The organism is Methylomonas subterranea, from assembly GCF_024505185.1.
GTDB classification, from domain to species: domain Bacteria; phylum Pseudomonadota; class Gammaproteobacteria; order Methylococcales; family Methylomonadaceae; genus Methylomonas; species Methylomonas subterranea.
This window is the reverse complement of the sequence record NZ_JANIBJ010000004.1, coordinates 1-57,671: the sequence shown is the minus strand read 5'-3', so window position 1 is coordinate 57,671 and position 57,671 is coordinate 1. Positions and strand designations below refer to the sequence as shown.

The 57,671-nt window shown below is 50.1% G+C and carries 52 protein-coding genes (1 of these 52 running past the window's edge); 13 read left to right on the top strand and 39 right to left on the bottom strand.

Annotated features, from left to right (window positions below; all coding sequences use genetic code 11):
- The 3 genes in view from NP590_RS03155 to NP590_RS03145 are tightly spaced (at most 1 nt apart) and all read left to right on the top strand, a layout consistent with a single transcriptional unit that may run on beyond the window.
- Window positions 1–1,098, top strand: the 3' portion of a protein-coding gene (locus NP590_RS03155) for a VWA domain-containing protein (RefSeq protein WP_256600764.1). It extends 636 nt beyond the left edge of the window; 1,098 of the gene's 1,734 nt are visible here — the last part of the coding sequence; the start codon falls outside the window, past its left edge; it ends in the stop codon at window positions 1,096–1,098.
- A complete protein-coding gene (locus NP590_RS03150) occupies window positions 1,095–1,712 on the top strand; it encodes a hypothetical protein (protein ID WP_256600762.1) in 618 nt (205 codons plus the stop codon). The genes NP590_RS03155 and NP590_RS03150 overlap by 4 nt, the downstream gene beginning before the upstream one ends.
- A 1-nt stretch (window position 1,713) precedes the next feature.
- Window positions 1,714–2,199, top strand: coding sequence for a hypothetical protein (locus NP590_RS03145; protein WP_256600761.1), 486 nt, complete (start codon window positions 1,714–1,716; stop codon window positions 2,197–2,199).
- Window positions 2,200–2,444: 245 nt separating this feature from the next.
- Here NP590_RS03145 and NP590_RS03140 read toward each other — a convergent pair whose 3' ends face one another.
- The 29 genes from NP590_RS03140 to NP590_RS03000 all read right to left on the bottom strand — a co-directional run bounded on the left by NP590_RS03140 (window position 2,445) and on the right by NP590_RS03000 (window position 32,569).
- Entirely contained in the window at window positions 2,445–4,304 is a 1,860-nt protein-coding gene (locus NP590_RS03140; protein ID WP_256600760.1) for a polysaccharide biosynthesis protein, read from the bottom strand.
- Window positions 4,301–5,332, bottom strand: a complete 1,032-nt coding sequence (locus NP590_RS03135) for an MraY family glycosyltransferase (protein ID WP_256600759.1) — start codon at window positions 5,330–5,332, stop codon at window positions 4,301–4,303. The genes NP590_RS03140 and NP590_RS03135 overlap by 4 nt, the downstream gene beginning before the upstream one ends.
- Window positions 5,332–6,297, bottom strand: coding sequence for an NAD-dependent epimerase/dehydratase family protein (locus NP590_RS03130; protein ID WP_256600758.1), 966 nt, complete (start codon window positions 6,295–6,297; stop codon window positions 5,332–5,334). Before NP590_RS03130 ends, NP590_RS03135 begins: the two co-directional genes overlap by 1 nt.
- Before the next feature lie 256 nt (window positions 6,298–6,553).
- Window positions 6,554–7,714 carry a glycosyltransferase gene (locus NP590_RS03125; RefSeq protein ID WP_256600757.1) on the bottom strand — a complete coding sequence of 387 codons (1,161 nt, stop codon included), beginning with the start codon at window positions 7,712–7,714 and terminating at the stop codon, window positions 6,554–6,556.
- A complete protein-coding gene (locus tag NP590_RS03120; protein ID WP_256600756.1) occupies window positions 7,704–8,636 on the bottom strand; it encodes an NAD-dependent epimerase/dehydratase family protein in 933 nt (310 codons plus the stop codon). Before NP590_RS03120 ends, NP590_RS03125 begins: the two co-directional genes overlap by 11 nt.
- An 8-nt stretch (window positions 8,637–8,644) precedes the next feature.
- Complete coding sequence (locus tag NP590_RS03115) at window positions 8,645–9,559, bottom strand: glycosyltransferase family 2 protein (RefSeq protein ID WP_256600755.1); 915 nt, start codon at window positions 9,557–9,559, stop codon at window positions 8,645–8,647.
- Window positions 9,560–9,582: 23 nt separating this feature from the next.
- Window positions 9,583–10,542, bottom strand: coding sequence for a glycosyltransferase family 2 protein (locus NP590_RS03110; protein ID WP_256600754.1), 960 nt, complete (start codon window positions 10,540–10,542; stop codon window positions 9,583–9,585).
- 30 nt (window positions 10,543–10,572) lie between these two features.
- Complete coding sequence (locus tag NP590_RS03105) at window positions 10,573–11,361, bottom strand: glycosyltransferase family 2 protein (protein WP_256600753.1); 789 nt, start codon at window positions 11,359–11,361, stop codon at window positions 10,573–10,575.
- 94 nt (window positions 11,362–11,455) lie between these two features.
- Entirely contained in the window at window positions 11,456–12,178 is a 723-nt protein-coding gene (locus NP590_RS03100; protein WP_256600752.1) for an FkbM family methyltransferase, read from the bottom strand.
- On the bottom strand, window positions 12,178–13,098 hold the full coding sequence (locus tag NP590_RS03095; RefSeq protein WP_256600751.1) for a class I SAM-dependent methyltransferase: 921 nt from the start codon (window positions 13,096–13,098) through the stop codon (window positions 12,178–12,180). Before NP590_RS03095 ends, NP590_RS03100 begins: the two co-directional genes overlap by 1 nt.
- A 378-nt stretch (window positions 13,099–13,476) precedes the next feature.
- Complete coding sequence (locus NP590_RS03090) at window positions 13,477–14,490, bottom strand: hypothetical protein (RefSeq protein ID WP_256600750.1); 1,014 nt, start codon at window positions 14,488–14,490, stop codon at window positions 13,477–13,479.
- A 13-nt stretch (window positions 14,491–14,503) separates the two neighbouring features.
- A complete protein-coding gene (locus NP590_RS03085; protein ID WP_256600749.1) occupies window positions 14,504–15,658 on the bottom strand; it encodes an NAD-dependent epimerase/dehydratase family protein in 1,155 nt (384 codons plus the stop codon).
- On the bottom strand, window positions 15,655–16,737 hold the full coding sequence (locus NP590_RS03080) for an SDR family NAD(P)-dependent oxidoreductase (RefSeq protein ID WP_256600748.1): 1,083 nt from the start codon (window positions 16,735–16,737) through the stop codon (window positions 15,655–15,657). Before NP590_RS03080 ends, NP590_RS03085 begins: the two co-directional genes overlap by 4 nt.
- A 172-nt stretch (window positions 16,738–16,909) precedes the next feature.
- Window positions 16,910–17,953 (bottom strand): glycosyltransferase family 2 protein, encoded by a 1,044-nt coding sequence (locus tag NP590_RS03075; RefSeq protein ID WP_256600747.1) that lies wholly within the window; start codon window positions 17,951–17,953, stop codon window positions 16,910–16,912.
- A complete protein-coding gene (locus tag NP590_RS03070; protein ID WP_256600746.1) occupies window positions 17,953–18,732 on the bottom strand; it encodes a cephalosporin hydroxylase family protein in 780 nt (259 codons plus the stop codon). The genes NP590_RS03075 and NP590_RS03070 overlap by 1 nt, the downstream gene beginning before the upstream one ends.
- Entirely contained in the window at window positions 18,729–19,442 is a 714-nt protein-coding gene (locus tag NP590_RS03065) for a WbqC family protein (RefSeq protein ID WP_256600745.1), read from the bottom strand. Before NP590_RS03065 ends, NP590_RS03070 begins: the two co-directional genes overlap by 4 nt.
- Window positions 19,443–19,475: 33 nt before the next feature.
- Window positions 19,476–20,618 (bottom strand): class I SAM-dependent methyltransferase, encoded by a 1,143-nt coding sequence (locus NP590_RS03060; protein ID WP_256600744.1) that lies wholly within the window; start codon window positions 20,616–20,618, stop codon window positions 19,476–19,478.
- Entirely contained in the window at window positions 20,581–21,909 is a 1,329-nt protein-coding gene (locus NP590_RS03055) for an NAD(P)-binding protein (protein WP_256600743.1), read from the bottom strand. Before NP590_RS03055 ends, NP590_RS03060 begins: the two co-directional genes overlap by 38 nt.
- A gap of 1 nt (window position 21,910) precedes the next feature.
- Window positions 21,911–22,681: a hypothetical protein gene (locus NP590_RS03050; RefSeq protein WP_256600742.1), complete on the bottom strand. Its 771-nt coding sequence runs from the start codon at window positions 22,679–22,681 to the stop codon at window positions 21,911–21,913.
- An 87-nt stretch (window positions 22,682–22,768) separates the two neighbouring features.
- Complete coding sequence (locus tag NP590_RS03045; RefSeq protein ID WP_256600741.1) at window positions 22,769–23,875, bottom strand: DegT/DnrJ/EryC1/StrS family aminotransferase; 1,107 nt, start codon at window positions 23,873–23,875, stop codon at window positions 22,769–22,771.
- The gene (locus NP590_RS03040) at window positions 23,872–25,095 is read right to left on the bottom strand and encodes a class I SAM-dependent methyltransferase (protein WP_256600740.1); all 1,224 of its coding nucleotides are present in this window, start codon (window positions 25,093–25,095) and stop codon (window positions 23,872–23,874) included. Before NP590_RS03040 ends, NP590_RS03045 begins: the two co-directional genes overlap by 4 nt.
- Window positions 25,092–25,643 carry a dTDP-4-dehydrorhamnose 3,5-epimerase gene (gene rfbC / locus NP590_RS03035; RefSeq protein WP_256600739.1) on the bottom strand — a complete coding sequence of 184 codons (552 nt, stop codon included), beginning with the start codon at window positions 25,641–25,643 and terminating at the stop codon, window positions 25,092–25,094. The genes NP590_RS03040 and rfbC overlap by 4 nt, the downstream gene beginning before the upstream one ends.
- The gene (gene rfbG, locus NP590_RS03030; RefSeq protein WP_256600738.1) at window positions 25,640–26,719 is read right to left on the bottom strand and encodes a CDP-glucose 4,6-dehydratase; all 1,080 of its coding nucleotides are present in this window, start codon (window positions 26,717–26,719) and stop codon (window positions 25,640–25,642) included. Before rfbG ends, rfbC begins: the two co-directional genes overlap by 4 nt.
- Complete coding sequence (gene rfbF, locus NP590_RS03025) at window positions 26,716–27,483, bottom strand: glucose-1-phosphate cytidylyltransferase (RefSeq protein ID WP_256600732.1); 768 nt, start codon at window positions 27,481–27,483, stop codon at window positions 26,716–26,718. Before rfbF ends, rfbG begins: the two co-directional genes overlap by 4 nt.
- Window positions 27,480–28,757 (bottom strand): ABC transporter ATP-binding protein, encoded by a 1,278-nt coding sequence (locus tag NP590_RS03020; RefSeq protein WP_256600731.1) that lies wholly within the window; start codon window positions 28,755–28,757, stop codon window positions 27,480–27,482. The genes rfbF and NP590_RS03020 overlap by 4 nt, the downstream gene beginning before the upstream one ends.
- Window positions 28,757–29,590, bottom strand: coding sequence for an ABC transporter permease (locus tag NP590_RS03015; RefSeq protein ID WP_256600730.1), 834 nt, complete (start codon window positions 29,588–29,590; stop codon window positions 28,757–28,759). Before NP590_RS03015 ends, NP590_RS03020 begins: the two co-directional genes overlap by 1 nt.
- Window positions 29,591–29,690: 100 nt before the next feature.
- Window positions 29,691–30,125: a type VII toxin-antitoxin system HepT family RNase toxin gene (gene hepT, locus NP590_RS03010; protein ID WP_256600729.1), complete on the bottom strand. Its 435-nt coding sequence runs from the start codon at window positions 30,123–30,125 to the stop codon at window positions 29,691–29,693.
- Window positions 30,118–30,537 (bottom strand): type VII toxin-antitoxin system MntA family adenylyltransferase antitoxin, encoded by a 420-nt coding sequence (mntA, locus tag NP590_RS03005; protein WP_256600728.1) that lies wholly within the window; start codon window positions 30,535–30,537, stop codon window positions 30,118–30,120. The genes hepT and mntA overlap by 8 nt, the downstream gene beginning before the upstream one ends.
- An 886-nt stretch (window positions 30,538–31,423) precedes the next feature.
- Window positions 31,424–32,569 carry an alpha/beta hydrolase gene (locus tag NP590_RS03000; RefSeq protein WP_256600727.1) on the bottom strand — a complete coding sequence of 382 codons (1,146 nt, stop codon included), beginning with the start codon at window positions 32,567–32,569 and terminating at the stop codon, window positions 31,424–31,426.
- A gap of 144 nt (window positions 32,570–32,713) precedes the next feature.
- On the opposite strand from NP590_RS03000, the gene NP590_RS02995 reads away from it, so the two are divergent.
- From NP590_RS02995 to NP590_RS02975, 5 genes are all read left to right on the top strand, one after another.
- On the top strand, window positions 32,714–33,883 hold the full coding sequence (locus NP590_RS02995; RefSeq protein WP_256600726.1) for an EAL domain-containing protein: 1,170 nt from the start codon (window positions 32,714–32,716) through the stop codon (window positions 33,881–33,883).
- 159 nt (window positions 33,884–34,042) lie between these two features.
- Window positions 34,043–34,708, top strand: a complete 666-nt coding sequence (locus tag NP590_RS02990) for a GTP-binding protein (RefSeq protein WP_256600725.1) — start codon at window positions 34,043–34,045, stop codon at window positions 34,706–34,708.
- On the top strand, window positions 34,705–35,937 hold the full coding sequence (locus NP590_RS02985; RefSeq protein WP_256600724.1) for a sensor histidine kinase: 1,233 nt from the start codon (window positions 34,705–34,707) through the stop codon (window positions 35,935–35,937). The genes NP590_RS02990 and NP590_RS02985 overlap by 4 nt, the downstream gene beginning before the upstream one ends.
- A 3-nt stretch (window positions 35,938–35,940) precedes the next feature.
- Window positions 35,941–38,166: an ATPase, T2SS/T4P/T4SS family gene (locus NP590_RS02980; RefSeq protein WP_256600723.1), complete on the top strand. Its 2,226-nt coding sequence runs from the start codon at window positions 35,941–35,943 to the stop codon at window positions 38,164–38,166.
- Window positions 38,167–38,218: 52 nt separating this feature from the next.
- On the top strand, window positions 38,219–38,677 hold the full coding sequence (locus tag NP590_RS02975; protein WP_256600722.1) for an EVE domain-containing protein: 459 nt from the start codon (window positions 38,219–38,221) through the stop codon (window positions 38,675–38,677).
- On the opposite strand, the gene NP590_RS02970 is transcribed toward NP590_RS02975, so the two are convergent.
- The 6 genes from NP590_RS02970 to NP590_RS20545 all read right to left on the bottom strand — a co-directional run bounded on the left by NP590_RS02970 (window position 38,658) and on the right by NP590_RS20545 (window position 49,218).
- Window positions 38,658–42,155: an EAL domain-containing protein gene (locus NP590_RS02970; protein ID WP_256600721.1), complete on the bottom strand. Its 3,498-nt coding sequence runs from the start codon at window positions 42,153–42,155 to the stop codon at window positions 38,658–38,660. The two genes, NP590_RS02975 and NP590_RS02970, sit on opposite strands and share 20 nt — an antisense overlap.
- Before the next feature lie 60 nt (window positions 42,156–42,215).
- Entirely contained in the window at window positions 42,216–42,641 is a 426-nt protein-coding gene (locus NP590_RS02965; RefSeq protein ID WP_256600720.1) for a response regulator, read from the bottom strand.
- Window positions 42,642–42,704: 63 nt separating this feature from the next.
- On the bottom strand, window positions 42,705–45,701 hold the full coding sequence (locus NP590_RS02960) for a PAS domain S-box protein (RefSeq protein ID WP_256600719.1): 2,997 nt from the start codon (window positions 45,699–45,701) through the stop codon (window positions 42,705–42,707).
- Window positions 45,698–47,380: a PAS domain-containing protein gene (locus NP590_RS02955; protein ID WP_256600718.1), complete on the bottom strand. Its 1,683-nt coding sequence runs from the start codon at window positions 47,378–47,380 to the stop codon at window positions 45,698–45,700. The genes NP590_RS02960 and NP590_RS02955 overlap by 4 nt, the downstream gene beginning before the upstream one ends.
- Window positions 47,381–47,725: 345 nt before the next feature.
- Window positions 47,726–47,887 carry a hypothetical protein gene (locus NP590_RS02950; protein WP_256600717.1) on the bottom strand — a complete coding sequence of 54 codons (162 nt, stop codon included), beginning with the start codon at window positions 47,885–47,887 and terminating at the stop codon, window positions 47,726–47,728.
- Window positions 47,888–48,171: 284 nt separating this feature from the next.
- Window positions 48,172–49,218 carry a M35 family metallo-endopeptidase gene (locus tag NP590_RS20545; RefSeq protein WP_256600716.1) on the bottom strand — a complete coding sequence of 349 codons (1,047 nt, stop codon included), beginning with the start codon at window positions 49,216–49,218 and terminating at the stop codon, window positions 48,172–48,174.
- 337 nt (window positions 49,219–49,555) lie between these two features.
- Here NP590_RS20545 and NP590_RS02940 point away from each other — a divergent pair, with 337 nt between their 5' ends.
- The 3 genes from NP590_RS02940 to NP590_RS02930 all read left to right on the top strand — a co-directional run bounded on the left by NP590_RS02940 (window position 49,556) and on the right by NP590_RS02930 (window position 50,742).
- Window positions 49,556–50,002, top strand: a complete 447-nt coding sequence (locus tag NP590_RS02940; RefSeq protein ID WP_256600714.1) for a protein NO VEIN domain-containing protein — start codon at window positions 49,556–49,558, stop codon at window positions 50,000–50,002.
- 109 nt (window positions 50,003–50,111) lie between these two features.
- Window positions 50,112–50,357, top strand: a complete 246-nt coding sequence (locus NP590_RS02935; RefSeq protein ID WP_256600713.1) for a type II toxin-antitoxin system Phd/YefM family antitoxin — start codon at window positions 50,112–50,114, stop codon at window positions 50,355–50,357.
- Complete coding sequence (locus NP590_RS02930) at window positions 50,341–50,742, top strand: type II toxin-antitoxin system VapC family toxin (RefSeq protein ID WP_256600711.1); 402 nt, start codon at window positions 50,341–50,343, stop codon at window positions 50,740–50,742. The genes NP590_RS02935 and NP590_RS02930 overlap by 17 nt, the downstream gene beginning before the upstream one ends.
- Window positions 50,743–51,208: 466 nt before the next feature.
- Here NP590_RS02930 and ilvA read toward each other — a convergent pair whose 3' ends face one another.
- Entirely contained in the window at window positions 51,209–52,732 is a 1,524-nt protein-coding gene (ilvA, locus tag NP590_RS02925) for a threonine ammonia-lyase, biosynthetic (RefSeq protein WP_256600710.1), read from the bottom strand.
- Between the two features lie 177 nt (window positions 52,733–52,909).
- On the opposite strand from ilvA, the gene rpiA reads away from it, so the two are divergent.
- Window positions 52,910–53,587 carry a ribose-5-phosphate isomerase RpiA gene (gene rpiA / locus NP590_RS02920; protein ID WP_256600709.1) on the top strand — a complete coding sequence of 226 codons (678 nt, stop codon included), beginning with the start codon at window positions 52,910–52,912 and terminating at the stop codon, window positions 53,585–53,587.
- 585 nt (window positions 53,588–54,172) lie between these two features.
- On the opposite strand, the gene NP590_RS02915 is transcribed toward rpiA, so the two are convergent.
- The 3 genes from NP590_RS02915 to NP590_RS02905 all read right to left on the bottom strand — a co-directional run bounded on the left by NP590_RS02915 (window position 54,173) and on the right by NP590_RS02905 (window position 56,628).
- Window positions 54,173–54,814, bottom strand: a complete 642-nt coding sequence (locus tag NP590_RS02915) for a response regulator transcription factor (protein ID WP_256600708.1) — start codon at window positions 54,812–54,814, stop codon at window positions 54,173–54,175.
- A 93-nt stretch (window positions 54,815–54,907) separates the two neighbouring features.
- On the bottom strand, window positions 54,908–55,522 hold the full coding sequence (locus tag NP590_RS02910) for an NUDIX domain-containing protein (RefSeq protein ID WP_256600706.1): 615 nt from the start codon (window positions 55,520–55,522) through the stop codon (window positions 54,908–54,910).
- A complete protein-coding gene (locus NP590_RS02905; protein WP_256600705.1) occupies window positions 55,519–56,628 on the bottom strand; it encodes a PQQ-dependent sugar dehydrogenase in 1,110 nt (369 codons plus the stop codon). Before NP590_RS02905 ends, NP590_RS02910 begins: the two co-directional genes overlap by 4 nt.
- 107 nt (window positions 56,629–56,735) lie before the next feature.
- Here NP590_RS02905 and htpX point away from each other — a divergent pair, with 107 nt between their 5' ends.
- Window positions 56,736–57,611: a protease HtpX gene (htpX, locus tag NP590_RS02900; protein WP_256600704.1), complete on the top strand. Its 876-nt coding sequence runs from the start codon at window positions 56,736–56,738 to the stop codon at window positions 57,609–57,611.
- Window positions 57,612–57,671 lie beyond the last annotated feature (60 nt).

Genomic DNA, 57,671 nt, shown 5'->3' with positions numbered 1-57,671 from the left:
ACCTTCAAAGTGGATAGCGGTATCAAGGAGTTTTCGGTGCTGTTATTCAAGCAAAAGAACGCATCGCCGACCCAACTAATCCAACCCGACCAACATAAGATCAGCAAAACAGGCGTGTCTGATGCCATATCCTGGCTGGAGACCGGCGGTTATGATTTGATCACCGTAAAACAGCCCATGGCCGGCCAATGGCGCATTGAAGCAGCCTTTGATCCGGACAATCAGGTAATGATACTGACCGATCTGAAATTACAGCTCAATGAAATTGCCAGCACAATCGGCGACAAACAGCCGCTGACCTTGAAGCTGCATTTCACCGAACAGGACAAGTTGATCAGCCGAGCCGATTTTCTCGATTTGGTTAACCTTACCCTCAACCTTGACCAACAGCCGCCAGTCGGAATTGAACCCAGCGGCACGGAAGCGGGCTTTTTTTCCAAAACACTGGAAAACTTGGCGATAGGTAGACACGCTCTTACCATCGTCGCCGACGGAAACACCTTTAAAAGGGAAATCAAGCAGGATTTTGAAGTCGTTTCCGCGCCGATAACGATTGAAACTCTTGTCGACAATGCCAGCCGCGATGTAACACTGAAATTTCATCCGGACATCGCGGTTCTCGACGCATCAAGCCTATCCATCACGGCCAAAATAACTCAATCCGGCCATGAACCGGAATCTCAAATAATTATGGAGCAAGACGGCGAATGGCTTTTAAAATTGCCCAGATTAGCGCAAGGCGGGGCGATATTAGTCAACTTTGATGCCACCGCCAAAAACATCGATGGAAGCTCCGTCTCGCCCGTGCTGGGCCCGATCAGGCTGGACGACGACATTTTTGCGCCCGCCGACACTGTCAGCCCACCCCAACAAGTTCCAAACGCCGCTATGGAAACCGCTTCCGGGCAAACCGTAGAATCAGAATCAAACAATCCAATAACACCACCGGGTTCACAAAATGATACCAACTGGGGCCTTACTATCGGCGTCGTCTTGGCCATCAATATTCTGCTTTGCGGTATCGGCTTTGTCATTTACAAACTACTCAAACGATCCATCGACAACAAACAACAAGAATTATTGGAGAAATTGGGATGATGACCTTGGACGCCGCACTGGTGATAATTCTCGCCGAAGCCTTGGGTGTATTGCTTTTATTTTGCGCCGGCTGGCTGTTTTTCTCCAGAAAAAAGCGCAACAAGGAAATGCGGGCAATCGAAAGCTTCATAGGCCAGTATACCGACCAGAATTCTTTTAAAAACCAACCCTTACATCAACTGCTTTCCGAAACATGCGGCCTGGACCAAGAGATGGTGGAGCAAACACTAAAAGATGTAAGCGACTGCGAGCGCGCGCTGATGCAGCACATCATCAAACTCTTTTTGCGGCGCGAAATATCCCTATTGCACCAAATTGATAAGCGCATCAACGACTTATCTACTCCTTATTGCGAGTTGCTTACTAATATGCAGGCCACGTCGACCAACTCGACTCACTCAAGTAGTCCCGCGCAAGGACTGGAGCGCATCAACCAACAGTTGATACAACAGCTGGATACGGCGATGCAAACCATAGACGAAATCACCGCCGAATATACGCGGGTTTTCAGCGGCAATCAGACCGCGCTGGAACTGGAAAACAGCCGAAAAAAAATGCTGAAGATTTTTCAGGATACCGAGCGCAATATTCTGCACCCTGATGCAAATGACTGAGATGAACTGGCTATTTTTGACTGGGGTAACGGTTACCGGCCTGGTTTTATTCACCATCATCGGCTTTCTATGTTACAGCTGGTACATCAAGCGGCAACAGCATAAACAGCTGGAACACTTGCTGGACGAAATCAGGGAAAGGCAAAACAGCCGCAAAAACAAGCTATCGAGAAAGCTCGGCCGCCATTTCAAGCTGTCGGAAAGCGATGCACAAGGCATCAGCAGCCAATTAATCGGCGCGGAAAAGCTATTTTTAAAACACTACATCGATCAACTGTTACAACAAAAACCCAACGATATCGTTTACGATCAATTGTGCGAATTATTGGACTACTACCTTAACAAACTGACATCCCAACCACGCGCTACCGATTCATCGACATCCCCAGACGGAGCAAACACCATCGACGCAAAAGAAAACGCCAAGGACTCCACGACCGGCGAAAACACCATTCCCGAACCGGATTGGGGGGATGTGTTTGATTAGTTCCCGCTGCGGCGGAATCAACTCGCCGACTATACTTTTTAACTTCAACTTTCTGCACATCTGCCCCCTCGCCCTACGGAGGGTGTTCTAAAAGCCATAACATAACCCTCTCCCTCCGGGAGAGGGCTGGGTGAGGGTATAAAAATCAACGTCTTACCTTATATTCCCCCTCTCCCCAACCCTCTCCCGCAAGGAGAGGGAGCTTTTACGACAGCCTCCTGCGGGAGAAGGATGGGGTGAGGAAATTAAAAACCGAAATTTGAAGTGCTATGAGTATATTCCCCTGATTTAAATTCGGGTACCAGTTGCTTCAATAGCAAGACGATACCCTGCTGATCTTGCTGTTGGCAGGCATTTTCTAGCGCCTGGATAGCACCGCACCACGCATCGTCCTGATAGATTCTGGCCTTGGCCAAGCGCAATTTGGTGTAACCGGTTTCCAGCAGTTGCTCTTCAGTATGAAACAACTCTTCGTATAACTTTTCCCCCGGCCGCAAACCGACAAATTCAATCGTAATATCCTTGCCTGGGATTTTGCCGCTCAAGCGTATCATTTGCTCGGCTAGATAAACGATCTTGACCGGCTCGCCCATATCCAACACAAACACTTCCCCGCCCTTGCCGGCGGTTTCCGCCTGCATAATCAACTGGCAGGCTTCCGGAATGGTCATGAAATAGCGCGTAATATCAGGATGCGTGACGGTAAGCGGCCCGCCCGCTTGAATCTGTTCCCGAAACAAGGGCACCACGCTGCCGGCGGAATCCAATACATTGCCGAATCGAACCGTGGTGAAACGGGTCGCGCTGGTATTGTCCAAATTTTGGCATAAAATCTCCGCCGCCCTTTTGGTGGCACCCATCACATTGGTTGGGTTTACCGCCTTGTCGGTGGAGATCAACACAAACCGCGCCACACCCGCCGCGATAGCCGCCTCGGCGACGATCTTGGTGCCGATCAGATTATTATGCACCGCCTCTCTGGCCTGACCTTCCAACAAGGGTACGTGTTTATAGGCGGCGGCATGGAAAATCACTTGCGGCTTCTGCCCCACTATGATCTGTTGCACAGTCAAGGCGTCAGTCACATCGCCCAATACCGCCAAGTGCGGAACCCGCGGATATTGACGCGACAATTCGGCATCTATTTTGTATAAATTGAATTCGCATTGATCGAACACAATCAATTTACTCGGCTGAACCTTGGCCAATTGTTTACAGAGCTCCGAGCCTATCGAGCCACCACCGCCGGTTACTAAAATGGTTTTGCCATGCAAACTGGCTTGAATGCCGTCCCAATCCAGTCGTACCGGCGCCCTGCCTAAAATATCCGTTATAGAGACATTCCTGAGGCTGGCCTTGGTCACCGCCCCGCTCAGCAATTCCTTCACCGACGGCAGCGTCTGAAATGAAACGCCGGACTCCTCGCAGATTTCCACGATACGGCGCATTTGCGCATCTGTGGCGGAAGGCACCGCAATCAACACCACCTCGATTTCCCACTGCTCGATTAATGCAGGAATTCTCTCCAGCGTGCCGGCCACTCGAATGCCGCGTATCTCCCGATTCAATTTACCCGGATTATCATCGGCAAATATGACAGGGATATAACCGCTGTCGGGATTGGATAACAAATCCCTCACCAGCATGTCTCCCGCCGAACCGGCTCCGACGATCAATGCCCTTAAGCCGATCCGGTCGACCAGAGCCCGTTCTTTCCAAAATCGATACACAAAGCGCGGAACACATAGTAAAGCCAACAAAATCAACACATACAGCGGTATGACGGAACGGGGCAAGCCCTCCAGCCTGTTGTAGAGAAACAGGGAACCGGCGATAAAAAAGATACCGGCGTTCACCGATTTCGCGATGCGCACCAGATCGGGCATGGAAGAAAAACGCCAAACCCCTCGATAGAGGCCGAAGGTCCAGAATGCCGAAACCTGGATGGCTATCACCACCGGCAGAAACAACAAAGCCGAATAAAAATACTCATCCGGAATTTCATCCAGATTGAACCTGAGCCAATAAGCGCCAAACCAGGCCAATGGCACCATCAGTAAATCGTGCAGGAATATTGAAGTGCGTGAACGAAACTTGAACTTCATGATGCCGGCCTATCCGCCAGCCCGGCCTTGAATCGATATGCCAAATATACCAAGGGCAAATAAGCGGTCAGCAAACCCGCCAAGGCATGACTGGGGTGAGTAAACACCCAAAACGACAGAGGCAGCAACCAAGCCACATTAATCAGCCAGCACGCCAACAAGACCCGCAAATGTCCAAACCGCTTGGCGGCGCGTTGGTAGGCATGCGAACAATGGGCCTCATACCATTTCTGGCCGGACAGAATACGCACAGCTAGCGTATAGGTGGCATCAACCAGGAAAATACCGAACAAAATCAACCCGCAATACAGTAATACGGCCGCTTGCCGGGCAGCCAGCATTATCAACAAACCCATCCATAAACCTAAAAATCCGCTGCCGACATCGCCCATGAAAATTTTGGCCCTGGGCCAGTTCCAAGCCAAAAATCCCCCGGTGGCCGCCGCCAGCGATATGCAAATGTAAAACAACGAACCATCCAGATAGTATGCGTAAACGGCCAAAGCCAAACACATAAATAAAGACTCCGAGGCCGCTATGCCATCGATACCGTCCATAAAATTGAACAGATTCAAAAACCACACCAGCCCAACTATTCCCAGCGGATAGCCTAACCAAGCCAAATCGACGAGTCCCCGCTGCATTAAGCCATCCAGCGGACTCGGCAATAGCAACAACGGAAATCCGCTCAGCAAGAGCAGGATCGATATTGCCGCCAACGCATGGATCAAAAATCGCCAGCGGGCCGGCACGTGGCTGTGATCGTCACAGAAACCGATGCCGGCCACGCATAAACTGATTCCCATCAAAATCAGGGCACGGTCATCGATCAATTGCCGAAACCCAAGTAACAGCATTGCAAAGCCGAACGCCAACACGATAGCCAAGCCACCCCCTCTCGGCGTCGGCGCCGCATGCGAACTACGCTGATTGGGGATATCCAGCACCTTGCGAGCCAGGGCATAGGAACGGATTACGCCCGTCAATATGATTGACGCGAGCAAAACCAAGACAAAATAAAACAGCACTATTTAGTTTTTAAAAAATGGACAATGTCCGGTATGGAGGATTGCAGCGAATGCCGGGGCCGAAAGCCCAATTCGCGTTGGATTTTAGCAGAGGAATACCATGCCGAACCGGATAATTTATCCAATGCGGCACTATCGAAGGGGAAGCGGCGACCGAGTGTATGGCCGATAGCATCGCCGGTTTTGGCCAGAACATTCAGCAAAGTCATCGGAATTTGCCAGCCCGGAGCCGTTTTTCCCAACGCCTGCCTGATCCAGTCATAAATTTGCCGGGTAGAGTATGCATGGTCATCGGTAACAATATAAATCCGCCCCGCCGCTTCCGGAGTTTCCGCTGCCAACAGGGCCGCCTGAATTACATCGTCCACGTGTACCATGGAACGCCGATTATTTGTTTCCGGCAACGGTGGAAACAGTCCACGCTGTATGGCCTTGATCATGCGCGGCAAATTGCCTTTTTCAGTATTCCCGTACACCATGCTGGGCCGAATCACGACCGGGTGCGGCACATAACCGCCGTGTAATACCAACTGTTCCGCCGCATATTTGGATCGTCCGTAAGGCGTATCGGCAACGGTATCAACGGTTTCATCCATGGGTTGCTGATCACTGTCACCCACCGCTTTGACACTGCTGAAATAAATGAACTTCTGTACACCAGCAGCCTTCGCGGCTTCCAATAATTTGCGGGTACCTTCGGTGTTAACTAGAAAATATTCGTTTTCATCCTGTCGGTTTTCCGCGAGTGCGTGGGCTTTGCCGGCGAGATGGAAAATAACCTCGGTATCACTCAATATGTCAGGTAATCCAATGGGATTGGCCAAATCCAGTAAAAAATGCTTGGAGTCTTTAATTGGCATCGATCGACTGGCGCGATAAACATCATAATCGCCTTGCCGTAAATATTTTACCAAGCTAGTGCCGATGAAACCTGATGCTCCAGTTACTAATGCTTTTTTTGCCATAATCGATCATTCCAAATGAAAGCTCCAAACCCTGCTAAGGATTCCGCCCCGCGATAACTTCCGCATTCTGCTCCCTCTCTGGAAAAGGGTTCGGATCAGGGATATAGATAGGGAAGTTATTACTCTGAAAGCGCACTAGGAGCGACGCACAGTCGCGATTCGCAAGGCCATCGTCGCGACTGTGCGTCGCTCCTACGAGACTGCCTTTCATTTGCCTGGGCGATGCGCCAGTGTCACAACCGTTAGCAACGAAATCCTAAAATGACCTTTTACACAGGTCGAAATATAATTTTTTTAATTCGTCGTAGAGGATGTCGGCGGAAAAGAATTTTTCGGCCCGATTTCTGGCTGCCGTTCCCATTGCATCCAGTTGCTCGGAATTAACTAAAAATGACATCATCGCCTCGGCAAGGGCCTCAACATCCCCAGCGGGAAATAACAGACCGGTTTTGTGATTATCAATGGAGTCTACCAATCCCACGATATCGGAACCTATGGTTGGCTTGGCCATAGCCGCCGCATCTATGACGATGGTACCAAAACCTTCCCTATAGCTTGGCAAACACAGGACATCCGCAATGGCCAAATAGGCTTCGTGATTATCGACCTGGCCTACTGAAATGACCTGCTGAAATAAAGCCGGGTCGTTCAACGATAATGCTGCAAGTTCGCCATCGGACTCATCGGGTCCGACGAACAATAACAAACAGTCCGGATAACTTTTGACCAAGCGGGAAAATGCCTGAAGCACATCGAAAGCACCCTTTTCCCGGGTTTTGCGGGCAACAAAAGCAAAAACGAATTGCTCGTCTTTAATATGCAATGTTTCGGAAAGCCGTGCTTTTTTATCTACCATCTTGTCCGCATTAAATCGAGACAAGTCGACACCGGATAAGGACCCGATCCCTAAAACGGGCAAGGGCTTACCGTAATGACTAATACCAAAATCAAACAGAAATTTCGATTGCGACGGGCTATCAGTCAAACATACGGTATTCAATTTGTTAATTAGCCAGTCGAAAACATAAAAAATCCATTTAAATATCGATTTATTTCCAACCCAAACCTGTCCCGTGAAAGTATGAAGCCTAACCGGCACAAAACCGATAATTCCCGCCAAGGCAGCCAGCAGCCCGGCCTTGGGCATAATGGAATGCACAATGTCCGGCTTGTAACGCCTTAAAAATACGATTAATTTAATCAGACTACTGAAATCAGCAATAATGCTTATTTTCCTATTTAAATCGATATCGAACCACTCAACTCCGGGATAATCTTTGGCGTAAATTGAAACATTTTGACCGACAACGCAAACATCGAAATCTTTTGTTATTCTTTTTAACGTATTTCCCAAATGCCACGGCACTACATAGGAAGCTGTTACGACCCTGACAACCCTTGGCTTTCTATTTTGCATGGCGGGCTAATTCTTGTATTCCCTCTTCCATGGAAACTTGGTGTTGATAGCCCAATTCGGACTGAATTTTCTGGGTTTCATAATGATGGATATAAGTCAAAGCATCCACGCGGGAAGGTCGTAGCGGAAATTTAGGAAAATAGCGTCCAAAACTGGCGATCAATCTAATCAATGGTTCAGGGAAGTGAAACCTTGGGCGCGGCACTGAAACTGCCGATGCAATGACGGATATAAAATCCTCAAGTCTCATAAAATCGGAAATTATATATATATTACACCCTTTGCCAGGCAAAGGCTTTGTCGCGCATAACGCCAAAGCATGAACAACGTTATTGACATGAATATAATTTACGGTAGCATTTCCCTTACCGATAAAAAAAAACAAGCCTTTTTTAACCATTTTGATTAACTGAAATAAGGATTGATTCGGCATATCGATCCCATAGACGTTGGATGGCCGCAGTATTACAGCTTCAAAATGTCCGTTTGAGGCATATTCAAAAACCAACTCATCCGCCTCCGCCTTTGAACACTCATAAGCATTTCCCGGATTAATCGGTGTGTTTTCATTGACATCATGTAAAGGCTTGCTCCCGTAAACACCTGTACTACTGAGTTGAACCCATCGGCTGATTTTTCCAGCGGCTGCATCGAGCAGGTTTTTTGTACCAATTACGTTAGTTTCATGTATTTTTGTTGCGTCATGTAACTCGGCCGCACAGTGATACAACACATCGACTCCATCGACCAATTTATCAAGAATTTCCTTGTCGCTTAAAGCACCACATATTGGTCTTGCACGCATATCAAGGGGTAGAGCTGTGCTACGAGTCAAATACCGCACTTCATCACCGACATCAAGATGAAATTTTATCAGGTGCCTTCCAATAAATCCGGTACCGCCGGTCACAGCAACAATCACGATATTCTCTAAAAGCGATTTAACAAAATCACCAGGCGTAAAATCAAATTATCCAAGAACTTTTGACGCCAGATGTTTCTTGAAAATGCCAAGACCAGCCGATGCCAAAAAGAGGATTTTGCCTTCAGTAACAATTCCACTAGCGTCCTATCATTCGGCGATAATCGATCAGCAAATAAACTGTAAAACACAGTTGCTTGTTCACTGATCCATAACTTACCATTAAACAGCCTATCAAGCTTTCTTTTCAAGATTCCTAAATAACTGCTTGAAGCACCGATTGCGTTGCCGGAATGTTGTCGATATTTAATAAGTGCCCGATCGTCAAATATGATTTTTCCGAAGCAACTCAACACTAAAAAACACCACCAATCGTGCACATACACTTCATTCGGCAATCGCTGTTTGCATAACAAGTCGACTGCCTTTCTGTTCAAAACCATGGTACAGCCAACCGCAATATTTTCAAAAAGCGCGTTACCAAACCCCATTTTTTTGGGAATACTGCTAAATCCCAAATGATTCAGGTGTTCGTCGACAAACTCCTGGCGAGAGCAATACAAGGACGGAGTATCTGAAAATGATGACAAGGCGCTTATGGCCGCCTCAATTTTGGTAGGAAGCCATACGTCGTCTTGGTCACAAAAAGCGACATACTCTGTATCGGTTGATGCGGCATGACGAAGCAACTCGAAAAAGCTACCTGTGACACCTAAATTATTATGATTCCCCAAGACATCCAATTTGGTCTTGGCTTTTTCTGCTTTAAGAATTTCCAATGTGGAATCGGTCGAACCGTCATCACGCACTAGAATATTCAAATCGGGATAGGTTTGGTTAATCAAGCTATCCAACTGATAATTTAAATATCGACTTCCATTGTAAGTAGACAACAAAACCGAGATATTTCTTAAAGACGTCATCGAGGGAAATTAAGAGCCAAAACTCATAATAATGGAAATAGAGTTCTAAAAACAACCCCCAAAGCTGAACGGACCCCACCAACGCAAAATCCATATTGTAACCTTGGTAATAATTTACTAAATCTTTCAATCATGTTTTCTTGACTTTCATTCGCATAACTCAAAAAAAGCTCTCTGCTTCTTTCAATAATTCTCTTTTCGGACGATGTCCATGCATCACTTTCCAAATACGAGGACAATCTCTCTGCTTGATAGCAAAAACAGCGCTTTCTTTTCTCTAAAATATTCTTGTCAAATAAAAAATAATTAATATAACTCCAATTCAAAACAGATAGCTTAATAGCTTTCTTGGCACCTATAACATTATTATCATGCTGGCGATAAAAAACCAACGGCTCACCTATCAAGCAAATCCCCCCTCCTCTTGAACTGGCCGCAACCACGGCTAACCACCAATCATGCACTTTACAATCATTGGGAAAAGGCAGGGCTACGTTTAAAAGTCGACGAGTGAACATCGCGGCACATCCGGTAACAAAGTTACTATACATTAAGCGGCGAAAAGGCTTACCTACAACAGGCTTTAAATGCTGATATTTCCAGAACGATTTTTCAAATTCTTTCCCATTATCATCAATTAATGATAAATCCGATACCACCATATCGCAATTTGGATTATTTCGTAGCGTATTTAAAAGCACTTCGAACTTGTCTCTCCTAAATATATCATCCTGATCGGAGAGAACTATAAAATCACCATTTGTTAATCTAAGTCCGCGTTCGAAATTTTTAACGACGCCTAAATTCTCTACCGATGGAAATACATGAACTCTCTCGTCAATCCGCGAATATTCATTCAGAATAGCCAGCGTTTCATCATTAGAGCCATCGTCAACAACAATTAGCTCGAAATTGTGATGGGTTTGATTAAGAATACTATCAAGCTGTTCGCGTAAATATGCCCCCCCATTATAGGTAGCCATTACAACACTTATTAAAGAGTTAGTCATATATTACAAAAAACAACGTAATAAATTATTTTTTCCAAGCAATCGTTTTAAAAATAAACTTGCACGAATTTTTAGTTTTTCCGTGGTTTTATCGAAAACATAAATAGCGACATACATCAAGCCAAAAGCGGAGCGTATCAAACTCAACCTTGCTTTCTCAAAATCAGCATCACCCTGCGACGAACCACCCTTATCATTATAAATTGAAACCATCACATTGGTATAAAAGAAGGGAACACCGAGTCCAAACAATTTAATATTTAGGGCATAATCGGCCAACCATTTATATTTCAAATCATAAAGGTATGACTTATAAATAGACTTTGGATAAAACAAAGCCTGATGGCAGATATTCATTTTCAATAGTCTACGCTTCGAAAACTCACCACCATAGAAAGCACCTGTTGACCCAAAAATCACATCGCCATAATATACAACATCTGGCGAATTCATTTTCATAACAACTTTGTCAATGGTATTAAGCAGCACATCATCACATCCCAGAAAAATCAGCCAGTCGCCTGTCGCTAATGAACATACCTTATTCATTGCGTCGTATATACCCAAATCCGGCTCGCTAATTTTTACAGTTAAATATTGTGAAAACTCCTCCAAAATATTTAAGGTTCCGTCTGACGAACCGCCATCAACAACAATGATCTCGATATTTTTATAATCTTGATTTACTACGCTTCTTAATGCACTCCCAATATGCGCGACACCATTATAAACAACAATGCCTATTGAAACCCTTGGAGTTTTTGCAATATTATTCAGAGAGTTGTAATTCACTAACTTTTTTTATTTTAAGTTTTTATAAAAAATCCACATATCATCTTTATCTTGTGAGCGTAATATATTGAATGGTCACACCATTACTAAACCACTATATCCGAAAAAAAATACCGTCTATCTGGAGCGTACGTCCAGATGATTGATCTGAAAAAACGGGCTTAAAAGCCCACAAGATAAACCCCAAGCTTTCCAAACGCTCAATAACATCCCGCCATAGATGTTGACCGTCATAAAGGGAAACTAAAGATAACTCGATCAATATGCCTTTTATATGTGGTAATGTGTTTCTCGCACCGTTTAACACTTCCCATTCAAAACCTTGGGTATCAATTTTCAGGAAAGGCGCGCGAGCATCTTTCAAATATTCGGCAGCGATGGAGTCCAAAGTTTTGATGCAGACAATCTCCCTACCTTGGTATGCCGATTCAGGAGCGGCATTTCGATGAGCATCCAGCATGGGCAAAATAGAGCTACTTTCGGAATTTCCAGCAATATTAATTTCGACCTCACCCTCATGATCTCCCAAGGCACAAATGGGATAAACATCCCATTTGGGGTCGTCGGAACTCGATAGCAGCAGTTCTTCGTGAGCCTTAGATAGTGGTTCGAATGACACAATTTTTCCTTCATATCCATATTGACGCATTTCGGAGGCAAACTGACCTTTATTAGCACCAATATCGAAAATTAGATCGATCTCGAATTTGTGTAGTGACGTAACAATTGGGGAAATGGTTGGTAGTGGAGGAACGTAACGATGAACGTCTAGCCCGAGTTTCCGCAACATCTGTCTAATAACTTCCTTTAACTTCATCACAAACTCTTATTTTTAAAAATAACGATATGGTGGTCTTTGAATACGCCGATCAGGCTTCCATTGCCCATTACTGGACTATTCGCAACATTGCCTGATGTAATTCCACGTACTATTTTCAAGCTTTTGTATATTGCATAGTAATAAACAAAACGAAAGATCGATACTAGTCTACTTATTAACTTCAATTTCAGATAACTAAATCGTATTCGAACTGGCGCTTGCAATCGTTGGCGCCTTGAAAACTCAAGGAAAAAACTAAAGCTTGGGAAGGTCACGTGCTCGGGAAAATAGTTGTACCAAAATTTTGACTTAAATATTTTTTTCCAGATGTAACAGTCGGGGTTACCCGTAGAAATTATCAAAAAACCATTGCTCTTTACCCTCGCTAAAGCCTGGCTCATGAATTTTTCAACATCAAGCACATGCTCAATTATATCGATTGCAACGACCACATCAAAAATCTTGCCGGACTCCATTTCCTCAAGGGTTTTCCCAAGTACAACAATACCCTTTGATGTTGCGATCATCGAAGCCGAGACCGACGGCTCTATGCCATACTTCATGAACTTATCTGACAAACCCGCAAGAAAGCAGCCAGAGTAGCAGCCGATATCGAGTATCGAACCACCTTTATGTTCTTGCAAATACTCATATATCGTCGCAAAGTCGTTACGCTCTTTTTCATTGCCCACCCAAACCGTATTGGGGGCCTTTTCATATAATGAAATATAGTCATTTGCAGACAGAGTGGGATGCCGAAACAAGGAACCGCATTCCCTGCATTCCCATAACTCTCCACCCTTTATAGGCGGCGATACCGGTTGCCCCGCAAACTCCCCGCAATCCGGTATTTGCCCCAGAGATTCAGCTTCGCCATGACCGCAAACACGGCATTTCAACGCATCTATTTGAACCAAGTTAGCACTCTGAATCATTGTTACAGGCTTATAGTATCATCATGAATGAATAATCTTTCTAGCGCAGTTAAGCGCTAAATCAATTTGCTTTTTGAGAGTAACTTGCCTTTTACATGGTTCCATAAAGGCAGTTGTACATGTTTAGCTGTTCTTGGGCCGAGTACCCAATAGCATAGAACGAACGTTGATGCTGGATGGCTTGTTGGTCTGTAAACCAAATTCATCAATAGGGCATTAGTATAATCAGATATTTTGCTCCGATGAGCTAATAGGACAACCTTGCCCAAGGCTATTCTTACCACCGCAGCTACACCAAACAGACGTTTGCAGTATGCCCTGATATTGCGTTTACGGTTTTCGCGAAACAGAGCACATTTTTCAAGAATGATTAAACTTCTTGCGGTTTACCGTGCTTCTCCATTTTCCAAAATTTACTTTCAAGCCAGCATGCAACGAAGGGCTGATCGTTTTTATAAGAAGGCTAATACGGCTCAAAATCTGCCAATGCAGCGAAAATGGAACATAGTGATAAAACCGGGATTTGAAGACCGCATAATCTACCTGACCACTACGCTGCACTAACGGAGGGTGTATCAGGGGGAATTGTAGCTCAAACATCCTCTGGTTATGCATGGGGGATGAATCATCGAAACAATTGGTACCCTCAGGGCCAAAGCCAATGTTGGACACCATATTTACACTTGGGATAATGCAATACTGGGAATGTTTAAAAGCTGAGAGTATCAGCTGATAATCCCATGCATTTCTCCGATCGCCCTTCCGAATTTGCTCATACAGCTTAAACCAGTAGGTCCACTCTTTACGCTTCGGAAATAGAGCTTGCAACATTCTTTTACCAGCGCGCGGCTCCCACCAGGACATATCCATATCCACTTGCTTCCAAACACGTCGCCAGGACGCCCAAGCCCAGTTCAGCGTGTATGCCGAAAAGAAGTAGCTCTCATTATTTTTAACGGCAGGGAATCCAAGGTTGTAGCCAGTTATGACCCCAACATTTGGGTTATCCCTATAGCGCTCGAGCAACTCCTCGCAGTAGCGAAAAAATGATACAGAAGGAACGCAATCATCCTCGATAATGATAGCCTCCTCTACAGTATCGAAGATCCAGTTTAGACCGCTTGAGTTGCTCTTGAAGCTACCCAGATTGATGTCGGAAAACTTTTTGTGGACTTCGCATTCCCAATCAATTTCATTGAAGATGGAACGAACTTCGGCACAGAGCCGAACGTCATCCGGTCGATTTGGTCTCGGCCCATCGGCAACCAGCAAGAGCTTACGTGGTTTAATCTGCTTGACCATCTCAAAAACACGTCTCGTCATTTGAGGTCGATTAAAGTTTAATATGGCTACTGGTACATTAAACCCATTCATATCCATAGCCACCTTATTTTTCGTTCCAGCGAACCCGGGGCATGACTATCCGGTGGTCAATTGCATCCTTATATTTGATGACTCTTTCGAGCATTGATGCAACGACTTCATCCGTTAAATAATGCGGCTTGAGTCCTAGCTCCAATAATCCGGTATGCATGGCGTTATAGTAATGATCTTCCATCTCTTTTCTTGGATTTTCAATGTTAGCTACCCGAACCCCAAGGTTCATTGAGTTGCCCACCCGCTGTATTCGTTCGGCCAATGAATTGACGGTGAATTGTTCCGTAAATTGGTTAAGCACCCTCAATTCGCCTTTTCCTGCCGGATGCTGCATTGCCAGACTGACACACTGCAGCGTGTCTTTCAGGTTCAAATATCCGCGCGTTTGCCCACCCTTCCCGTAAACGGTCAGCGGTATGCCAGCAACAGCTTGCACTAGGAAGCGGTTGATTACCGTTCCGAAAATATCATCATAGTGAAAATTAGGAAGTAGCCTTTCATCAATCTCTGCTTCTGAGGTGGAAAGCCCGTATACCGGTCCTTGCATCAAGTCAGTAACGCTCAAGCCATAAACCCTGACATAAAACCAGAGAAGGTCAGTATCCAGAACCTTCGTCGTGTGATAGAGGCTGCCAGCCTGACGCGGATACAAGAATTTTTGCGTCCGGCCATTGTGGGTAATATCAATCCATCCTTCTTCGATGTCTATGTTCGGCGTACCATATTCGCCCATCGTGCCCAGTTTGATAATGTGACAGTCGGGTGCATGTTGGGTGATAGCCCAAATAAGATTGAAGGTAGCGCCCAGGTTATTCTGGAAGGTAACTTGCGCTTCCCGAAAACCTTTCATCGAATAAGGCGCTGAAGGTTGTTCCGCATAATGCACGACTGCTTCGGGACTGAAGTCACGCACCAATGTTTCCAAAGCACTAAAATTCGCACAGTCCCCGATTTCAACCCGAATTTTCTTTCCAAGTGTCGCCTCAAATATTTCCGCCCGGTCATGCAGATTTGGTGCTTGGACAAGAGGCTCGGAACATGTCTCTCGGGCAATATTCCGCCTGAGGTAATTATCCATGACACAAACTTCGTGACCAGCCGACGCAAAAGCCATGGCCGTGGGCCAGCCCAAATAACCGTCTCCACCGAGGATCAGTATTCTCATTGGCGAAACTCCTTTTTTGTTGATGAATGAATCACGTCGGGCAACACGGGGGCATCCAGCAAATGATTTTCACGGAGGAATACCTTGATGTCTGGGATAGACATGAAAGACTCCTCTGCAGAAACGTAGGGCTTGGAAACCACTCCGTTCAGGATATCGGAATAGTCATAGGCAATATCATGATACACGCCACGGAAAGCAGGCAATACCGCGAAGTAATCCTTCAACTCGATAGCACGACGGATTTCCTCTTGACTCATCAACTCCTCGTATAGCTTTTCGCCTGCTTTGGCACCAATAAACCTGATTTCCACTTGCTCCGGATCGAAGCCATATTGCGGGGCCAGGTCCTCTATCATTGCTTTAGCTAAATCGACGATCCTTACCACTGGCATCTTGGTAATAAATACCTCGCCACCGTAGGCTAATGCCACGGAATCGATCACCAGGCGAACTGCCTGGGAAACACTCATGACAAAACGCGTCATTTCGGGATCCGTTACCGTAACTGGGCCACCTTTTGCAATCTGATCGCGAAAAACCGGCACAACCGAACCATTTGAACCCAATACATTGCCAAATCTGGTAGAGGTAAATATAGGCCCGTTGCCGCGCTTGTGGCTATTGGCTGCCGTAATCAGGCGCTCTCCCATGAGCTTGGAAGTGCCCATGACATTGGTTGGATTCACGGCTTTGTCTGAACTGGTAAAAACCACTCTTTTTACTCCCCGCTCCGTTGATGCTGCAATCACATTCTGCACACCTTGGATATTCGTTTGCACCACTTGTTCAGGCGAACGCTCGGAGAGAATGACATGCTTCAACGCTGCCGTGTGGAAGACAATGTCAACGCCCTTCATCTTGCGCAAGAGTTCGTCGCGGTCGCGAATATCCGCCACATAGAAACGCACTCGTGGATCGTCCAGATACCGCTGTTCCATGAAGAAAAGCTGACTTTCATTATTGTCCAACCCGATTACTTCTTCCGGCGTATGAACCGGATCGGCCAACAGTTGGGATATCAGTTCGGCGCCGATCGTGCCGCAAGCGCCGGTTACGACTATTCGATTATTTTTCAAGGAACAGTACTCTATGATTTTGCGATATAAATTATTAAGCTAAAATTTTATTATTATTTGCAGAACTCATTCATGATTACCGATTCAATAGTTATTTCCATAAAACCAAGCAAAATTCTATTCAAATAAAGTTTCTATTGAACAAAAATAATCGAATTAATCAAATTATATGCTAGTTACCTTCTATGCATTTTTTTAATAATTGCTTAAGCTTGCGTACTCTGTAGGGAATCCCGTGGCGCACGACCTTAAACACTTTTAATGGCAAATCCGGCAAGGGGGTTTTTAACACATTAGAAAAAGAGGTTGGCTGCAAAAACAAGAATATGGAATAAAACATAAAAAATAATCTTTCCAAATTTCGTGTCATTAAAGCATCGTCAATAGGACCATAACGCATGACCAAAAAAGCTCGAGCTTTCAATCGAAATAAGAACCCGGACATACCAGTACCTTTCGAAACCGAAGCAATTAGTGCGCGCTGACGGCATAACATTTCTCGCCGGGGAAATTTCACACTGCTAGGGTCGCGCGCATGCATTCTCTTCAGCGACTTCTCATAAGTGTCTCCCGGATGTACATCGCGGCAAATCAAATGTGTTTCCGGGGTATATAAGAAACGCCCTGCTTTTGCACAGTGTGTCAACAGAATGAAATCCGTAGCGATATACGCCCCTATTCCCGCGTCATCCCATGCTTTGCGTAATGCATCCGTTCGAAATACTCCATACACAAGCGCAAAATCATGCAAATAACGAAGGAGCCCCAATATGCGCGTTGTGGGTTCCTTGTCGGCTAAAGACTCATGGTAATCATAATATCCGTAGCTTCCGGTCGGGCGACCATCAACATCCACGTGAAGTGCGACACCATAAGCCAATACTGCCTCAGAGCAATTTTCAAGAAGTTGTGTTAGTTGCCTGACATAACAATCGGGTAGTGCGTCATGACTGCCAAGCCACATGAAGAATGGCGTGTCGGCTTTATCCAGCAAGTACTTGAAATTGGCAACCGAGCCTAGGTTATAAGGCTGTCGCACGAAATGCACATTGGAATATTCTCGACTTAATTTCTCGCAAATAGCCGCCGAGCCATCAGTCGATGCATTGTCAGAAATCCATAAGGTGTCACATTGAGGTGCGGCGGAACGGATCGCTTCCTCGATGAATTTTTCCTCGTTGTACTGCGGAATACCGATAGTAACCTTACTGCTCATCAGTCCAATCGCCTCAAATAACCATCCGGTGCAACTGTTATGAGCAGTTTGTTTTGTATGGTCTTGTCAATTTCAAATTCCGGATGCGATTTTAGATATTCCCATACGGCGGTTTTAGGATTATTGCCAGGCCCCCATGGACGGTCAGGAAACATCTCGGCGGGCATGTCTTCAATAAGAGTATCGAAAACCACGCAGTAACTATCTTTGCTAGCAAGTGGCGCATAGGCATTTAATTCGGCCAGTACATGTTCATGGGTATGGTTACTGTCCAGGCAAACCAAAACTCGGGAATAATTGGCGGCTATCGCGTGAACCTGCTCGATAACACCCTGCGCAATACTGGAGCCTTGAATCATTTGAATCCGCGACGCCATTGGGTGCGACTCAATTGCGGCGCGATTGTGGGCGCGGATGTCGATATCGATTCCTAGAACCTTACGACTGGAAACACTCGGATCGAATGTCGCACCCGCTTCGATAGCATCGCACATATCCAATTGCGCCAACATGGAAGCACTGAAGATCAAAGAACCGCCGTGGGCAATACCTGTTTCTATGATTAGATCGGGCTTTATTTGCCAGATCAACTCCTGCATTGCAACGATATCCTGTGGCACTTGTATAATGGGTCTTCCACTCCAATTATAATTGTGGGAATATTTATGCGTTGCAATTTGTCTTAGCCATATTCTTGATAAGGCCTGTAAATCCTTATCTTTTCCCAGTCCATCAATACTCTTGTCTACGTCTTGTTTAAATTGTTCAGTCGCGTTCATTTAATAAACTTTCTCCATGGCAGGGTGCTTGAACAGATGAATTCAATACCATTTCGTCCACAATTAGCCACTAGATCGAGGCTGGAAACGTAAGGAGTGAACTCACCATAAGGCTGGGGATAAGGCTTAAGCTGATAATCCATATAGCGGACGTCAACGCCTTCATATTCAAATAATGCGTGGTTTAAGTAGCGAGCAGCGCCATGTCCTGTGATATAAACATTTCCCTGCAAAGCCTTGACTGTATCCAGTACTCTTTCACTGCTAGCTCCGGTAATATTCATACTTGTAATATCCACAAACCGAGTATCGGTAGCGATACCAAAATATCTGGTCAATTCAATCATGGACGCTCTGGCGAGCATGCCGATATCTTTATATTCCTGGCTATAAACCTTTTCAACAATCTTTAAAGCGTCCTCAGCATAAGGTGCATCGGCAAAACTACGTTTCATTAGGTCAAAATGCTGTCGCTTCCAATCGCTTCCGCCCTTAGGCTGTACTTCGTTGATACGCTGTCCCAAATGAAGCTTCGCCAAAGGCACAGTCATCCACTTTTTGTTATCCGGGAGTTTCAATTGCACTCTATTTACGAAACTTCCTTTCGAGAACTGCACATCGTCATAATGCACAAACACATCAGCAAGCTTCAACTGTTCCAATAGTCCCACCCATGGAAACAGCATTGATTGAGAAATAACAACATTCATAAATCTTTATTAAAAAACGCCTTGCAAATATTATTACAGAGTATAAACGGAATGTATGCTCTTTTCAGGATAACCGTGTGCTATCAAAGTACGTTTGATTTCATCATGAAAAGTCATTGAGCCAATAAAAAAACTTCCATTAGCCACATATTCTATGTCTGATAAGGATTTAATGGGGCGAGCGTAGCCATCTATATATTTCCCTTGCCACGACATATTCGAATCATAAAGATCGCTGTCGCCAAAATTTCCCACCGTCGCGAGATATGGAATACATCTCAATGGAACATAGTAATGGCTAGAATACCCCAGTTTTTGATAGAAATCCCCAAATGCAGTTAATTTCTGGTATGCTCTTTCAAAAAAACCCTTGCATGAAGCCAACTTTATAGATTCAATCTTACGTATTACTGAATCTTTTTTTCGCGCAATCACATGGAAAGTATTTCCATATGAACCAGACTTCACCGATATGTCTGAGAACCCCGCATTCGCAAGCAGAAGATAAATAGAGGCCTCAGTAAACATATTGACGTGCTGGTGCTCAAGCATAGAAATATCACCCAGAGCAATTGACTGGGTTGAATTGGTGGTTGAAAAACAAAAGACTCCACCCTGCTTTAGTGATTTATAAACTGCCTTCGAAAATTGATCCACCTGAGGCACATGTTCAAAAACATCATTACAAAAAATTAAATCTGCTTTCCCGTAAATAAGATGCTCATCAAAGAAATCGTTTATTAGCTCGAAACCAAGTCTTTTACTCCATTCCAGTGAATATTCAGAAGGATCAATACCAATTACCTTGAATCCGTGCGCCCTCAAAAACTGAATGCTGAAACCAGCCCCGCATCCGATCTCAAATGTTTTCTCAGGCGCATATGTCTCAACAACTTCAAGAAAGAAGCGATTTACACTTGAACCATAAGTATTGATTTGCCCCGACTCCGGGTTCAAAAATCCTATATTCGCATTTTGCTGATACGCATTATTGATTGCCTGCCATTCGACATCAGTAGGACGAAACTCAAGATAGTCATATTCCAGTCTAGCTGTAATCCTGATTGGCAAACGAACTGGTATTTTTGATGTACCTACGGAATTGGAAAGCCTCCAATAAAAAGGCATTTCCAGGATTTCAAGAGAGTCTTGCTGAACATTCCACCGCTGAGTCATATGCCAACCCGATAGTATGATGTGAGAAAAAAACCCCTTTGTCAGTTCTCATACCCGAAAAGAAGATTGGTTGTTGGGGGTTGCTCAACGTTAGTAACTCGGTATATTTATCGAGAAGCGCTGCATTTTTTAAACTGGGTATAGGTACCCGTAACGTGGTCGGTAATGTATAGGAGTCTACAATAGAAGCAAAGGGCAGAATTCTTTTCAACTCAACTTCTACATCTTGAATCAGCGGAGCGTTCCCTATGTCATGAGTTACCTCGACAGAAATAACCACAGAATGATCATCCGAGTTTTCAATACCATATGCATCATAATTAACGATGCGGGAAGACAAAGTCTCGGCATCATGGCACAACATGTAATATGCAGGGAACTCATCTGTAATATTCTTGGCAAGCTTAAAGTAATAAATGCTTAACTCAAGTAAATCCATAGAATTCTGGGAATTCGGGACAATCGCAGCAAGCGGTGACGCGATAATACATGCATCAAACTGCTCATTTATTGGCACACCGTTAAACATCACTTTGTTATCTGTGATCATTATTGAACTGTTAAAACAAACCCGTATGTTCTGTTCTTTAAGCCAGTTCATGACTATCTCAGAGAGGTCGCCACAAGTGTTCTTGAATCTGGCAGCCATTCTGCCATTGAACACAACACCGGAAGGCTGAGATTGATCTGGATTTGCTATCACCTTATCCAGCCAGTTATCTTGTTTTAAACTGTCTGCCTCTTGCTTATCACAAACCACAACACGTCTTAAATCGTAAAAACAATGAATAGCATCCGAACTTAATTGTGCTGGTTCTGTTTTCCATAACTTCTTCAGAATAGGCGCAAAAACTTTCTCTCCGGCAATTCTACCAAATCTTGCATTCACAGCCTCCAAAGCATTACCGGGATTATAAGCGTCACTTCCGCCACACATTATCTGTGCGAGAATTTCCTTCTGCTCAGGCAATTCCCGCACATCTGGATAAATACTATTAAAGGAATTTTTGTTGAAGTTATAGGCAGATCCTATATCAACCCTATATCCACTCCACACTTGAAAAACATCAGATCCGAATATTGCACACAAATGCTTGTAATGTTGCTCGGTAAGATACAGCACATGCATACCCAACTCTTGTTTTCCAAATGGTGTATCTACCTTGCCGTAAAGTCCCGCAACCGCTTTACCTTTTTCTATCAAGGTTACATCAAACCCTTTTGACCTCAACTCAGCGGCAGCAACAAGCCCCCCTATAGAAGCGCCAACGACAGCGATATGTTTATTCACCTTAGTCTGTTCCCCCGACTTGCATCCAGCTAATATGCGGACAATATGGAATTCTATGCAGACGAACGTTCTCTGCCCCAAAAACCTCGATCAAAGCCTTAGTTTCACCAGGCCACATTGCTTGGTTAAGTTCTTCAAACACCAGAATACTGCCACGTTGTAACCTTGGCTTAATAATCTGAAGAATCTTCTTAGTCGGCATATATAAACCCAGTCCGAAATTAGCCATTGCAACTATTGTCTCCTGATGTGCGCCCAAATACCGTTCTACCGAATCCGGCAAGACACCCTCTTCAATTTGAGCTCTAGCGACATGACCTAACGGACGATTGAGGTCACACAGAGCGATTCCCCTTTCCAACTCTCTCTGGCCATCTTGAAATTCCATTGCCCCAGGTCTTTTAAGATCGAATTTTTTTCCATCTTCCCCAAAATCATTTTCGTCTAACTCAGAAAAGCCAGCAAAAGAATCGAAACCAATAATTCTCCGAACATGGTTATATGGCTCATAAATTGCGCTAAGTTGGTGCCAAGTAAAAAGAGAAGACCCTCGATAAACACCGAAGTCCATTATTGAACCATGAATCGAAATAATATTTTTAAATATCTCGTTTCTAGCAAGAAAGTAACTGATTGCCTGTCGAGGCACAAAACGGGGAAACGCATGCATCTTCTGACCATAACTTGAAGAAGAGCTTTGAAAATATTCTTCAATATTCTCGAAAAACTCTTGCTCTGGGTGCAAATAGTTTTTCTTGTCAGACTGATCCATAATTTTATCTCGTTATAAAAGTGGTCGATGATATCAAAGAGACTGTATAAACTACTCAGAAACTTCGTTCTCTGTCTTACATTTAAGTCAAGACAGTAAATTTTTTATTACCTTGATCACTCTATCCTGCTCAATTTCAGTTATATCGTGGTAACTAGGTAGATTAATAGCCCGCTCCGGAATATGCCAAGCGTTTATATTGATAGGTACCGACTCAAACATTTGCATCCCTGAAAGGGGCCAGAAAAAGACACGCGCATCGATATTCTCAGCCTTAAAGGCGCTCTGAAGTTTCTCACTCGTAACACCAACTGACTGATTAAAAACCGCCGTAGGCATCCAAGCTCCATTGATTTTACCTAATGACTCTGGATTCATAATTAGCCCCGGAAGAACTGCCAAATGCTCTCGATAATATGAAAAAATTTCATGTTTGCGCGCTGTTAAATTATCTATACGTTCAACTTGAGCACAACCAATCGCCGCTTGAATATTGGACATCTTGTACTTAAAACCAACCATGTCCGGCCAAAACTGTTTGGTCTGTCCACGCGCCCGTCCATGGTTACTCAAGGTAAGGACATGTTCGTATAAGTCTGGATCGTTGGTAACAAACATCCCGCCTTCACCCGTTGTGAGTGTTTTGGTACCATGAAACGAAAATGCTCCGAACTTACCCATAGAACCAGCGCGTTTTCCATGATACACAGAACCAATTGCTTCTGCCGCATCTTCAATCACTGAAATACCGTATTTTTCGCCAATTTCGAGCAATCGATCCATCTCACAAAGATTTCCGTAAAGGTGAACAGCAACAATCGCTTTGGTTCGGGGCGTAATGGCTTGCTCAACCAATTCCGGATCAAGGCACCAGGAATCTGGAAGAATATCGATAAATACCGGTTTGGCTCCCAGATGAACAATGGGCGCAGCTGTGGCAATCCAATTGGTATCAGCCATGATGACCTCATCTCCTGGCCCAATACCCATCGCCGCCATACCCATATGCAACGCACCGGTACAACTCGATGTGGCAATGGCATATTTGACACCTAGATGGGCTTTAAACGCCTCTTCAAAGCGGTTGATATAGTCGTAGCATTTGTCGCCCCAACCATTCGCCGCCGCGTCGGTGGCGTAGCGGACTTCCAATTCGGTGATCGAAGGTTTGGTGTAATGTATGCGCGGCTTCATTGAGTCTCCAATTTTGGCACTGCGGTGACAAACTTAACCCCAAGTTCAGCTAGTTTTGCATTTTGGATTCTGACCTCAGCCGCAATATTCCAAGGCAGAATCACCAAATAATCAGGACACGCTTCAAGCAGCACCTCGGGCGACAAAATTGGAATATGACTACCCGGCATGAATTTGCCCTGTTTGGATGTAGCGGCATCACAAACATATGGCAATAAATCAGGCTTTATGCCGGCGTAATTGAGTAAGGTATTACCTTTGGCTGCCGCACCATAGGCGACCACTTTTTTACCAGCGCGCTTTTGCTCGATCAAAAACCCAAGAAAATCATCCTTAACTCGATCCGCCTTGACCTGAAAAGTTTGATAGATGACCAAGTCGCGCAGACCTTGTCGCGCTTCCGCGGCAAGTACAATGTCGACCGCGGAAGTCGCTGAAATTGATTTTTCCGCATGACAACCGTAAATGCGCAGGCTACCTCCGTGAGTCGGCAACTCTTCGACATCATAAATCCGTAAACCGGCTTGCTGAAAAATCCGGTTAACCGTCCATAACGAAAGATAAGAGAAATGTTCGTGGTAAACGGTGTCGAACTGGGTATGTTCGATCAGGCGCATCAAGTGCGGAAATTCTAATGTGATAGTACCATCGGGTTTAAGCACGGTTTTAAGCCCGGCCGTAAAATCGTTGATATCCGGCACATGAGCATAAACATTGTTGCCGATAATCAGATCGGCTTGCTTTCCCTGGTCGACAAGACATTGGGCCAGCTTTTTACCGAAAAATTCGCGCATTACCGGAATACCTAATTTCTCTGCTGCCGCAGCGGTGCTGTCGGTGGGTTCTATTCCGAGGCAGGGAATCCCTGATGCAACAAAATTTTTCAGCAAGTAGCCGTCATTGGAGGCAATTTCGATTACCTGACTATTTTTGTCCAGCTCAAGCCGCTTGGTAATCATGGTGACGTAACGCGCAGCGTGATCCAGCCAACTCTGGGACACGGAGGAAAAATAAGCGTAATCGCGGTTAAAAAGCTGATCGGCCTCGGCGTAATCTTCGGTTTGCACCAGCCAGCACTGCTCACAGACAAACAATTTAAGCGGGAAATAAAGTTCGGGCTTGTTGAGATCGGCAGTCGTTAAATACGCGTTCGAAGGTGGTGCAAAGCCAAGATCGAGAAAAATATTTTCCAATGGCGCGTGACAATGTCGACAATTCATAAACTAATTCCGGAAAAATCTGGAGTGATCAAGGCATGCTTTTGATCGCGCGCGGAAAGATCCGCTACTGGCAATGGCCAAGTAATAGCCAAACGTGGGTCGTCATGGCGGATACCCGTCTCTGCAGACGGCTGATAAAATGCGGTATGCAGATAAAGCAGTTCGCTTTCGGATTCCAATACCTGAAATCCATGGGCACAGCCTTCCGGAATCACCATCATCTTGTGGTTTGCCGCACTCAATTCCTCGGCATGCCATTGCAAGAAAGTGCTTGAATCCGCGCGCAAATCGACAGCCACGTCCCATACACGCCCTTTTAAACAGCGAATCAGTTTCATTTCCGCATATGGTGGATGCTGGAAATGCATGCCACGCACTGCTCCTTTAGAATTGGTGTGGGAATGGTTGATTTGCACTATTCGCCGTGCGCCTATAACTTCGTTTAGCTCCTGTTCACAATACAATCGTGAAAATGCGCCGCGATGGTCTTTAAACACTGCACTTTCGACAATGACGACACCTGATATTTTCGTCTGACGAATGTTCATGAAGTCGCCCACTCAACTCCAGCCATTTGAGCAGAAGCGATGTAATCGGCCAGTTGTGCCTCACTCTGCAACTGATCATTTTCATAGTATTGACGATACCACTGTGCAGTTGCCACGAGTGTTTTATCGAAATTCCAGACCGGCTTCCAGCCTAATTGGGCTTTAGCCTTGGCACTATCCAGGTACAGTAAATTGGCCTCGTGTGGCTGGGACTGATCAGTAGTTTGCCAATTCACTTCAGGCCAGTTAACTTGCAATCCTGCTAAAACATCAGCCACAGTCCGGTTTCCTTCGGTTTCCGGACCAAAATTCCAGGCATCGGCCATTTGCGTTTTACCTTGTAAAAGTTTTTGTCCTAGCAATAGATAGCCACTAAGCGATTCCAGTACATGTTGCCAAGGTCGAGTTGCCGACGGCGAGCGAATCAAGAGCGTTTTCCGCTCCGTCAACGATCTCACCAAGTCGGGTATCAGGCGATCTTCCGACCAATCGCCACCGCCAATTACGTTACCGGCACGAGCCGACGCCAACAACGGCGTCTCGTCATGCTGAAAAAAAGCCTTACGATAACTATTGACCACCAGCTCAGCCGCCGCTTTGGAAGCACTATAAGGGTCATACCCTCCCAAGCGATCATTCTCCCGATATCCCCAGGCCCATTCCTGGTTTTCATAGCATTTGTCGGTAGTCACCACCACTATCGCCCTTAAATTTGGCGAGTACCGACAGGCTTCCAGCAAATTGGCTGTTCCCATGACATTGGTAGACCAAGTTTTAAGTGGGTCACGATAGGAGCGTCTGACTAGTGGTTGTGCGGCGAGATGAAAAACTATTTCCGGTCTGACTTCCGCGACAATCCTTGTCATTGTTTCCGCATCACGAATATCCTGTAAATACTGCGGAATACCGATGCGAAGTAAATCCCAATGGTTCGGAGTGCTTTCTGGAGGCAAAGAGTAACCAAACACATTGGCTCCAAGTTTGGATAACCAAAGCGCCAACCAACTCCCCTTGAAACCGGTATGTCCCGTTATCAATACGCGGCGACCGCGGTATTGGTTATCAAATAACTTCATGCCCACACTTTCCAGGGCGGATTGGTTGCCCAAAGTGCTTCAAGATGATTTTTATCCCGCAAGGTATCCATCGCCTGCCAAAACCCGGAGTGACGGTATGCCAGAAGTTGAGACTCTGATGCTAGCCGTTGCAAGGGCTGAGACTCCCAGCTGGTTTGATCACTTTGAATGTAATCGAAGACATCCGGCTCCAACACAAAAAAACCACCATTGATCCATGAACCATCACCCGCCGGTTTTTCTTGAAAGTGGTGCACCAAATTGTCCTGCAAATTCAGTGCGCCGTAGCGGCCCGGGGGTTGGATGGCGGTTACGGTAGCGTATTTCCCGGCTTTGCGATGGTAAACAATTTGCTCGGCAATATTGACGTCCGCCACTCCATCGCCATAGGTAAAACAAAAGGTTTCGTCACCTACATAACTTTGCACTCGTTTTAATCGTCCACCTGTCAACGTGGATTCACCTGTATCGACTAAAGTCACCCGCCAAGGCTCTGCATTTCTTTGGTGAACTTCCATACGATTACTTTCCATGTCGAATGTAACATCCGACATATGCAAAAAATAGTTAGCGAAATATTCTTTGATCACATATCCCTTGTAACCCAAGCAAATAATGAAATCATTAATCCCGTAGTGGGAATAGATTTTCATTAAGTGCCAAAGTATGGGCTTGCCGCCGATTTCAATCATTGGCTTGGGTTTGAGGTGTGACTCTTCACTAATACGAGTGCCCAATCCACCAGCAAGAATGACTACTTTCATTTAATATCCTGGTGAATATTCCAAACCAATTTAGGCCGTACCACACCTGGAACTATTCCGGCATAACCGTAACGATTTGACCGCTCATCCATTGGATCGATTACGTTAAATGTTAACGCATTCTGATCGAAAAACTCTACCTCAAAAGAACCTGAATCTAAATAAGTAGTCAAGGCCAATCCAACAAAATAAGCACCTTCGTTTAACAGGTGACCTGGAATCTTACAGTCTGCAACATATTGGCCAGGCGACATTTTTGTTACCCCTTCAGCGCTCGATACAAACACAGTCGTTCCACTGGAAGTTGAAAAATGAAAATTAGGCACACATTTTCCGGCAATCGACTTCTTAATCTTATAAAGCATTCGTACAATTAATTCGTCGTGAATGCTTATATCCGAGGCGGCACTTAAGCCAATTAATTCGCCCCTAATTAACACCGCATTATCACTCTCAAATAATTTTCCAACCCTGGCGCTTTGCTCGTTTTGCTGTTGATAATAATGCAGTATGGCTTCCGAAATCTGTCCCTGAAATTCTAGTTGCCCGGCATTAAGCATAACCCCTTTTTTGCAAAGATTAGAAATCATCGCCATGTTATGACTAACAAATAAAACCGTCCGCCCTTGATTGCTAACTTCCTCCATTTTACCTAAGCATTTCTTCTGAAACTGCATATCGCCAACAGCAAGCACCTCATCAACAATCAGTATCTCGGGATCAAGGTGCGCGGCTACAGCAAAGGCAAGACGCACATACATGCCGCTGGAATAGCGTTTAACCGGCGTATCTAAAAACTTCTCCACCTCGGCAAAATCGACAATTTCGTCAAACTTGGCTTTAATCTCTTTCCGCCCCATACCTAAAATGGCGCCATTCAGGTAAATATTCTCCCTGCCCGTTAATTCAGGATGAAATCCCGTTCCTACTTCCAATAAACTTGCAATACGTCCGTTGATATGAATTTTTCCAGACGTTGGATCGGTAATGCGCGACAGTATTTTTAACAGAGTCGATTTACCAGCACCATTACGCCCAATAATACCAACCTTGTCACCTTGCATAATTTCAAAATTAATATCCTTTAATGCCCAGAATTCTTCCTGTGCTTGTTCTTCCGATTTTGAACGACTGAAAGGATGGCTAATTCCATTTATAAATTTTTTACCACTTTGAATAAAAGAATCACTCAAGGTTTCGTAATGCGCCGATTTTTTTTCATGCTGGATGATATACTTTTTACTCAGGCTTTCTACTTTTATCGCAACACTCATCAAATCACATCCGCAAAGGTTTTTTCCATTCTTCTAAATTGAAGCACACCAATTACACAGATTATAGAAACGACAATTACGGATATATTTAACTCCGTACTATTAAACGCCGTACTCCCTCCGCTGATAACCCAACGAAAACCGTCAATAACCGCCACCATTGGATTCAGGTAATAAAAGCTCTGATATTGTTCCGGCACCACGGATGAACTAAAGCCTACAGGCGAAATATACAAACCCAATTGGACAATAAACGGAACCACATACCTGAAATCTCTGTATTTGACATTTAATGAAGCTACAAACAGTCCAGAACCTAATGCGGCAAAAAAACCCAGTATTAAAAACAACGGCAGCGCCAATAGATTCCAGCTAGGCCAATATTGATACCAAGCCATCAATATCAATAAAATAACAAATGAAATTATAAAATCCACCATGGCAACCATAACCGATGCCGCCGGAATAATAAGCCGGGGAAAGTATACTTTTGAAATCAGATTGGCGTTACTGATCAGGCTGTTACTGGCATCGGCGAATGCACTGGAAAAAAATGTCCAGGGCAACATAGCGGAAAATACATAAATGGGGTAAGGCACCCCTTCGCTTGGAAGCTTGGCTATTTTACCGAAAACAATGACAAATATCACCATTGTTAACAACGGCCGAATAATGGCCCACAACAAACCGATGACAGTTTGTTTGTACCGCACGGCTACATCACGCCAAGCTAAAATATAAAACAGCTCTCGGTATCGCCATAAATCCATCCAATAATGTCTTTCGCTTTTACCTGCCTCTATTGTGAATTGAAACTGATGTTGTTTTGTCATATTTATTGGCTAATATCTTTATAACTATAAACAACTAAAAATTCACTGCTTTTGCTTAGTTGTTTTATTGTTGCGCGCGGCTAAGAAGTCGAACTTATTATTAATTTGATCCGCGATTGACAGGCGACTGCAATATCGTTAATCCGTATTCGGCAAACTCAAGCAGACCCTTATAAGCCGCTTTCTTTATTACGGCCCTAATGATCTCGGGCTCAATGTTGAGATAATCATGTACCAAGGCATTTCTCATACCGATTATTTTCCGCCATTCTACATCATTTACCCTCTCAACACCTTGCCGAGAGAGTTTTTCAAACGCGGCATAGGCATCGGCGGGTGCCGTTTTAAAGAAAAAGTAATTCCAGTGTTTGGCGATGCCGATACAAACTTCTATAAGCACTTGCAATGTACGCTCGGCGGCGCGATATTCGTAACGACTTAATGCCCGTTGATTGGCAATATCCGTTAGTCCTTGCAGTTCGCTTTTCAATTCAGCAAGATGCTCCCGCATGGAAAACACATAGGTTTCATCCATTACCGGCACTCATAAGCTGCTGCTTTTGATAGTGATACAGGTAGTCTATTTCCCATTTCGACATGATACGTTGCAGTTCTTGAGCTAGGCGGCAGTCATTTTTACTGAGCCACAATTCGCCATTTTTCAACACGGACATTGCCAGCGGAATCGGCGCGATATCGATATCCAATACACTTAATTTTCCCTCGGGCAAATTAAGTGTATTTTGCCAGTCCAAGGCGAGCAGCTCCGGCCTTAAGCGGCGCTCAATCGCATCGCTCTCCCATGCTTTGAACGCAACCGCCAAGTCGATATCGCTGTTCTCATGCGCACAGCCTTTTGCATGGGAGCCGTACAGCCAAAGCAATTCAATGTTGTCGTTTGCTTTTGCCAGCTGAATTAATTGGGCTTTTAAGCTGTTGAACTCCATGCCATTTTTTAGACGGAGGTGAATTTATCCGTATCAAAGCCCGCCGTTTTGTTACTACCAGCACTCGGATGCCAAAAGGCTCTTTGATATATTTGTAGGGCAATTTTTAGCTGATTTACATCTACCTGACTCATAAAACGACGAGCGTCTTTTTTATATTAAAACTCAAGAAACAACCCCTGTTAGCCCGACATTGCCTGGGGATTTATCACAGCAACATCCAGATTTTCTTCGCAACTTTTAATGATTCAGTCAAAACAGCAAAGAAAACGTAGGCTGGAGTCGCTCTGAAAGTCATGGTGGGAGCGACAAACATCCGCGATTCGTAAGGTCATCATCGCGACTGTGCGTCGCTCCTACTAGACTGTCTTTCAGTTGTCGGGCTGATACACCTGTTTCATGATCGTTAGGATTCCACCCCAAATGACTTCCCTATTTATATCCCTCACCTTACCCTCTCCCGGAGGAGGGAGAGGAAACAGAATGCGTAAGACATTTTGGGCGGCATCCTTACCGCAAATTTTAAAAAATCGCTCGCGATTTTTCCGAACAAAAACGTTGCGTCATCCGCCCCGGGGCGCTGCCAGGCTGCTTTAAAGCACATCGTTGAGTTGTACCAAGGCGCATTCGCTTAAAAATCAAGATCAAAAACAGATCAAACCCAAATTTGGTGTCACTTTGAACCTCGCGGGTCGTCCCTACCCAACCGGCGAAGGACTTTAGTGCTTATACCGCTCAGGTGCAACTTCGTAAATTCCAAACAAGCGGTCGAATAGCCGCCGCATTAAAGCGCGCCATCCTGGTAAACAAAACTCGCGAGGCGAACCCCAATCAGCAAAATTCTGGCCGAAATGATAACACAAGCCGGCGGACGGCACCCTCGGTCCTACTTCCTCATCGCCCAAACATTCTCCAAGGTCGCGCCGCGTTGTCTTTCCCGGCGGGCATCGCCCTGCTCCCAACCGTCTATGCTGGCCCTGATATCGGCGGCCACTTTACCGGACAAATAATAACTATGCTCCACAAGGCCGTGCACAACCGGCGTGCAGTCAATCTGATGCACCTTGTTGTGCAGCATGGCCGGGTGCGCGGCGCCGGCACCTCCCAGACGCTCGGGATTCCCCTTGCTGTAGTCGGATATCACCATCGCGGTGTCCCCCCGATTATGGTACAGCGAGACATTGCGGGCTATCTGGTCGATGCTTCCCAGCGGCTGGCCGGGTTCCAGCGCATTGTCGTCGACATCGGGCGCGCATAAAAACACGTGTTCGAAAATACGCGGCAAACTGTTGCCCGGTGTGAAGTCGGCGATTCTTGCCAAGGCACTTTGCAATAAAAAATTTCCCATCGAATGGCACAACAAATGGATATCCTGCCCGCACGGTTGGCCGCCGCCTTTTTTGGCCTTATCGCGCAAATCGGCCAGAAAATCCCGCAATTTCAAAAATCCGCGACCGACCGCCGCGCCGGAACCGCTGGCCTCGGAACGATCCGATTTATATGATACCCACGGCAAGGCCAGACCGTCGGACGGCCAACTGAACAACACCACTTGCACCGTCTGCGATTCGTCCCGCGTCGGCGCATTCCGCAACATCAACTGCAGCGCCAGCGCGGAGCCTACCGCATCGGTCCAGGCCACATTAAAACCATGAATATAAATCAGCACATCGCTACTGTGTTTCATGTCTTGCATCAGATCGGCAAACATGGCCTTGGAACCCAATTTGGTATCGGCCTGGGCCTGTTCGGCGATATCCGCCTTGATGGATTCTTCATAAGCCGCGATTTTGGCCTTCGCCGCGCATCCCGCCAGATACTTGGCCAAATTTTCGCCGTCCCCCACGCCGCAATCCTTCAAGGGCGTATTCAAATGTTTTTCGACGGTATTATCGTCGGCGGCGACCGTCAATACGCCGAAGCGTAGATTCTCCATGCCGTCGTCGCTAAACTTTTTACCGTAACCGTCCGGTTGCCAACGCGACCCCTTGTGTTTACGGTTAGTTGCATAATAGAGCTTATAATCGGACATAAAGCCTCCTTTTAGTTAATAATGAAGCATAATTACCATGCACGAAAGCGTATCACCCAAGGGTAGACCGCAATTAACCATTTCGCCCGTTTTCAGCTCCATACTCCGCAAACCCATACGATAGCCAAGCCCAGTCAATCATTTATGGAACCCTCAACAAACCTCTTCCCGCACTTCCAACCCATCGTCAGCGTGGCCAATGGCAAAATCATCGGCTACGAGGCCTTGGCCAGACAACTTAACGCCAACAAGCAAATCGTCTCGGCGGGTCCGCTATTTTCCTCGCCGAACCTGGATGAAAAACAACGCACGGAGCTGGATAGACAAGTCCGCTGGCAAGCCTTGCAAAAATTCGCCGAACTGGACGGCAACACCTATCTGGCGATCAACATATCGGCCGCCTGGATCAACAATCTGCGCCATTTAAACGCATCGCCAACCCTGAAGATGCTGGAAGAACTGAACATCGACCGGCAGCGTATCATTATAGAAATTACCGAGGACCATGCCGATCTGGGTAAATTGAAGGAAATCGTCAAACGCTACCGCAAGCAGGGCCTGCGAGTGGCATTGGACGACTTTGGCGCCGGCTCCTCGCAATTGCAAAGAGTCATGGCAATTCAGCCGGACATTATCAAAATCGACATGCGCCTGTTCAAGCAAGCCACCAAGGGAGGTATCGCCAGCGAAGTGGTGCATCTAATGACCCGGCTGGGCAAGCGCACCGGCTGCCAAATCATTTGCGAAGGCGTGGAAACCGATGAGGAATTTCTATTCGGCCTCAGCTGCGGAGCCCAGTTCATGCAGGGCTATCTGTTTTCGCCCGCCCAAGCCGAATTCAAGCCGCCGCAATTATACGAACAACACATTATCTCCCTGCGCAACAAATTCCTGAAAAATACGGTGGCGAAACTGCAGCTCAAAGTGACCGCCATCAGCACCACCAAACAACTCATCTATCGCTTGGCCGAGGTTTTGCAGGGCGACTTCAACCTGAACGAACTGGCCAGCTGGAATTTTGCCCAGAGCGATGTGATCCGCTTTTATCTGTGCGACAACCAGGGCAATCAGTTGTCGCCGGATTTCAGTTTCTTGGAAAATCAATGGTTTACAGACCCGCGCAAAATAGGCTTCAATTGGTCCTGGCGACCCTATTTTTTTCAACTGCTGGCGCTGGAAGCCGCCGGCGACAGGGACCGCATCGTCACCTCGGAGCGCTACCGCGACTTCGGCAGCGAATTGTTGTGCAAAACCCTCTCTCTGCGACTGGATGCCGACCGCATCCTGTTGGTCGATATCATTGCCGACGAATAGCCCGGCAGGGCTAGCGGCATGCCGAATCGCTCCGCAAAAGCCGGCCCACCGGCCGCCGGCATTAGCTTGCCGCCAACCGCCGCGGCATATTCTTTTAGCGAACTTGCGCTTGACGGTTTATCATCTTGCCACCCTTCCGGCACGGGCCAATGAAATGTCATGGCAATTTTCGACGAAGAATCCAAGCGCTTAAGCATCAAACTGGTTTATTACGGCCCCGCGCAGAGCGGCAAAACCACCAACCTGATGCGTCTGCACGACATCCTGCGCCCCGATCTGAAGGGCGACATCATGCTGATGGAAACCGCCAACGACCGCACGCTGTTTTTCGATTTGCTGCCGCTGGGTTTCAAGGCCCCATCCGGCCTGCTGATCAAATTCAAGCTCTATACGGTACCCGGCCAGGTAGTGCACGACAGCACCCGCAAGGCCGTGTTGTCGCGAGCCGACGGTGTGGTATTCGTCGCCGATTCGCAGCGCGGCCAAAGCACCAATAACGGCGAATCCTTTGCCAACCTGGAAGACAACGCCGCCAGGGTCGGTATCGATTTCGACCGTTTGCCGCTGGTCGTGCAATTCAACAAGCGCGATTTGAGCGGCATACTGAGCGAGGAAGAAGTCCTGCGGCGCTGGCAAGCCGCGCCCTGGCCCGTGCTGTTCAGCTCGGCGCTGGTGGGCGACGGCGTGGTGGAAACCTTTAATGCCTTGTTGAAACAGGTATACGACAGCCTGGACCGGGAGTTCGAGTTTCAAGCCCGGCATGACTTGAGCCGAGCTGCCTTTATCGCCCAGGCCAGCGGCCAAATCGACCGGAGCCCGCCATGAACAGCGACACCGAGCACGATTTCGAGCGCGATCTGAGCTTAGCGGACCTGTTGCGCGGAATAGACAAACAACGGCTGGAATCCGCCTTGCAAGCCCTGCTAGGCACCGCCTTCGCCGTTTCCGATCACAACGGCGAATACCTGCTGGGCGCGGCCGATTTGGCCGGCGACGCCCCCAGTCTAGCCCTGTACGGCGAGTTGGAGCCCATAGGCCAGATCAGCGCCGCCATCCCGCAAAATCGTTTAAAGGCCGCCGCCGACTTAATCAGGTTATTATTGCGGGCCAATGCCCGCTACCTGATGGCATCGGACTTACACCTGCAAACCCAACAGGCCGACTTCGAAGAACTGCAACGCCGGCATAAAGCCCTGGAACAATCGGAACAACGCTATAAAGCCCTGGCGGAAACCCTGGAAATTCGCGTCCGGCAACAGGTCAAAACCATAGAAAACACCCAGCTGAAACTCTATGAAACCGAAAAACTGGCATCCGTGGGCCGTCTGGCGGCCGGCATCGCCCACGAAATCAACAACCCGATCGGTTTCATCCGCAGCAATCTGTCCACGGCCGCCGGCTACTTGACCGCGTTGAACAGAATCGACGAACTGCTGCAAACCTGTGCGGACCTAAGCAGCTTAAAAGCCGCTTGGCAGCGGGAGGATATGCCGTTTATCCAACAGGATATGCAAGACATCCTGCAAGAGAGCATAGGCGGCGCGGAGCGTATTGCCGCCATCGTCAAGGACTTAAAGGGTTTTTCCCGCGTCAACGACGCCGATTGGGAAGATGCCGATCTCAACCAGTTGATCAGGCAAGTCTGCAACGTGGCCGCCGCCGAACTACGCGATAAGGCCGAAGTCTATCTGGACCTGAGCCAACTGCCCTTGCTGCACTGCCATCCCGGCGAGCTGGGTCAGGTATTTTTAAGCCTGCTGATGAATGCGGTGGACGCCATGGCCGCTCCGGGCAAAATCCGTATTCGCAGCGCGTGCCGGGAAAATCGTATCGTAATCGACATCCGCGACAACGGACGCGGAATACCCGCCTCCGACATGTCGCATATCTTCGATCCGTTTTTTACCACCAAGGACGTCGGCAAGGGCATGGGCCTGGGCCTGAGCGTTGCCCGCAACATCGTCAAAGCCCACCAGGGCGACCTGGAAATCAAAAGTCAACCGAATGTCGGCACGCTGGTATCCATCAGCTTGCCGCTGCCAGCCGGCCGATGAATCGTGTCCAAATATAGCGCACTGTTTACCGGCGGAAACCTGGATAGCGAAGCCGGCGGCAAGCACAAATACCGCCTGCTGTTCGTCGACGACGAACCCAATGTGTTGAGCGCGCTGCGGCGGATATTCCGCCGCGAGAACTATCACATCGATACCGCCATGTCGGGCCAGGAAGCCCTGCAATTGTTCAAGGAAAACGACTATCAACTGATTATTTCCGATCACAGGATGCCGCACATGAACGGTGCCGAATTGTTAAAGCGCATCAAGGCCCTGCACCCCGCCACCATACGCATCATGCTAACCGGTCACGCCGACACCGGCGCGGTGATGGGCGCCATCAACGAAGGCGCGGTGTATAAATTCATTTTAAAACCCTGGAACGACGACGATTTGCGCGTCACCGTCGGCCTGGCGCTGGAGCAATACGACCTGATAGCCAGAAATAAACAGCTCAAACTCGAAAACCAGGAAAAAACCAAGGAAATCGGCAAACTCAGAAAAGCGGCGGGCTCGGACGGCGGCCAGATCGCCATCTTGCTGAACAACAAAAACCTGCTCAACGATGCCCAACTGCGGGAATTGTTCAAACTCAAGCAAAACACCAACGATTCGGTACTGAAACTGATTCTGCACCGGCAATGGGTGGACGAAGCGGTAATCCGCGAGATCTTGCGCAAGGATTTGCTGGTGGAGGAAATCGCCCTGGCCGAATTTCAGGTCGAATCCGAAGTGCATAACCTGATACCGCATTCGTTGTGCGAACAACACGCGGTCATCCCGCTTAAAATCGACAACGGCCGCCTGCTGATTGCTGTGGCCGACCCGGTCAATCTGGATTTACAAGCCGAGTTGAGCTTTATGAGCGGCCTGCCCTTGAAAGTCGTGATGGCCAATGTCGCGGATATCGAACGCAAAGTGGCGGAAGTTTATGGCGGCATGCAAGCATTCAGCGACTTCAACGAAATCGTCAGCACCAGCGACCCCTTCGAAAGCATACAAATCGTTATCGATGAAGAAGACAGCAACCTATCGCTTGGACAACTACTAAAGCAAACCGAGGAGCCACCGGCGATACGTTTGGTCAACGCCGTCATCCTGGAAGCCATTCGCCTGGGCGCCAGCGACATACACATCCAACCGCGCGCCAAAAGCATCGCCGTGCGTTACCGGATAGACGGCATTCTGGAAGATAAAATTTACATTCCGCATCATTTCCACGGCCCGCTGGTATCCCGCATCAAGGTCATGGCCGAAATGGACATCGCCGAGCGCCGGCGCCCGCAAGACGGCCGGGTGACGGTAAAAACCCCCAACCGCATCATAGACCTGCGCATCTCCACCCTACCGGTCCTGAACGGCGAGAAGGTGGTGATGCGGATTCTGGACCAAAATGCCTCCATCCATCCCATCGATCAATTGGGTTTTTCCGGCGCCGATTTGGTGAAACTCGAGAGGCTGATCAATAAACCGCAGGGCATCATCCTGGCCACCGGCCCCACCGGCAGCGGCAAAACCTCGACCCTGTACTCCCTGTTGCAACATTCCGCCAGCCCCAGCAAAAATTTCGTCACGCTGGAAGAACCGGTGGAATATTACTTGGACAGCGCCGGCCAGGTTAACATCAAGGGCAAAATCGATCTGACCTTTCCGGTGGTCTTGCGCGCGACTCTGCGCCAGGACCCGGACGTGATTCTGTTGGGCGAAATACGCGATCTGGAGACCGCCGAAGTAGCTTTTCAGGCCGCCTTGACCGGCCACCTGGTCTATTCCACCCTGCATACCAACTCGGCCATCGCCACCATTGCCCGCCTGTTCGATCTGGGCCTGAAACCCTACATCCTGGCCAGCAGCCTGGAAGGCATCATCTCCCAGCGTCTGGTGCGTAAAGTTTGCCCGCATTGCAGCGCGCCGGATCGGGTCGATGCCGCCCTGCTGGAACAGCTGGGGCCATTATTCAGCAACCTCGCCCAACCGCTGTTTAAAGGTCAAGGTTGCGAACACTGCGGTTCCAGCGGCTATCACGGCCGGATTTGCCTGATCGAGATGCTGATTCCCAACGAAGAACTGCGCGACATGATAGCCAGACAGGCCGGCCATCTGGAATTCAAGCAGGCCGCCGTCAAAAGCGGCTATAAAACCATCGTGGAGGATGCACTCGGCAAGGTACTGGCGGGCCAAACCACTTGCGAGGAAATCCTGCGCGTGTTGGGCCCGCAACAAATTTGACCCTCGGCATCCCGCCCCCGTTAAACTTACCCCCCCTACCCCTGGAGAAATTATGCAGTACTGGCTGATGAAATCCGAACCCGACGCCTTCGGCATCGACGATCTGGCCGGGCGCCCCGGCCAAACCGAGCATTGGGACGGCGTGCGCAATTACCAAGCCCGCAACATGATGCGCGACGAGATGAAAATCGGCGACCTGGTGTTTTTCTACCATTCCAACTGCGAACTGCCCGGCATCGTCGGCATTGCCGAAGTGGCCAGGGAAAGTTACCCCGACTTCACCGCCTTCAATCCCGACGACAAACACTTCGATCCGAAAAGCCATCCCGACAAACCCACCTGGTACATGGTCGACGTCAAGTTCGTCCGCAAACTGCAACGCACCATTAGCCTGCGGGAACTCAAGCAGCACGCGGAATTGGCCGACTTGGCCCTGGTCAGGCGCGGCAACCGTTTGTCCATCATGCCGGTCAGTCCGGCCCATTGGGAATTTATTCTGGGTCTGGAATGACGGCCATCCGGATTGATCGGCGGGTTTCCGCCAGCCGCTTTGCCACATCGGCGGCGGCTTCCGGTTTATGAAACAAATAGCCCTGGTAATAATCGCAGCCGCTGTCCCGCAAAAAGGCCAGCTGTTGTTCGGTTTCCACGCCTTCCGCCAAGACGTCCAGCTTTAAAATGCGCGACATGGCGATGATGGTGGCGGTAATTTCCCTGTCATTCAGGTCGTCATACAAACCACGCACAAAGCTTTGATCGATTTTCAGTTTATCGATGGGAAAACGTTTCAGATAGGCCAGCGACGAATAACCGGTACCAAAATCATCTATGGACAAGCGGATGCCCAAATCCTTTAAAGCCTTCAGGGTGACTACGGTTTGCTCGGCGTCCTCCATCAACATGCCTTCGGTCAGCTCCAGTTCCAGACGATCGGCCGGAAAACCCGAATCGGCCAAAACCCGCCGCACCAAATCCACCAGATTGCCGGATTGGAACTGCCGCACCGATAAATTCACCGCGATGATCATGGCCGGCAAACCGGCATCGATCCAGGCCCGGCCCTGTTGACAGGCGTGTTGCAACACCCATTCGCCCAACGGCACGATCAGCCCGGTTTCCTCGGCGAGCGGAATGAACGCGGCGGGCGGCACCATGGCTTCGGCCGGCGGCTGCCAGCGCACCAACGCCTCGACGCCGATGGGCGCTTCGGTTTGAGCATCGATCAACAACTGATAGTGCAGCACGAACTCGCCGTCGGCCAATGCCCGGCGCAAGCGAGTTTCCAGCTGGAGCCGCTGGCTGGCGGCATCGCTCAAGGCCTGGGTGTGGAAGCGATAGGTATTGCGCCCCTCCTGTTTGGCCAGATACATGGCCATATCGGCGTGCTGTATCAATTCGGTGACGCCGCCGGCATCGTCCGGGTAGATGCTGATACCGATACTAACCCCCAGAAAAATCTCCTGCCCGCCGGATAACCGAAACGGCGGCAACAACAGATCGATGACGGATTGCGCCACCGTGGCGGCGGTCACCGGCGATTCGATATGCTCCAGTACCAGCAAGAATTCGTCTCCGCCCAGGCGGGCCAGGGTATCCTCATCACGCAGGCGCTTGTTCAGGCGGCCGGCCAGTAAACCCAGCAACTCATCGCCGCTCGGATGCCCCAGACTATCGTTGACCGTCTTGAATCTATCCAAATCCAGATACAGCACGCCCACCTTATGCCCGTGCCGCTCGGCGCGCTCGACCGCGTGTTGCAGGCGCGACCGCGCCAGCAGACGGTTGGGCAGATCGGTCAAGGTATCGAAGTGGGCCAGACGCTCCAGCCGAGCTTCGGACTCCTTGATTTCCGAGATATCCCTGAAAACGCCGACGTATTGGCACGGCTGACCCTTTTCGTCGAAAACGGTATTGATGGTCAACCACTGCGGATAAAACTCGCCGTTTTTGCGCCGGTTCCAGATTTCGCCCTGCCAATGCCCCTTGCTCGACAATTTATGCCACAGGTTTTGGTAAAACAGTTTGTCGTGGCGGCCGGAGCGGATCAGGTTGGGGTTTTTGCCCAGGGATTCGGCTTCGCCGTAACCGGTAATTTCGGTATACGCCCGATTGATGGCCACGATGCGCGGTTGCAGATCGGTAATCAAAATGCCTTCGCGAGTCGAGTCGAATACCGCCGCGGCCTGACGCAGGGTTTCCGTGGCGCGCACTTTTTGTACCGCCAAGGCGGCGATACGGGCAAATTCGCCGATCAGCTCCAATTGCTCGGCGATCGGTTCGCGCTTGCCGGCGTGATAAATCCCGAAAGTGCCCAAGACCCGCCCCGCCTCGTCTTTAAACGGCACCGACCAACAGGCCCCCAGACCGGCCCGGCGGGCCAGATCCAGATACTCCGCCCAATAAGGATGCTGTTCGATATCGGTCACTATGACCGCTTCGCCCAACCAGGCAGCGGTTCCGCAGGAACCCCGCCCCAACTTCGGCTCCAGTTGCTCCACCGCTTGATTGTAAAAGTCCGGCAGACTCGGTGCCGCGCCATGGGTCAGTCGGCCGTTGACGGGATCGACCAGCAAAACCGAAACCCGCATGTCTGGGTAAATGGCCTCCACCCGCCGGGCGATATCGTCCAGAATCAGCGACAGCGGCCGATTGGCGACTATGCTGTCCAAGGCTGCCTGACGGGCCAAACGCAGGGCTTCCGTGCGCTTCTGTTCGCTGATATCCAGCCAGGCGCCGACGATTTCGATCGGCTCGCCGCCGCCGTCCCGGATCAGGCGCAACTCGTCGCGCACCCACATCCAATGCCCGTCCGCATGCCTGAAACGGTATTCGTGGATCAGGTGACCGTCTCTCATCAGTTTGGCTTGATATTCGATGACTTTTGGCAGATCGTCCGGATGCAGATGGGTCAACCACCAATCCGCTCCCATGGCCTGCTCCGGGGTATATCCCAACTGACGCTGAATATTGTCGCTGACCCAGCTGGTCACCAGGTGCCGATCCGAAAATCGCAGGTTGTAGAGTATGGTGGGACTGGCCGCCAAAACCCGCGACAGACGCTTGGCGGTCTGTTTCAACATCACGCGCTCGCGGTTCAATTCGACTTGATGGGCCACTTTTTCCAGGGTTGCAGGCAGTTCGTACAGATAACCCTCATGCTTGGCCAGATAATCATCCACCCCCAACTGCAGCGCCCGGGCGGCCACTTCCTCGCTGCCTTGGCCGGACACCAAGACGATGGCCACATCCAGGCCGCGTTCGTGCCGCAGAATTTTGGCCAACTCCAGGCCGTCCATGCCCGGCAAACGATAATCGACCAATACTACGTCGAAATCCGTTGTCTTGCCGGCATCGCCCATCAGCCGCAACGCGTCATCGGCCGTCACCGCCAGCGTGAGGCGGATATGCGGCGCGTGCTGCGCCAAATGCCGCCGGGTCAAATCGCTGTCGAAAGTATTGTGCTCGACCTGCAGTACCCTGAGTATGCGGCGATTGCGATCGACATGCTCCCTGAACCTCGCCACCACCTGTTCCAGCGCGGCGGGCAACCTGCTTAAATAGTGCTCCCGCTTGACCAAATAGTCGTCGGCGCCGGCCTTCAGCGCCGCAATCGCGGCGTCCTGATCGCCGGAGCCGGTGACTATCACCACCGCCGACGGCAATTGCTTTTCCCGCACATAGGCCAGGGCGTCCAGGCCGCTGCCGTCGGGCAGCGACAGATCGGACAGCACCACATCATAGCCTTGCTGTTGCGCCAGCCTCGCCAATCCGGCCGCCAGCGTGTTGGCGATATCCAGCTCTATCCCGGGAGCCGACTTTCTTAACGCGCGGGCGGTAAGATCCGCATCGCTGGCCGAATCTTCGATATACAGCACTTTCATGGCACTGCAACCGGAGCGGGAGCCGAGCGGAGGCATGGCCCGTGGGAACACATGAAAAGCATCAACATAACGGGCGAATAAGGATTTCGCCAAAAATAATTTCCGCATTCCGTTCCCTCTCCCTCCGGGAGAGGGCTAGGGTGAGGGATATAAAAAACCTGGAACAGTTCATACGCGGGGCATTTCATTAAACACGCACCAATACAATTCGATTTGCTGGGCCACTTCCATGAATTTATCGAACTCCACCGGTTTGACGATATAGGAATTGGCCCCCAAGTCGTAAGCGGTTGAGACATCCCGGTCTTCCTTGGAGGTGGTCAAAATCACCACCGGTACGCTGCGCAGGCGCGGATGGGTTTTCAGGACCCGCAGCACGCTCAAGCCGTCGACCCGCGGCATATTCAAGTCCAGCAATATGACGGTCGGCAAGGCCTCGCCGGCTTCCCAGCGCGGAATCCAGGCCAAGGCTTCCTCGCCGTCGCGCGCCACCAATACTTCATTGGCCAGCTTGCGGCGTTTAAAGGCCCGCAAAGTCAAATCGACATCGACGGGATTATCCTCGACCAACAGAATGGGTGGATAGGCAGTCATGGGTAGCAAGCCTTGCGTCGCACTTGGCAACGCTGAAAGTTTTTGTGCGCCGATAACATCAATCTAAGCGACCGCCGGCAGTTGCAAATAAAACCGCGCCCCCTGGCCCGGCGCGCTTTCGGCCCACACCTCGCCGCCCATGCGTTGCATGGCCTTTTTGACCAAGGCCAGGCCTATGCCGGTACCGGGATAATCTTCCTGCCGGTGCAAGCGCTGAAAAATCTCGAAAATCCGTTCGTGATAAGCCATATCGAAACCGATACCGTTGTCGGCAATCCGTACCAGGGCGTGGTCGCCCCGCCGACCGAGGCTGATCTCGATGCGGGGCGGCAGGCTGTTGGCGCTGAATTTGAGGGCATTTTCCAACAAATTGCGCATGACCAAGCCCAAACCGTTGCTGTCGGCCTGCACGTAAACGGACGATAGGTCGGTAACGATTTCGGCGCCGGCCGCCGCGATATCGTCGGCTTTCTCCGCCAGCAGTTGCTCGATCAAGGCGGCCAAATCCAGCGGCAGCGTCTCCAGCTTACGCCTTTCCATGCGGGAATAGGCTAACAGATCGTCGATCAATTCGCTCATCCGCGCCACGCCGGTGCGAATGTTGGCGATAAAAAAACGCCCGTCTTCGTCCAGGCTGGCGCCATAGTCTTCCTTCAGCAATTGACTGTAACCTTCTATGCCCCTTAATGGCGCCTTCAAATCGTGCGACACCGAATACACAAAGCTTTCCAGCGATTGATTCAACGCTTCGAGCTCGGCGGTTCTCTCCGCCACCCTGGCCTCCAAGTCGACATTACTTAGCCGCAGGCTCTGTTCCGCCTGACGCAACACGGTGATATCGCGCCCGATACCGAGTATGCCTATCAACTGCCCATCCGCATTCTCGACCCGGGTTTTCACGGTTTGGAACAAGCCGCGATAGCCGTCTTCGGCGAAAGTCAGCCACTCCTCGTTGACCACCGGAACCGCGGCCTCGAGTGCGCGCTTATCGTTGGCGCGGAAGGACGCCGCTTGATCGGCGTCGAAAAAATCGAAATCGGTACGACCGATAATATCGCATTCCGGCGCGCCGACCAGCCGCTGCAAAACAGGATTGCACAACAAATATACCCCGTTTACATCCTTTAAAAAGATCAGGTCGGGGATGGTGCCGATCAGGGCGCGCAGACGGGCTTCACTGTCCAGCAGCGCGGATTTGGCCGCCAGCCGCGCGCTGATGTCCTCGGAAAAGATCACGATGCCGCCCACGCCGCCGGAATCCAGGTACCAGGGCCTTACCTCCCAGCGCAACCATTGTTGGCCGCCATCGTGTCGCCGAAAGCAATCCTCTTCCATGCGGACGATTTCGCCGTTCATGCCGCGTTGGTGAATAGCCTTAAAGCGGTCATCGATTTCCGGGAACACATCGTAATGGCTCAACCCGAATAAATCCCGCTCGCCCAATCGATAGTCGTCCAGCCAGCGCCGGCTGAAGGCCAAATAGCGCATGTCGCGATCGAACATCGCCAGGGCAGCCGGCGCATAATCGATAAACAGCTTGAAGCGGGACTCGCTTTCCCGCAGGGCGGCCAAGGCGGATTCGGCCCGCAAGCGGGCCAGATTGGCATCCTGCATTTGGTTTAACAGCGCCAGACGGGCTCTGGCCTGTTGCTCGGCCGAGTGGGCCCGGACCGCCGCCAAGGCTTGCTCGGCGGCCTTGCGTTCGGTCAAGTCGAACACGAATGCCACTCGCGTCAGCGGCTGCTGTTGCGGATTTCTCAACACCGTAACGTCAACCAGCACCGGAAAACGGCTGCCGTCCTTTCTGACATGCTCGGTTTCGAACACCCCGTGCGCGTTCTTGCTCAAGGCATGCAAGATGTGCCGCATATCGTTCTGCCGTTCCATGGGAAACAAGCGGGCCAGGGGCATGCCGGTCATTTCGTGGGGGCCGTAGCCGCGTTGCCGGGCAAAAGCCGGATTCACCAGACTGATAGTGTTGGCCTGGGCGTCGGAAATGATCAAGCCGACCTGAGCCTGTTCGAAGGATTCCATCCATAACCCCAGCCGCTGTTCAACCAGACGGAATTCGGTGACATCCAAAAAACTGAACAACATGCCATCCAGCAGGCTTATTGCGTAAATCAGCACCCGCTTTTCGCTGCCGTTCGCGCAGCTCACCCGATATTCGCCGCCCTGCACATCGTCGGTCCGCTCGAGCGCCGCCCGCATGCCGCCGACCCATTCCGCCTTGACTTGGGCCCGATAATGCGGGTCTGGGTAAGCTCTGGGCCACCAATCCCTCAGACTGGTCAGTTCGGTCGGTTCGTAGCCGAACAGCGAGTCGAAGCGAAGATTACGCGCCGCGATGTACTGCTGTTTGTCAATCAAGGCCATGGCCACCGGCGCTTCCTGAAACAAACGCCGAAACCGCGCTTCGCTAGCGCTTAATTCCTCGGAGGCCTGTTCCAATTGCCGTCTGCGCTGAACATCCCGGCGTCTGGCCGAGTGCATGGCTTCGCTGATCAGACTGACGGTGAGGCCGTCAACAAGCAACAGACTCCAATGAAACAAGCCGAGCCGGTTGCCGATCTCAAACAGGCCAACCGGTTGCATGTTGTAGATCGATGCAACGGCAACCGCGGCGGTCGCCAGCAAACCCGGCCAAAGTCCGCCCAGCAAGGCGGAAACTATCACCGGCAACATGAATAAAACCAGCAGCGGCGCATGGTCGAATATTTCCGCAATCCGGCTGTAGACTATTTGCACCATGCTCACCAAGGCCGCCATCAGCACATACACCAGCCAGCCGGGCAGGCGTTGAGCGGCAAACACTTGTAGCAGGGAATAATCCGCCTCGGGCTCGTCAAGGGCGGGCGGCACCCCCTGCAACACGAAATAAAAGCCCAATCCGCTCAGCAGCACAAACAACACGCCCTTGGCGGACGACAGCCAAACCACGGCAGCCATATCGATCAAGGCGGGCAACAATTGGTCGGAAAGAAATATCCAGGCCAGCGCCAGCGCCACATAGCCTAGACAGGCCAGAACGATGTAACGCTGGCGCCGCGACATAGTCATGAGGAAGGCCCGGATTCGGACCGGTCAATCCCGCTCTCGGTAAAACTCAGATCGTAGGGCGGCGACTGTCCGAGTTGCTCCGCTAGCGCATTGATGCGCCGCTTTAAATCTATCATCGCCAGTTCCCGGTCCACCGAGGCTACATTAAAGCGCTCCAGTTCCCGATTGCGTTGGTACAGAATCAATTCCGCCCGCTTGCGTTCGGTGATGTCGCCGATCACCATGACTCTGCAACCGCGCTCGGCATAGACCAGATCGTGGGCGTGGGTGACGACATCGATAAAGTCGCCGTTTTTCTTGCGGTGGTGCCACTCGCCGTCAAAGGTCAAGTCCCGCGCCAGACTGAGCACGGCGGGCTGTTCGGAAGCGGGATATAAATCCGTCAGATTGAGTTGTTGCGCTTCCGCCCGGCTATAGCCGTAGTGTTCCAAAAACGCTTCATTCACCGACATCAACCGCAATTCTTCCCGGTCGAATATCAGCATGGGCGCCGGATTGTGCTCGAACAGATAACGGTAATAAGCTTCGCTGTCGGCCAGGCGCCGATGCAGTTGCGTTTGCTCGCTGATATCCAGACAGGAACCGATATAGCCCAAAAAATGACCGTCGGCGTCGTAACGCGGCATGGCTTGATTGAGCAGCCAGCGGTATTCGCCGTCATGACGGCGCAAGCGATGTTCCAGGAAAAAAGCCTCGCGCGCCGCGAAGGCACGGGCATATAGCGTCCAAAACCGCTCGGCATCCTCGGGGTGTATATTTTCCAGCCAGCCGTGGCCTTGTTCCTGCTCCAGCGTGCGGCCGGTAAAATCCAGCCAGCGTTGATTGAACCATTTACAGCTCATGTCCGGGCGTGAAGACCAAAACAACACCGGAGAGGCATTGGCAAGGGTTTCCAGTTTACGCAGCAACTGCCGCAACTCGGCCTGATAACGTTGTTGATTGGCGGCCAGACTATCCAGCGCCGCGCCAATCGCGGCCAGTTCGTCGCCCCCCCGCAGATGCGCGCGCAAGTCTAAATCGCCCTTGCTCATGGCAATGGCGGTTGCCGTCAGATGCGCGGCGCGGCGAAACCACAAAACATGCAACAAACCGCCCAGCAATAGAGTCAGTACTACGATCAGTCCGGCATGCCTGAGCAAATGGGCTTGTCCCAACGCCGACCGTTCGGCCAGGGCCGGCGTCAAGTCCAGCCTCAGCCGCAAAACCAGGTCGGGCCGAATGCCGACTTCGCCCAGCAAGGCCTGTTCGCCCGGGATGGCGCGAATACGAATGTCGGGATGCCAGGCGAAAGCTTCCGGCGGCATGCCCGCGCGTAAACTCGGCGCCTGTTCGCTCGGAATGCCGCTCAACGGCTGCCCGGTTTCCGCCCCGGACAAGGCCGCCACAATACTGCCCGCTCCGTCCACCAACCAGGCATGCGTGATGCCGCTCAGCAACGGCAATTCGGAAATCAGCCGTTGCGCCTGCAAGCGGTTCCCCCGCACCCATTCAAGTTGCAGCCGGCTTTGTTCTATCCGCAAATGTTCCCGCAGCCGCTTTTGCTCGCTAAACAGTATGGTTTCGGCATATTGCTCGACCAGCAAGCGATAATTGACGGCGACCGCCAACAGGGCGGCAACGCCGAACAGCAAGGGCACCAAGAATCTGGCCGGCAGCGAAAGCAGGGCTTTACGTATCATGGCCGCGCGATAGCCGGTAAATCATGAGGGTCGGCGGACGGCATTCGGGGAGCCCGCCAAGTGGAATTAGGCGTGTATAACAATGGCATTAATCGGTCTGTCATACGCAACGGATCGCCGTGACTTATTGAGGATGAGGAGGATGTAAGGCGGTTATGCCGGTTTCACCTGTTCCGCGCGCAGAGCGAACACAATTACGACAAAAGCATCTCCAACGGCGACATCGCTTCAAATCCGGATCTGGCGCCGGGCGGCTTATTCAACCCGCTCTAAACGTTTGGGCAAACTTTTACCCATGGTTGAAACGTTCATGACGACTCAATACCGCCTGAGCACGGAACCTTGCTAAGGTAGTGCGTGAGCGCTTCGCGAGCCCGGATCGACTTCGTAACGAAGACCGGTTTCGGTGACGATACTCAGCTTACCGTCGGGCGTCGCGGTCAGGCTGTTGATATGATCTTCCTGGACGTCGGTCTCCAGCCGGGTATCGATCGGCTGTGTATACACCTGGAGCGTCCAAAGCCGAACACCGGTGGCCGCATCGTAGGCGCCGAGCACGCCCGGCGCATGCTCGGGGCCGGGCGTGCTAGTCTGGACTGTCGGTTCGTAGCGTACGGCACCGATCGTTACCGGAGCCACCTGGGGTATGCGCGGGCGGCTGGACATCAAGCCTGACATGGGCTTCTCCTTTGCTGTTGGCGTCGGGGAGGGCTGGACATCAGCCTCGCACGCCGACGCGAAAATCATTACCAGGGCGATTAAAGCCAAGGCCTTGCGATATGCACCCGTGATCATTTCAGAACGCTGTTCCGAATGCCCACGTCCACGGCGCCCGCGCAGTCAGCGGCAAAAAACGCCCAACTTTCCGCATTGGTGAGGCAGGTGGCTGTGCTGAAGTTGTTTTTTTCCGGCTTCATTCCCAACGAATCGTGGGCGTAACGGACGTCGGCCGTAGCAAGTTCCACATGCGTCATTTCGTGAACCAGGATGCGAGTCCAGTTCTTCTTACCCGACAACACGTTCTGATCGGCGAAGAAGGCGCTTTCGATGTAGACGACCCGGATACCGTCGGTTGCGGCGGAACCCGGCGCCGCGGCGGCTTCGGACAGCCAAATCCTGTTTGTGGTGTCCCCGCGTATGGCCGGGACGTCGGTCAGGATTACATGACCTTTGTTCATGGCCCCCGCAAGCTTCTTGAAGCCGGCGTTCAGCTTCGTGGCGATGGCGGCAAGCTCGGCTTCGCCCTGATTATCCTCGTCGGCAAACCAACGCTTGATGATCTCAATCCCCTTGCCTTTGCCCTTGAGGCAGGCACCGGCCACAATCATGGCCTTATGACACCAAGCACCACCCTCCTGCGTCGCCTTGGACAGGTTCTTCTTTGCTTCACTGCTGAACTGCTCGGACAGATCGCTTAAACTGTCCTTGACGGTGAGAAGACTCTTGCCTGAATAGGCATCCGCCGGCCATTCACGCATCGCGGCGGGAGTGGACACGATCCACACCTGATGCGAGCCCCGACTGGTCAGACTGTAGGTATGGCGTAAAAGCTTCAGAGTACCCAGCTTCTTGGCCGTCGCGTCGTCCGCTACCGCGCCGTTGCTGCCCCAGGCGCCCGCGCCCGCGATGATTCCATCGCACTCCTTACCGCTTTTGCTGTCGGACTTAATCCGTTTTCGCAGGTCGCCAAGACTGCCACTCTTACTCTTTACCAAGCCATCCTGCCGCACCAGGCTACGCAGTCCCTTGATAACTCCGTCCCAACCTTTCTCGCTGGAGAATGTTGCTGAAGCGAGACAGGTTCTCGCGTCGGTATATGCATCCGAAAAGAGCTTCACAAAGTGTTTCCTCCATTGTTGTGAGGGTAAGACCCATTTAATGTATGGAGGTAAAGAAATTCATCGCCACTTTGCCTATCCATCCATCGAATAACCATACCCGGCACCCATCTTATTGGCAAGACTTTTTATTTTTACCCTTTGACCGGAGGATGTAAACTTCAGCCTTGCGGGATTCTTGAGCGGACGCGAGGCTTTTAAGCCCCAGTCCTGAATGGTTCGCAAGAGAAGCATCGTTTTTACCAGATGTTTATTACTGACGATGTAGCCGCTGGCAAGCAACCAAGATTACAACCGGATAACGCCAAGCGCCGCGTCGAAGAACTGACGGCTCGCCTTGAACAACGCAAGAAAGAACTCAATACGATGGCTAACGTGGTATCCGGAGCCGGTGGTCATCGGTGGAGCCTTGGTCATTCCGCAAGGTCTATTGGCGCAACGTAAAGGCGAAGTGCCGTTCACAGTAGATTCGGACGCACGTAAACGCATCGAACAAATCGCCATGCAGGCGGTCATCAATGTCGAAACCCGTTTAGGTCACACCATTAAAGATGTATCGATGGAAAAATGCGGCTGGGACATTACTTCACAACCGCCAAGCGCCGACGGCAAACTCGCCCAGGCCCGTCATATTGAGGTCAAAGGTCGAGCAAAAGGCCAATCTACCATTACCGTTAGCCGTAATGAAATCATCTACGGCCTCAATCAAACCGATAAATTCATTTTGGCCATCGTCATTGTCGATAGCCACCAAGGCCCGTATTACCTGAAAAAATCGGTTTAGTCAGGAGCCTGAGTTTGACGTCGCGAGCATTAACTACGATTTGGAAGACTTACTTTCCAGAGCCGAAAGCCTATAATGCACAGAACGACTGTACAGAATTGGAGTATATATGAACTCGGTTAATGTCACTGAACTACGCCAACACTTGCCGGATTATCTTAAGCAAGTGCAACAAGGCGAAGAGATTGCGATTACGTTGCACGGCAAAACCATTGCTCGAATCGTACCCGATCACCGTGAAAGTAAACGCGAAGCAGCTTTAAAACGCCTGGAAGCATTGCGTGGGACGGTCATTGTCGGCGATATTCTGGCTCCGTTGGATGAGGAATGGACGGCCGATGCTGACAATCTGTGATACCAACGTCCTGTTGTTCTGGGCGGATAACCGAAACCGTTTAACAGTTGCCGCCCAACAAGCTTTAGATCAAGGACGGGAACAAGGTTCTCTGGCCTGCGCCGCAATCAGCTTCTGGGAAATAGCTATGCTGTTTCGTAAAAACCGCCTGATACTACCTGCACACTATACCCCAACGTCGTACATGGAAGACATCGTTGAATCGCTGGGTCTGAATATTCTGCAACTGACGCCTTCGATTGCGGCCCTGGCGGAAAGCGGCATTGTGACACATGGCGATCCGGGCGATAGATTGATTGCCGCCACGGCTATTGCGCATCAAGCGCCGCTGATTACGGCAGATGAAAAATTGAGAGCCAATCCAGGCTTGCTTTGTATTTGGTGACACATGTCTTATCCGATTAAAACCCCTAAAAACTAATCGAAGTCGCATTGCCGTTCGATGACATCAATTTCCATAGAGATTCAGGCCACGTCTAATAAGGACGGGTTTGATGATGCTATGCAACGAGCTGTTAAAGAGAATTGCAGGGTTTTGAAGTCTGGGAATGCTGAGTTCGAAGAGGAATAGCTTGCCATGAATTTATTTTGATCAACCACATTCGAAGAAATCAATGATCATGTGTCAAATTGCACTGTTTACGCTCCTTGATAGGCGCGGTAGTTCATCGGTTTGACTTAATCGGACTGAGAGCCGTTTTGAATCGGCAAAAGCTTTAGTAATAGCGTCTTCCGGAATCGGGCGTTCAGGCCGAGATTCGGTGCATAAGGCGGCGGAAAAAACACAGTTCGATCGGTAAGTATCCTCCATGCCGCATACAGCGATATTCCGCGCGGCCGGCACGGTTGATTTATCCGCCGCTGCCGCCGGCAAACAACCGGTAGGCCGGATTGGCGGTTTCCCGTTGAAACGCCAAGCCCAAGCCATGCAGACATTGTTCGAAAGCCGCGCATTCGGCGGCGGCCATTTGCAGACCGATCAATACCTTGCCGAATGCGGCGGCGTGATTGCGATAATGAAACAAACTGATGTTCCATTGGCTGCCCAGCGACAGCAAAAATTTGAGTAATGCGCCGGGCCGTTCCGGGAATTCCACGCTATAGACACTTTCGTTCAAATGCCGCGGACCATGCCCGCCGACCATGTGGCGGATATGGTCCTTGGCCAGTTCGTTGAAAGTCATATCGGTTACCAAAAAACCGTCTTCCCCCAATTGAGCGATCAATTGCTCGCGGTCCCCTTCCAGACCGCTGCTGCTGATGCCGACAAACACTTGCGCCAGCCGTTGGTCGAAATAGCGGTAATTAAATTCGGTGATACTGCGCTTGCCGATTTTTTTGCAAAATTTCAGAAAACTGCCGGGCTGTTCCGGAATCGCCACCGCCAGCAGAATTTCCCTGTGCTCGCCCACCAGAGTACGTTCGGCCACATAGCGCAAGCGGTCGAAATTGATGTTGGCGCCGCTGTCGATGGCAATCAGAGTTTGTTGCCGCGCGCCACTTAATTCCACATACTTTTTCAAACCGGCCACCGCCAGCGCCCCGGCCGGTTCCGCCACCGAGCGGGTATCGTCGAATATGTCCTTGATGGCGGCGCAAATCTCGTCGGTGCCGACGGTAATCACTGCATCCACGTGTTGCCGGGCAATGCGAAACGGCTCGGCGCCTATCTGCTTTACCGCCACGCCGTCGGCAAACAGGCCGACTTGCGGCAGCACCACCCGCTTACCGGCTTGCAAGGCTTGATTTAGACAATCGGCATCGTCGGGTTCCACGGCAATAATCTTGATCTCCGGCCGGACGAATTTCACATAGGCGGCAATCCCGGCCACCAGTCCGCCGCCGCCCACCGGCACGAAAATGGCATGAATATCGCCGTTATGCTGCCGCAGAATTTCCATCCCCACCGTGCCCTGGCCGGCAATCACCTCCGGGTCGTCGTAGGGATGAATGAATACCAGGCCTTTTTCGCCGGCCAGTTCCTGGGCGTGGCTGTAGGCGTCGTCGTAAGAATCGCCGTGCAGCACGATTTTGGCGCCGCGAGCCTTGACGGATTTAACCTTGATTTCCGGCGTGGTTTTGGGCATCACGATCAAGGCCTTGATACCGAGTTTTTTCGCCGCCAGCGCCACGCCTTGGGCGTGATTGCCGGCCGAAGCGGCAATCACGCCGCGTCCGGCCTGCTCGGACGTCAGCGCGGCCATTTTGTTATAGGCCCCGCGTAATTTAAAGGAGAACACCGGCTGTAAATCCTCCCGTTTCAAATACACCCGATTTTCCAGTCTTTCCGACAAACCGGGGGCGAAATCCAGTGGGGTTTCCTCCGCCACGTCGTACACTTTGGCGCGTAATATTTTTTCGATGTATTGATGCATTCTGATCCTCGGTACCGGCTACAGCCTTTGACCGGTGTAGCCTGAACGGTATGGCCCCTCCTCCCCGCCGGCGTAAAAACTGCTGAGGGATTGGCGCTAATCGGTTATTATCCCACACCCTCGCGGCAACATCGTCGCGGCCGGATTTCACACCACCCCTCATCAGGAACAACAACAATGACCCAAGATGAATTAAAAAAACAAGTAGCGGCAGCGGCTCTGCAATATCTGAAAAACGTACCCGTCATCGGCATGGGTACCGGCTCCACGGTCACCCATTTGATCAACCAATTGGCCGACTGCGATTTTAAACACGATATCGAAGCGGCGGTTTCCAGCTCCATCAAAACCACCGAACATCTGCAATCCATCGGCATCAAGGTTTTGGAATTGAACCAGACCGGCGATTTGGAAGTGTACGTGGACGGTGCCGACGAAGTCACCCCGCACAGAAAAATGCTGAAAGGCGGCGGCGGTGCCTTGACCCGCGAGAAAATCATTGCCGGCGCCAGCAAGAAATTCGTCTGCATCGTCGACGAAAGCAAATGCGTGGAAGTGATGGGCAAATTTCCCTTGCCGGTGGAAGTGCTGCCCTTGTCGCGCAGCTTCGTGGCCAGACAATTGGCCAAATTGGGCGGCACCCCGGAATTGCGCATGAACAAGGACACCGGCGCCTCCTACATCACCGATAACGGCTGCGAAATTCTGGATGTCTACAATCTGAGTATCGTCGACCCGATAGGCATGGAACAAACCATCAACAATATCCCCGGCGTCATCACCAACGGTTTGTTCGCCATGCGCGACGCCGACGTGGTGTTGGTGGGCAAAGGTTCGGAAGTGATTACTTACTGATAACACAACGATCATGCAGGCTATCGGCCCGGCCCATGAAGGAAAAGTCGAAAAGGGGGTAAGCTTGCTCATCGAACAGGACGAGGTTAATCCGTCCGTCCAAGAAATATGCACAAAATCACTTCCGCATTCTGTTCCTTCTCCCTCCGGAGGCTGTCGTAAAAGCTCCCTCTCCTTGCGGGAGAGGGTTGGGGCGAGGGGTAAAAACCAGTTAACTATCGTTTTATATACCCTCATCCTAACCTTCTCCTTTATGCCCCGCGGGTGCGGCGGGAGAAGGGACTGATTGTCTTTTCGACACCCTCCTCCGGGAGAGGGCCAGGGTGGAGGATATAAATAGGGAAGTTAGTTCTACTTTGTCAGATTCTTAAAGGAATTCGTCATTCCCGCGGGGATTGCCGGAATCCAGGCTCCATGGCTGGACCAAAGCTTGCCATCCATGGCGCTGGATGCCCGCCTTCCAGGCGGCCTGACGGCGGTTTTTAAATGTGACAAAGTAGAATTAGGAGCGGAGTTCTAAGCTGGCCGGCCAAGCAACCTAGCCCCGCCATATTACTTTCGAATAAATAACGCACCAATTTCAGGTTAACGGTATTGGTCGATTTCCTTCAGGCGTATTGCCAAACATAAACGGTCGTCGACTTCGAATTTTCTGAAAATGGAGGACAGATGAGCCTTGACGGTGCGTTCGGAAATACTCATGGCTTCGGCGATGCTGCGATTGCTTTTGCCCTGCCGTATCATATTGGCCACTTCCAGTTCGCGGGCCGACAATGAGTTGGACATCCGCGTCAATTTATCGCGCTCGTCCAGCGACAAATGATTACCCTGGCTGGATTGCATTTGACCGGTCAACACCCCAAGCACTTTGGGTACCAAAGACCGGCGTATCCAGATATCGCCCCTGAGAATACACTCTACGGCCCTCTTCAGCAGTTGCCCCGCTTCCGCTTCCTCGCAATAGCCGGCGGCGCCGCGCAACATGACCTCGACCTGTTTTTGCTCGGGCCAGTGACTGCCCATCACCAAAAAACGCACATTCGGGTTGGAGAAAACAGCCATCAGGCTGGCGTCTTCATCCAGCTTACCGGCATCGATAATCACCGCATCCGCCCGATATTCGCTACGAGCATTCAATAACCGGCTTACGCTGTGATCCGCAATCAAGACATGCATCCACTCGGCAAGCAGCCGCGGATTGTTGGAATAAATCAGAATATTGGCCACGGTCGGGTTATCTGTTGAATATCAATCTGGACAAGGACGCATAAATGATCCCATTTCAATGCACAATCAACAAGTACGGGCTTTGACGCAAGCTCAGGCATCCGATTTTTTCAGCCAGGCCGCCCTTAATGTTTCGCGGTGTATATACAGCCATTGAATGGCGATGATGGGAATCCCGGATTCGATTTTGCCGTCCTCCAGCATGCGGAAAACCTCGGCAAATTCAATCGCGGTGACGTGGATGTCCTCGTCTTCTTCCGCCAAGCCGTGCACGCCGCCGACCGTCCGGCTATCCACCCGGCCGCAGAACAGCGTGATGCGTTCCGAACAACCGCCGGGCGTGGTGTAAAACTGCTGTATTTCCAACAGCTCCTGGATCACGCAACCGGCTTCCTCCAGCGCTTCGCGGTAAGCCACTTCCGCCGCCGTTTCACCCTCTTCTATCGCGCCGGCCACGATTTCGATCAACCAGGAGCGCCGAGGTTGCAAAACCGCACCGACTCGGAATTGCTCGATCAACACCACTTCGTCCCGCTCCGGATCGTACAACAATACCGCCACGCAATTGCCGCGCCGAAACAGTTCGCGGGTAATAGGCCGGCTCCAGCCCCCCCTATATAAAGTATGTTTCAGGGTGTATTGCTCCAGGCGGAAAAAGCCTTGGTAAACGGTTTCCCTGGCCAGTATTTCAAACTGTTTTTCGCTCACTGTTTATACTCGATCTTGTAAATCACACCCAGTTTGTCGTCGCTGACCAGCAAACTGCCGTCCGGCATCTGCAACACATCCACCGGCCGTCCCAACACCTCGCCGGACGCCGTCAACCAGCCGGAAACAAAGCCGTGCTCGCTAAGCGGCTCGCCTTGGCTGAATTTGACCAAGGCCACTTGGTAGCCTTGCGGCACGCTGCGGTTCCAGGAACCGTGCTGAGCCACGAAAAGCTGTTTGTAATAGTGCTCGGGAAACTGCCGGCCTGTGTAAAAACGCATGCCCAACGGCGCGACATGAGCCTTATAGCGCCAGACCGGGCCTTGAAACTGGCCGCATTTCATTTTGCCGCCGAATTCCGGGTCGGGAATGCTGCCGGCGTGACAGAAGGGAAAGCCGTAATGTTGCTCGGAACCGGTCCACTGGTTCAATTCGTCCGGCGGCAGGTCGTCGCCCAGATTATCCCGGCCGTTATCGTTAAAAAACAGATGCCGAGTGCCGGGCTCCCAATCGAAGCCGACGGTATTGCGAACGCCGTGGGCCAATAGTTGAAAGCCCGTGCCGTCGGCATTGATACTAAACAGCGAACCGTAGAGCTTGTCTTCCGGATTGCAAATATTGCACGGTGCACCGATAGCGCTATACAACTTGCCGTCCGGCCCGAATTTCAGGTATTTCCAGCCATGGTGCTTATCGGACGGCAATTTGTCGAACACCACCACCGGTTGGGGAGGATGGTCCAGGTTGGCTTCAATTTCATCGAAACGGATGATGCGATTAACTTCCGCCACGTACAAAGCGCCGCTTTTATAGGCCACCCCGCTGGGCAAATACAATTCCTTGGCCAGCGTATAACGTTGTTCGGCCACCCCATCGCCGTCGCCGTCCCGCAGGGCGTAAACCTTGCCGTCGCGGGTACCGACGAACAGCACACCGTGCTCGCCCAGCGCCATTTGCCGGGCATTCGGAACATCGTCGGCGTAAATGGAAATCTTGAAGCCGAAGGGTAAGTGCAGTTGCTTCAATACTGCTTCATGCTCGGGTTTGACGGCAAAACAAAGCGGAGAAAACGCCATCAACCAGAATATCGCCTTAAATCCTTTCATTTTTTAGCCCCCTAAAATAAACTTTGCCGCATCTTATCACTCCAAGGCTTGAATTTAACCATTCAGCACCCACCTCGGTTCCATCACCACAACACAGGATAATTAAAATGATGAGAATACTGCTTTTTATGGCCACCAACGTGGCCATCATGATTGCGATTACAATAATTTTTAACCTGCTCGGCCTGAAAAGCACTCTCGATGCGCAAGGCGTAGACCTGAACCTGGATGCCCTGCTGGTCATGTCCGCCATCATCGGCATGACCGGCTCGGTGATTTCGCTGTTCATGTCCAAATGGTCGGCCAAGAGCGCGATGGGCGTGCACGTGATCGAGCGTCCGCAAAACCAGACCGAACAATGGTTGCTGAGCGTCGTTGCCAGACAGGCCCAACAAGCCGGCATCGGCATGCCGGAAGTCGGCATTTTCCAGGCGCCGGAACCCAATGCCTTCGCCACCGGCGCCAACCGCAACAGCGCGCTGGTCGCCGTCAGCACCGGTTTGCTGCAGAGCATGAGCGCCGACGAAGTGGAAGCCGTGGTCGGGCATGAAATCAGCCACGTGGCCAACGGCGATATGGTCACCATGGCGCTGATGCAAGGCGTGGTGAATACCTTTGTGTATTTCTTCGCCACCATTATCGGCCACATCGTCGACCGGCTGGTGTTCAAGACCGAGCGCGGTTACGGCCCGGCTTATTATGTGACTCAGATGGTGGCGCAAATCGCCCTGTCCATTCTGGCTTCCATGCTGGTGATGTGGTTCTCGCGCTACCGCGAATTCCGCGCCGATGCCGGCGGCGCCAAACTAGCCGGTCGGCAAAAAATGATTTCCGCCTTGCAAGCGCTGCAACGCTCGCACGAGCCGGCGCAATTGCCGGGCGAACTGGCCGCCTTCGGCATCAACGGCGGCGGCGTGCAACGCTTGTTCATGAGTCACCCGCCCTTGGAAGAGCGCATAGCAGCCTTGAGAAACCAACGTTAAAAACCTTCGCCGTGCCGGCTTGACAGCCGGCACGGCTTCTTCCATGTCCGTCAATCAATT

What these genes read in the sequence shown, in the direction of transcription:
- NP590_RS03150 (WP_256600762.1), top strand. Translation starts at nt 1,095, where the DNA reads ATGATGACCTTGGACGCCGCACTGGTGATAATTCTCGCCGAAGCCTTG.
- NP590_RS03145 (WP_256600761.1), top strand. Translation starts at nt 1,714, where the DNA reads ATGAACTGGCTATTTTTGACTGGGGTAACGGTTACCGGCCTGGTTTTA.
- NP590_RS03140 (WP_256600760.1), bottom strand. Translation starts at nt 4,304, where the DNA reads ATGAAGTTCAAGTTTCGTTCACGCACTTCAATATTCCTGCACGATTTA.
- NP590_RS03130 (WP_256600758.1), bottom strand. Translation starts at nt 6,297, where the DNA reads ATGGCAAAAAAAGCATTAGTAACTGGAGCATCAGGTTTCATCGGCACT.
- NP590_RS03125 (WP_256600757.1), bottom strand. Translation starts at nt 7,714, where the DNA reads ATGCAAAATAGAAAGCCAAGGGTTGTCAGGGTCGTAACAGCTTCCTAT.
- NP590_RS03115 (WP_256600755.1), bottom strand. Translation starts at nt 9,559, where the DNA reads ATGACGTCTTTAAGAAATATCTCGGTTTTGTTGTCTACTTACAATGGA.
- NP590_RS03110 (WP_256600754.1), bottom strand. Translation starts at nt 10,542, where the DNA reads ATGGCTACCTATAATGGGGGGGCATATTTACGCGAACAGCTTGATAGT.
- NP590_RS03100 (WP_256600752.1), bottom strand. Translation starts at nt 12,178, where the DNA reads ATGAAGTTAAAGGAAGTTATTAGACAGATGTTGCGGAAACTCGGGCTA.
- NP590_RS03090 (WP_256600750.1), bottom strand. Translation starts at nt 14,490, where the DNA reads ATGAATGGGTTTAATGTACCAGTAGCCATATTAAACTTTAATCGACCT.
- NP590_RS03085 (WP_256600749.1), bottom strand. Translation starts at nt 15,658, where the DNA reads ATGAGAATACTGATCCTCGGTGGAGACGGTTATTTGGGCTGGCCCACG.
- NP590_RS03075 (WP_256600747.1), bottom strand. Translation starts at nt 17,953, where the DNA reads ATGAGCAGTAAGGTTACTATCGGTATTCCGCAGTACAACGAGGAAAAA.
- NP590_RS03070 (WP_256600746.1), bottom strand. Translation starts at nt 18,732, where the DNA reads ATGAACGCGACTGAACAATTTAAACAAGACGTAGACAAGAGTATTGAT.
- NP590_RS03065 (WP_256600745.1), bottom strand. Translation starts at nt 19,442, where the DNA reads ATGAATGTTGTTATTTCTCAATCAATGCTGTTTCCATGGGTGGGACTA.
- NP590_RS03060 (WP_256600744.1), bottom strand. Translation starts at nt 20,618, where the DNA reads ATGACTCAGCGGTGGAATGTTCAGCAAGACTCTCTTGAAATCCTGGAA.
- NP590_RS03050 (WP_256600742.1), bottom strand. Translation starts at nt 22,681, where the DNA reads ATGGATCAGTCTGACAAGAAAAACTATTTGCACCCAGAGCAAGAGTTT.
- NP590_RS03045 (WP_256600741.1), bottom strand. Translation starts at nt 23,875, where the DNA reads ATGAAGCCGCGCATACATTACACCAAACCTTCGATCACCGAATTGGAA.
- NP590_RS03040 (WP_256600740.1), bottom strand. Translation starts at nt 25,095, where the DNA reads ATGAATTGTCGACATTGTCACGCGCCATTGGAAAATATTTTTCTCGAT.
- rfbC (WP_256600739.1), bottom strand. Translation starts at nt 25,643, where the DNA reads ATGAACATTCGTCAGACGAAAATATCAGGTGTCGTCATTGTCGAAAGT.
- rfbG (WP_256600738.1), bottom strand. Translation starts at nt 26,719, where the DNA reads ATGAAGTTATTTGATAACCAATACCGCGGTCGCCGCGTATTGATAACG.
- rfbF (WP_256600732.1), bottom strand. Translation starts at nt 27,483, where the DNA reads ATGAAAGTAGTCATTCTTGCTGGTGGATTGGGCACTCGTATTAGTGAA.
- NP590_RS03020 (WP_256600731.1), bottom strand. Translation starts at nt 28,757, where the DNA reads ATGAGTGTTGCGATAAAAGTAGAAAGCCTGAGTAAAAAGTATATCATC.
- NP590_RS03015 (WP_256600730.1), bottom strand. Translation starts at nt 29,590, where the DNA reads ATGACAAAACAACATCAGTTTCAATTCACAATAGAGGCAGGTAAAAGC.
- hepT (WP_256600729.1), bottom strand. Translation starts at nt 30,125, where the DNA reads ATGGATGAAACCTATGTGTTTTCCATGCGGGAGCATCTTGCTGAATTG.
- mntA (WP_256600728.1), bottom strand. Translation starts at nt 30,537, where the DNA reads ATGGAGTTCAACAGCTTAAAAGCCCAATTAATTCAGCTGGCAAAAGCA.
- NP590_RS03000 (WP_256600727.1), bottom strand. Translation starts at nt 32,569, where the DNA reads ATGTCCGATTATAAGCTCTATTATGCAACTAACCGTAAACACAAGGGG.
- NP590_RS02995 (WP_256600726.1), top strand. Translation starts at nt 32,714, where the DNA reads ATGGAACCCTCAACAAACCTCTTCCCGCACTTCCAACCCATCGTCAGC.
- NP590_RS02990 (WP_256600725.1), top strand. Translation starts at nt 34,043, where the DNA reads ATGGCAATTTTCGACGAAGAATCCAAGCGCTTAAGCATCAAACTGGTT.
- NP590_RS02985 (WP_256600724.1), top strand. Translation starts at nt 34,705, where the DNA reads ATGAACAGCGACACCGAGCACGATTTCGAGCGCGATCTGAGCTTAGCG.
- NP590_RS02975 (WP_256600722.1), top strand. Translation starts at nt 38,219, where the DNA reads ATGCAGTACTGGCTGATGAAATCCGAACCCGACGCCTTCGGCATCGAC.
- NP590_RS02970 (WP_256600721.1), bottom strand. Translation starts at nt 42,155, where the DNA reads ATGCGGAAATTATTTTTGGCGAAATCCTTATTCGCCCGTTATGTTGAT.
- NP590_RS02965 (WP_256600720.1), bottom strand. Translation starts at nt 42,641, where the DNA reads ATGACTGCCTATCCACCCATTCTGTTGGTCGAGGATAATCCCGTCGAT.
- NP590_RS02960 (WP_256600719.1), bottom strand. Translation starts at nt 45,701, where the DNA reads ATGACTATGTCGCGGCGCCAGCGTTACATCGTTCTGGCCTGTCTAGGC.
- NP590_RS02955 (WP_256600718.1), bottom strand. Translation starts at nt 47,380, where the DNA reads ATGATACGTAAAGCCCTGCTTTCGCTGCCGGCCAGATTCTTGGTGCCC.
- NP590_RS02935 (WP_256600713.1), top strand. Translation starts at nt 50,112, where the DNA reads ATGAACTCGGTTAATGTCACTGAACTACGCCAACACTTGCCGGATTAT.
- NP590_RS02930 (WP_256600711.1), top strand. Translation starts at nt 50,341, where the DNA reads ATGCTGACAATCTGTGATACCAACGTCCTGTTGTTCTGGGCGGATAAC.
- ilvA (WP_256600710.1), bottom strand. Translation starts at nt 52,732, where the DNA reads ATGCATCAATACATCGAAAAAATATTACGCGCCAAAGTGTACGACGTG.
- rpiA (WP_256600709.1), top strand. Translation starts at nt 52,910, where the DNA reads ATGACCCAAGATGAATTAAAAAAACAAGTAGCGGCAGCGGCTCTGCAA.
- NP590_RS02905 (WP_256600705.1), bottom strand. Translation starts at nt 56,628, where the DNA reads ATGAAAGGATTTAAGGCGATATTCTGGTTGATGGCGTTTTCTCCGCTT.
- htpX (WP_256600704.1), top strand. Translation starts at nt 56,736, where the DNA reads ATGATGAGAATACTGCTTTTTATGGCCACCAACGTGGCCATCATGATT.